The sequence below is a fragment of the Acidovorax cavernicola genome (genome assembly GCF_003581445.1).
Window position 1 is genome coordinate 392,735 of the sequence record NZ_QXMN01000001.1, and the last position, 54,201, is coordinate 446,935.

The window sequence follows — 54,201 nt, forward strand, 5'->3', positions numbered from 1 at the left end:
AGGGCGGGGCGCGCTACGACAAGGCCAGCGCGCGCTTCGACAACTTCACGCCGCTGTCGCAGCTGCGCGCACGCAACCCCGCCCAGGTGAAGGGCGGCACGGTCGACTACGGTGCCTGGACCTACAACGCCGGCGTGGTGTTCAACCCGACCAAGCGCCACGACATCTACGCCTCGTACAGCCAGGGCTTCGAGCTGCCCGACATCGGCCTGCAGGTGCGCAACGCGACCCCGAGCTTCAACATCAACAGCTCCAACCTGCAGCCGGTGAAGACCGACACGGTGGAGCTGGGCTGGCGCGGCCGCTTCGACAACGCGGTGGCCAACCTGAGCGTGTTCCAGTCGCAGTCGGCGCTGGGCGCGGTCCAGAGTTCGTTCAACGGCCTGATCATGACGCGCACCAAGGAGCGCATCCACGGCATCGAAGGCGCCTTCGACTACGCCGGCAGCAGCGACCGCTGGGCCGCGGGCGGCTCCTTCACCTGGATGAAGGGCCGCGAGCTGCCGCAGGGCGGGGCGCGCTACCAGGACATGTGGGGCTACCGCATTCCGCCACTCAAGCTGACGGCCTATGTCGAGTACAAGCCCGACGCGCGCTGGAGCCATCGCCTGCAGGCCGTGTCGTACGGCTCCAAGGACTACCGGCTCGACGGCGTGAACAGCTTCGGGCGCCGCGAGGTCAGCGGGTACACCACGGTCGACCTCATCAGCCGTTTCAAGATCGACGAGAAGAACACCGTCGTCATCGGGGTGGAGAACCTGTTCAACCGCAAGTACTTCCCGCTGTACAGCCAGCTGCTGCGCAACAGCAACAACACCAGCCGGCTGCCGGCCGCGGGCGCGGTGCTGAAGGTGAGCTATTCGCATCGCTGGTGATCCATGGCGGCTGGCTTGGCGTAGGAAGAGAAGGTCCTCTTCCAGCGTCCACCGCCATGCCCCAAGCTTCCAGCACCTCCGCCGCCATCCATTGGGTTGAACAGGGCCTGGTGCCCGATGGCGCCGTCCGGATGGGCGTGCGGCGGTTGCTGCGCCAGCGCCTGGCCGAGCTGGACAGTGGCGACCCGGAAGCCGTCGCCCGGCGCACCGAGGCGTTTTTCGACGGCCTGCGGGAGGCACCGCTGGCCCCGCTGCCCGAGAAAGCCAACGAGCAGCACTACGAACTGCCCGCCGATTTCTTCGCCGGCGTGCTCGGCCCCCACCGCAAGTACAGCTGCTGCTGGTGGCCCGAAGGCGTGCAGACGCTCGAACAGGCCGAGGCGGCGGCCCTGGCCGAGACCTGCGCCCGCGCCGGCCTGGAAAACGGACAGCGCATCCTGGAACTCGGCTGCGGCTGGGGCTCCCTGAGTCTGTGGATGGCCGAGCGCTTTCCGGGCGCCCGCATCACGGCGGTCTCCAATTCGCACTCGCAGCGGCTGTTCATCACGGCAGAGGCTGCCGCGCGCGGCCTGGGCAATCTCGACGTGATCACCTGCGACTTCAATGACTTCGAGACCGACGAACGCTTCGACCGGGTGGTGTCGGTCGAGATGTTCGAGCACCTGCGCAACTGGCCGCGCGCCTTTTCGCATGTGGCGCGCTGGCTGAAGCCGCAGGGGCGCTTCTTCATGCACGTCTTCGTTCACCGCGAAGCGCCGTACCCGTTCGAGGCGCGCGACGCCAGCGACTGGATGAGCCGCCACTTCTTCTCCGGCGGCATGATGCCGAGCGACGATCTCGCCCTGCGCTGCCAGGACGACTTGCGCCTGCTGAGCCGCTGGCGCTGGGACGGCCGCCACTACGCACGGACCTCGGCCGCCTGGCTGGCGCGCATGGACGCCGGGCGGGCCACGCTCATGCCCCTGCTGACCGCCGTCTACGGAGAGCGCGACGCGCCGGTCTGGTGGACCCGCTGGCGGCTCTTCTTCATTTCGGTGGAAGAGCTGTTCGGCTACACCGAAGGCGGCCAGTGGTGGGTCGGCCACTACCTGTTCGAGAAGCGGTGATGCTGACGCTCGCGTGCCAGGGCCTGGCGATCGCTCTCGGCATCGCGTTGCCCGTGTGGGTGTTCAGCCTCGTGGTGCGCGACGCCAGCCTGGCGGACCGGATCTGGCCCTTGATGATTGCAGCGCCGGCTGTGGCTTACGCCATCGTTCACGCGCGCGCGCTCGACACCCGCAGCGCCTGGATGCTCGGGTTGCTGCTGCTGTGGGCGTGTCGGCTGACGCTGCACATCGTGCGTCGCAACTGGGGCCACGGCGAAGACCGCCGCTACCGGGCCATGCGTGCGCGCAACGAACCGCACTTCGGCCTGAAGAGCATCTACCTCGTGTTCGGGCTCCAGGCGGTGCTGGCGTGGGTCGTCGGCTGGCCACTGCTGGCCGCGTTCGCGCACCCGTCGCCCCTCTCATCGTTGGATGTGCTGGCGCTGCTGCTGGTCGGCGGCGGCCTGGTCATCGAGGCCGTGGCCGACGCTCAGCTCGCCCGCTTCCTGCGCGAACCGCGCCGCGAGGATGCGGTGATGGACCGCGGCTTGTGGGCCTGGTCGCGCCACCCCAACTACTTCGGCGAGGCCTGTGTCTGGTGGGGCTTCGGGTTGGCGGCGCTGTCCGCCGGCGGGTGGGCGGTGGCGTGGTGCCTGGTGTCTCCGCTGCTGATGACCGGTCTGCTGCTCAAGGTGTCGGGCGTGGCGCTGCTGGAGCAGGACATCGCCGAGCGTCGGCCGGCCTACCGCAGCTACGCAGCGCGCACCAGCGCCTTCATCCCCTGGCCGCCGCGGCCCGGTGACGGCGCATGAAGCACCACGCCCCGGGGCTGATGTTGGCACTGGCGGCCTGCCTGGCGGTGGCACAGGAGCGTGACGTGGAAGCGGGCGAATGGAATTTCACCGCCACGCTCGATGGCAAGCCGATCGGGGCCCATCGCTTCGTCGTCGCCGGCACGGCGGCGGCGCGCAGCGTCGACAGCCGCGCCCGGTTCAGCGTGCGCGTGCTCGGCATTCCCGTCTACCGCTACCGGCACCAGGCCGAGGAGCGATGGGCCGGCGACTGCCTGCGCGATCTGCGCACCGAGACCGACGACGACGGCACCCGCCAGCAGGTCGCGCAGGGCTTCGACGCCGACTGCCTGATGAGCTTCGCCTACTGGAACCGCCGGCTGGTGAAGCAACAGCGGCTGGTCGATCCGCAGACGGGCAAGATCGAATCGGTCCGCTTCGAGCCCTTGCCCGATGCGACCATCGAGGTCCGTGGCCAGCCCGTGCCTGCGCGCGGGTGGCGGCTGCAGGCCGCGCAGCAGCGCATCCGCATCTGGTATGCCGCCGACAGCGGGCGCTGGATCGGGCTCGACGCCGACACCAAGGGCGACCACCAGCTGAGCTACCGACTGACTTCCCCCCGGAGCACCCCATGAAGCCATCCCCGCGTACCTTGCTCGCTGCCTACGTGGCGGCGCTCGTGTGTTTTCTGCTGCTGGATGCCGTCTGGCTGTCGGTCATGGGGCCGCGCCTGTATCAGCCCGCGCTCGGCCCGTTGATGGCGCCGGGCGTGAATTGGGCGGCGGCCGCGCTGTTCTATGCGCTCTACGGCGTCGGCCTGGTCGTCTTCGCGATTGCTCCAGCGCTGGAAGCAGGCGAGCCGGCCGTGGCGTGGCGCCGCGGCGCGCTCTTCGGACTCATGGCCTACGCGACCTATGACCTGACGAACCAGGCCACGCTGCGCGACTGGCCCTGGGCCGTCACCGTCGCCGACCTGGCGTGGGGCACGGTCGTGAGCGGCGTGTCGTCGTGGGTCGCGGCGCGCATCACATCCCGACCAGCGCGCCGAAGAAGCGCGCAATAGCCCCGTCGAAGCGCAGCCGGCCGTCCAGCGAGGCGAGGCAGATGCACTCGCTGCCGTCCTGGACCACCGGCTGGTGGTTGATCTCGCCGTCGGCCGCATCGAAATCGCCCGGGCCGAACAAGGCCCGACCGTCGTGGAAGCAGCCGTGCAGCACCTGGGTGAATTCCGTCCCCTGATGCGTGTGCTGCGGCAGGTACTTGCCGGCCGCGATGCGCAGCAGGAACACATTGGCGTCCGGGGCCTCGGGCACGCTCACGCGGCTCCAGCGCATGCCGGGGCCGATCCAGCGCCAGGGCGTGGCACTGCAGTGGGCGAGTGCCGCCGGCCAGCGCGCGCCGGCGGGCAGTGGTGGCGGTGCGCTGGCCCGCACGGGAGCGGGGGTAACGTCCTTGAGCGCATCGATCCGGTTCCAGGTGCGCGCCAGCGCATCGTCGGCCATGGGGGCCGCCGGCAGGTCGTCGAGCAGGATGCCGCCGACGGCATCGAGCGTGCGCGCCCGTTCGCGGCACAGCGGGCACAGCTCCAGATGGCTGGCCAGGACCAGTCGCATGCCGGCCGGCAAATGGCCGGAAGACCGGGCCAGCAGCAGGTCGTCGTCGGGGTGGTGTCGGATATCCATCGTCAGTGTTCCAGCAGGCGACGCAACTGGGCGACCGCCAGGCGCACGCGTGACTTCACCGTGCCCAGCGGAATGCTCAGCTGGGCCGCGATGCGGGCATGCGGCGCGTCTTCGAAATAGGAAAGATGCAGCACCTCCTGCTGCTCGGGCGGGAGCAGCCGCAGCGCGCCGCGCAGGCGTTCGTTCAGGCGCGAGGCGTGCAGCCGGTCGTCGAGGGCCGGATCGTCCGCCTGGAGCAGGTCGAAGTCGAACGCGTCTTCGGACGACTGCACACCCTGGCGGCGCCGCAGCGCGTCCACGCGCAGGTTGCGCGCGACGGCGAAGATCCAGGTCGTGGCAGCGGCCCGGGCCGGGTCGAACAGCGCGGCCTTGCGCCAGACCGTGACCATCGCTTCCTGGGCCAGCTCCTCGGCCTGGAGTGCCGGGCTGCCGCTGTGCATCAGGTAGTGCTTGATGCGCGGCGCGAAATGCGAGAACAGCCGCGCGAAGGCGTCGCGGTCCTGCCGCTGCGCCACGGCAGCCATGGCCTCGGCCCAGAGGTCGTCGGGCAGGGCAGAGGGCTCGGAATCGGGGGAGACAACGGTCAAGAGGGACGCTCTACGACTGCGGGGCACCAGAGTGCCCGCAGAGGGGTTGGACGGATCAGGAGCCGCGGTCATGTGCTGTCATACGCAAGGAAGCCGCGTTCGGATCATCGCAGCGACACGCCGCCAATCCAAACGGTCATTTCCTGCGTACAGGCAGCACGACCCGACGGAGACTCTCCATGCTGCCTCTTCTTGCCCCGTCTGCCGCCTTGCCGACGCCTGCCTCCGTGCCTCCCGGGCAGCGCATCGCCATCGTCGGCACCGGCATCGCGGGCCTGTCCTGCGCCTGGCTGCTGTCCCAGCGCCATGAGGTCACGGTGTTCGAGAGCGAACCCCGACCGGGCGGCCACAGCCACACCGTGGACGCGCCCGGCAGGGGAGGCCCGGTGCCGGTGGACACCGGCTTCATCGTCTACAACGAGCCCGCGTACCCGAACCTCACCGCGCTGTTCCAGCACCTGGCGGTGCCGACGGCGGCCTCGGACATGTCGTTCGCCGTGAGCCTGGACGACGGCGGGCTCGAATACGCCGGCACCGACCTGCGCGGCCTGTTCGCGCAAAAGCGCAACCTGGCGCGCCCCCGTTTCTGGGCCATGCTGCGCGACCTGCTGCGGTTCTACCGCGAGGCACCGCGCGATGCGCAGGTCGCCGGCGACCAGGCGCTCGACGACTACCTGGACGCCCACGGCTATGGCCGGGCATTTCGCGACGACCACCTCTATCCCATGGCCGCCGCCATCTGGTCCACGCCGGCGGCGCAGGTGGGGCGCTATCCGGTCGCAGCCTTCGTGCGCTTCTGCGAGAACCACGGGCTTCTGCAGATCAGCGGACGGCCCGTCTGGCGCACCGTGGTGGGCGGCAGCCGGGAATATGTGCGGCGCCTCAGCCAGCCTTTCGCCGACCGCATCCTGCTGGACCAGGCCGTGCTCGAACTGCATCGCGAGCCGGCGGGCGTGCGGGTTCGCACGAGCGCCGGCTGGTGGCCGGCGCGCTTCGACCAGGTGGTGCTGGCCACGCACGCGGACAGGTCGCTGACGCTGCTCGACGCCCCCTCGGATGCCGAGCAGGCCCTGCTCGGTGCCTTCCCCTACACGCGCAACCTCGCCGTGCTGCACCGCGACCCGGCCCTGATGCCGGCGCGGCTTGCCGTGTGGTCGAGCTGGAACTACCTCGGCACGCGCGGCAGCGGGGCGGCCCCGACGGTGACTTACTGGATGAACCGGCTGCAACCCCACCTGCGGCAGGACTTGCCGCAGGGCGCGGCGGCCGAGCCGCTGTTCCTGACCTTGAACCCGGCGACCGACCCGGAGCCCGAGCACCTGATCCGCACCGAGGTCTACGACCACCCGCTGTTCGATGCCGCCGGCATGGCCGCGCAGCGCCGGCTGTGGCAGCTGCAAGGCCAGCGCCGCACCTGGTTCTGCGGCGCCTACTTCGGCGCCGGTTTCCACGAGGACGGGTTGCAGGCCGGACTGGCGGTTGCCGAGGCGCTCGGCGGCGTGCGCCGGCCCTGGCGCGTGGCGCAGGAGTCCGGGCGCATCCATCTGCCGCAAGGCGCACTGGCCGTCACGTCATGAGCGCGCACGACGGCTCGGCGCTCTACATCGGGCGCGTCATGCACCAGCGGCTGCGGCCGAAGCGGCACCGGCTGAGCTACCGGGTCTACAACCTGCTGCTCGACATCGACGAGTTGCCGCAGTTGCACGCCCGGTTGCGCTGCTTCTCGGTAGACCGGTTCAATCTGTTCAGCTTCCATGCCGCCGACCATGGCGACGGCTCGGGCCGCGACCTGCGAGGCCAGATAGAAGTGCGGTTGCGCGAGGCCGGCCTGCCAACCGGCGGTCCGATCCGGCTGCTGACGATGCCGCGGCTGCTCGGCCACGTCTTCAACCCGCTCAGCGTCTGGTTCTGCCATGCGCCCGGCGGCGCGCTGCAGGCGCTGCTGTACGAGGTCAACAACACCTTCGGGCAGCGGCACAGCTACCTGATCCCGGTCGCCGACGACGGTGCACCCATCGTCGACCAGCACTGCGACAAGCAGATGTACGTCTCCCCATTCAACGGCATGGACCTGCGCTACCAGTTCCGCGTGGCCCCGCCCGGCGAGGCGGTGTCGGTCGGCATCAGCGTGCACGACCCCGAGGGCGCCGTCCTCAATGCGCGGCTCGACGGCCAGCGCGCGCCCTTGAGCGACCTGGCGCTGCTGCGCGTGTTCGTCACCCATCCGTTGCTGACCCTCAAGGTGGTGGCGGCCATCCACTGGCAGGCCCTGCGCCTGTGGATCAAGCGCGTGCCGCTGCATCCGCGACCGGCGGCCCCCGACCGCGACCTCACCATCGTTTCCTCGAGCAAGACCCCATGAGCCTCACCACACCTTCCGCCCCCGTCCTCGGCGCCGCGCCAGCCTTCTCGCCGCTGCGCCGGGTGCTGGCCCGCACGCGTTTCGGCCGGCTGACCTTGACCTTGCCGGGCGGCCGCTGCATCGAGGTGGTCGGCCGCGAGCCCGGGCCGCAGGCGAGCCTGCGCCTGCTGAGCTGGCGTCCGATGCTGCGGCTGGCACTGCAGGGCGACCTGGGACTGGCCCTGTCGTTCCGCGACGGCGAGTGGGAAAGCCCGGACCTGCTGGCCCTGTTCGAATTCGGCCTGGCCAACGAGTCGGCCTGGGGATCGCTGCTCAAGGGGCGCGGGCCGGCGCGCTGGATCGCACGGCTGCGGCACCTGGCACGCAGCAACAGCCGACGCGGAAGCCGGCACAACATCGCGTTCCACTACGACCTGGGCAACGCGTTCTACCGACACTGGCTGGACGACAGCATGCTGTATTCGAGCGCGATATTCAGCGACGCCGCCGACGACACGCTGGAGGCCGCCCAGGCGCGCCGCCTCGATGCCATCGCCGACATGCTCGACACCCCGCAAGGCGCCGACGTGCTCGAGATCGGTTGCGGCTGGGGAACGCTGGCCGCCAACCTGGCCGGTCGGCACGCGGCGCGCGTCACCGGCGTCACGCTGTCGAGCGAGCAACTCGCGTTCGCCCGCGAACGCGCGCAAGCGTGGGGCGTGGCCGACCGGCTCGACCTGCGCCTGCAGGACTACCGCGACGTGCAGGGCCGGTTCGACCGCATCGTGTCCATCGAGATGATCGAGGCCGTCGGCGAGGCCTACTGGCCCACGTACTTCGCGACCCTGCGCGATCGCCTCAAGCCCGGCGGCGTGGTGGTGCTGCAGGCGATCACGATCGCCGATGCGCAATTCGACAGCTACCGCCAGGGTGCCGACTTCATCCAGCACTGCATCTTTCCCGGCGGCATGCTGCCCAGCCCGCGCGTGCTGCAGGAACAGGCGCGGCGCGCAGGGCTGGTGATCGAGACGTCCCGCTGCTTCGGCATGGACTACGCGCGCACGCTGGCGGAGTGGCACCGCCGTTTCCTGGCCGCCTGGCCGCAGATCGAGCCGCTCGGTTTCGATGCCGCGTTCAAGCGCCTGTGGACCTACTACCTGTCGTACTGCGAGGCGGGCTTTCGCGCAGGGCTTGTCGACGTGGGGCTCTACCGCCTGCGCGCTGTCGCAGCCGCTTGATCGGTCGGCGCCTAGCGCGTCGACCGCGAAGGCGCTTTCAACAAAAACTCTTTCAGGTTCGCGACCTTCGCTTTCTCGAAGAGCCGCGACTTGTAGGTCAGCACGGTGGTCGGCGACAGGTTCAGCGCGCGCGCCGTCTCCTTGGCGGTGTGGCCCTGCCACAGCAGCTCGGCAACCTGCCGCTCACGCGCCGACAGGTGATCGAGGTCTGACAAGGGCGCCGACAGCGATGCCGGTTGCTCGGTCGCCAGTTCGTCATGGCGTTGCGCCAGCGCGATCAGCAGGGGTGCGCAGTAGTGGAGCAGGGCGGAGGTACGGCCTGACACGGCGCGCGAGAAGTACAGGTTCACGTAGCAGATGTTTTCGCCCCAGGTGCCGAACACCGAGACCTTGCTCGCGAAGCCGGGCTTCTCGAACAGTTGCTGGCGGTACTCGGTGTCGCGGATGCTCTCGGGCGACACGGTCACGAGCTGCACGTCCGAGGCCGGCTCGCGCGTGGCCTCGCAGACCCGCTCGTAGTTGGGGTCGCGCTGGTACAGGCGGTTGACATAGGCGTCGGTGGTCCATTCGATCATCGACTGGTCGACCAGGCTCGCGCAGCGCGCATAGCCGATGCGGCCCGTGCGGTCGTAGCGCAGGTGCGAGAGGTGGTCCACGCCGGCCACGTCGTGCAGCCCGCGCAGCAGCATCGCGTGAAACATCGGTCGTCCCAGGTTGAGCACGGCCTGGGGTGTCCAGGTGTCCCGCGTCGGCGCGGCGGCGATCACCAGCTCGTTTGTCTCCATCTTCGGTGCTCCTGTAGCGGCTGGAAGCCGCGATCCTTGCACAGGTGCCGTGTCGTCATTCGTGAGGACAGACGGGGCGTGCGCGGATTCCTAAAGTTCTGGCACCCACTATAGATCGCCGCGATCACGCGGTCCATCGATGCTAGAACTGCCTGTCTATCCCTACAGCCGCCCCGGCGAACTCGACCGCCCGCAGGAGGCTCCCCACCCGGTCGTCGTGGTCGGCGGCGGGCTGAGCGGCCTGAGCGCCGCGCTCGACCTGGCACGACGCGGCGTACGCGTCGTGGTCCTGGACGACGACAACACCGTCGGCGTGCGCGGCCTGGCCTCGCGCGGCATGGTGTGGGCGCAACGCACGCTCGACATCTTCGAGCGCCTGGGCGTGGCCGACGAGGTCGTGCGCAAGGGCGTGCGCTGGAACCTGGGCCGCGTGCTGTGCCGCGACGCGGCCGTCACCTCCTTTCGCCTGCAGGACCAGCCCGACGTGCGCCACAACGGCTTCGCCAACCTGCAGCAGTACTACGTCGAGAAGTTCCTGGTCGAGGCGCTGCAGCGCGAGCCGCTGGCAGAACTGCGCTGGCTCAACCAGGTGAAGACGGTGCGCGCCGAGGGCGACACCGTCGAGCTGGAGGTCGGCACGCCCGACGGCGACTACCGCACCCGCGCCCAATGGGTGCTGGCCTGCGACGGTGCGAACAGCGGCGTGCGCAACGCGCTGGGCCTGGCGCCCCGCGTGCACGACCGCACCGAAGACCGCTGGATCATCATCGACGTCATCCTGCGCACCGGCGAATGGCCCGAGGAGCGCTGGACCTGGCTCGATGCCAGCGCCAACGACGGGCGCGCCGTGTGGCGCCACAAGATGGCGGACGACACCTGGCGCCTGGACTTCCAGCTCGCCCCCGACGAGGACCCGGCTGTCGCCACCACCGAGGCCGCGATGCGCGCGCGGGTGGCAAGGCTGGTGGGGGAGGGCGTGGCCTTCGACATCGCATGGTTCGGTGCCTGGGGCTACCGGCACGAATGCCTGGAGCAACTGCGCAGCGGCCGCGTGCTGTTCGTCGGCGATGCGGCCCACCTGGTCGCGCCCTTCGGCGCGCGCGGCGGCAACGGCGGCATCCAGGACGCCGACAACATCGGCTGGAAGCTGGCGCTGCACCTGCAGGGCCAGGCTGGCGAAGGGCTGCTCGACAGCTACGGCCTCGAGCGCAAGCATGCGGCGCTGGAGAACATCCGCCAGGCCCGCCGTTCCTCGCGCTTCGTCTATCCCGGCGCGCAGGCCTCGGCCGCGCTGTGGCGCGACGCGATCATCGCGCTCGCCCCGACGCACGACTGGGCAGCCCGGATGATCAACACCGGCCGGCTGTGCATGCCGTCGATCTATCCCGCTTCTTCGCTGGTGGCGCAGGGCCATGCGCTCGCAGGCGTCGCGTTGCCCAACGTGGTGCTGCGGCGCGACGCGCACACCTCGCTGCACCAGCTTCTCGGCCCCTGGTTCACCGCGCTGGTGCTGGCCGACGAACTGCCGTCGCAGCGGCTCACGCACCCGCTGCTGCAGTGGGTGGCCGTGGGTCGCCACTGCGACGACGACGGCCGCGCGGCATTGGCGCGGCAACTGCGCGCGCAGGCCGACGACACCACCGTGTGGCTGATCCGCCCCGACCAGCACGTGATGGCGGTGCTGCACACCGACGACCTGCACACCCTGTCCGAGCGGCTGCAAGCGGCCGTCAACCAGCCCCACACCGCCCGCGAGGAAGCCTGACCCATGTCCACCACCCAACAACAGCTCGACGACCTGCTCGAACACCTGATCGCGCTGACGGACCTGCCCGATCCCGCCGCGCAGCGCGACCGCCTCGCGCGCCTGGTGCTGCTGCTGGCCGAAGACCTCGGCGACCCGGCCGTGGTGCGCGCCGCCATCGACGAGGTCATGCGCGACGAAGCGCAGCCGCTGGCCCTCGCCATTCCCTGAACTTTTCCAAGGAGCCGCCATGACACCCGCCATCCAGGCCCGGGGCCTGCATCACTTCGCCTGGCGTTGCCGCGACGCCGAGGAAACCCGGCATTTCTACGAAGACATCCTCGGCTTGCCGCTGGTGCACGTCGTGAAGGAAGAGATCGTGCCGTCGACCGGCGAGCACTGTCCCTTCGTGCACCTGTTCTTCGAGTTCGCCGATCACTCGCACATCGCCTTCTTCGACCTGGGCGACAACGGCCGCACGGAGCCCGATCCGAAGACGCCCGGCTGGGTCAACCACTTCGCGATGGAGCTGGACACCGAGGCCGAGGTCGCGCAGATGCGCGAGCGCCTGCAGGCCCACGGCATCGACGTGGTCGGCGTGACGGACCACCACTTCATCCGCTCGATCTACTTCTTCGACCCGAACGGCCTGCGGCTCGAACTGACCACGCGCCTGCGCGACACGCCGATCGCCGATTACGTCGCGGCCAAGCGCCAGCGCGCGCACGAGGACCTTGCGGCCTGGACGCGCGACAAGGCGCAGGGCCTGCATCCCGGCCAGAGCGGCACCAGCAGCCAGGCGCGGCAGCAGCAAGACCACGCCTGAACCTCTTTTCTTTCCAACAACTTTCACTCCCCATGAACAGCAAAGCCTTCGCCTCCCACGCCGACCTCGCGGAAAAGAAGACCTCCTTCGAGCGCCTGTCCGACAACGCCTATGCCTACACCGCCGAGGGCGACCCGAACTCGGGCGTCATCATCGGCGACGACAGCGTGATGGTCATCGACGCCACGGCCACGCCGGTGATGGCACAGAGCCTGATCCGCGCGATCCGCACGGTCACCGACAAGCCGATCCGCCACGTGGTGCTCACGCACTACCACGCGGTGCGCGTGCTCGGTGCCTCGGCCTATGCGGCCGAAGGCGCGGTCAATGTGTTCGCCAGCCGCGGCACCCGCGAGCTGATCGAGGAGCGCGGCCAGGCCGACATGGACTCGGAGATCGGCCGCTTCCCGCGCCTGTTCCAGTCGGCCGAGACCATCCCCGGCCTGACCTGGCCCACGGTGGTGTTCGAACGCGAGCTGACGCTGTACCTCGGCTCGCTCGAAGTGCGGCTGATGACCCTCGGCGCGGGCCACACCAAGGGCGACAGCATCGTCTGGATTCCCTCGCAGGGCATCTGCTTCTCGGGCGACCTGGTGGAGTTCAACGCCGGCGTCTACACCGGCGATGCCCACCTGGCGCAGTGGCCGGCCACGCTCGACGCGCTGCAGGCGCTGAAGCCGCAGCAACTGGTGCCGGGCCGCGGCCCCGCGCTCAAGACGCCCGAGGACAGCCTGGCCGGCATCGACTACACGCGCCGCTGGGTGCAGGCGCTGTACCGCTGCGCGCAAGACGGCGTGCGCGCTGGCAAGTCGCTGCGCGAGGTCTACGCCGACACGCGCTGCGCGATGGACCCCGAGTTCGGCCAGGTCTTCATCTACGAGCACTGCATTCCCTTCGACGTCTCGCGCGCCTACGACGAGGCCAGCGGCATCGAGACGCCGCGCGTGTGGACGGCGGAGCGCGACCGCGAGATGTGGGCTGCCCTGAACGGCTGAGCGATTGAGCGACTGAAGAAGAAAGGCCTTCCCTTGAAACTCGCTACCCTGAAAAACGGCACCCGCGACGGTCAGCTCGTGGTGGTCAGCCGCGACCTGAAGCGCATGCGCGCAGTGCCCGCGCTGGCCGCCACGCTGCAACAGGCGCTCGACCAATGGGCCGACGTGCTGCCCGGCCTGCAGGCTCAGTCCGACGAACTGAATGCGGGCACCCGGCCCGCCGAGGTCTTCGACCCGGCGCGCTGCGCCGCGCCGCTGCCGCGCGCCTATCAGTGGCTCGATGCGTCCTCGTACCTCAACCACGTCGAGCTGACGCGCCGTGCGCGCGGCGGCGAGATGCCGCCTTCCTTCCTGACCGACCCGGTGATGTACCAGGGCGCCTCCGACGAGTTCATGGGCCCGCGCGACGACATCGTCGCCACCAGCGAGGAGCTGGGCGTGGACCTGGAAGCCGAAATCGTGGTCGTGACCGGCGACGTGCCGCTGGGCGTCGACGCGCAGGCTGCGCTGGGCCATGTGCGCCTGCTTGGCCTGGTCAACGACGTGACCTTGCGCGGCCTGGTCGTGCCCGAGCTGGCCAAGGGCTTCGGCTTCGTGCAATCGAAGCCGGCCTCGGCGCTTTCGCCGGTGCTGGTCACGCCCGACGAGCTGGGTGCGCACTGGCGCGAGGGCAAGCTGCACCGCGTGATGGAGGTGTCGCTCAACGAGCGCCCGCTCGGCCGTCCGCAGGCAGGGGAGGGCATGCACTTCCACTTCGGCCAGCTGATCGCCCATGCGGCTCGCACGCGCCGCCTCATTGCCGGCACCGTGCTGGGCAGCGGCACCGTGTCCAACGTCGGTGACGAGGTGGGCGTGTGCTGCCTGGTCGAGGCCCGCGTGCGCGAGCAATTGCGCGAAGGCCGCATGCTGACGCCGTTCCTGAAGCACGGCGACCGCGTGCGCATCGAGATGCGCGACGACGACGGCGCCAGCCTCTTCGGCGCGATCGACCAAACCGTGCGCATCGAGGGCGCGCGCGCATGAGCTCGCCGACTTCCGCCGTGCGCCTGCACACCTACTGGCGCAGTTCCGCCGCCTACCGCGTGCGCATCGCGCTCGCGCTCAAGGGCATCGCCTACGAGTCCGTGTGCTGGCACATGGCCAACGGCGAGCACCTGCAGCCGAGCTACCGCGAAATCGCGCCCTTCGGCCTGGTGCCGGTGCTGGAGATCGACGGCCTGCGGCTGCAGCAGTCGCTCGCGATCCTCGAGTACCTGGAAGAGCGCCAGCCCGCGCCGTCGCTGCTGCCCGCCGACCGCGCACAGCGCGCCCATGCACGAGCCCTGGCTCAGCTGGTGGCGTGCGAGATCCATCCGCTGAACAACCTGCGCGTGCTCAAGCGCTTGCGTGGCGCGCTGCAGGCCGACGAGGCACAGGTGCACGACTGGTACCGGCACTGGTGCGACGAGGGCTTTCGCGCCTTCGAGGCCGCGCTCCCGCCGGAGGGCGACGGCCCGTTCGCGCTCGGCGCACAGCCTTCCATCGTCGAGTGCTGCCTGATCCCGCAGATCTACAACGCACGGCGCTTCGACGTGCAGATGGACCGCTACCCGCGCATCGCACGCATCGCGCAAGCCTGCGCAGCGCTGCCGGCCTTCGAGGCCGCGCGGCCCGAACGGCAGCCGGACGCGCCCGCGCCGGTCGCTGCCTGAGTTTTCCGTTCTCGACAACAGCAAGACGCCGGCCTCGGACCGGCGCATTCCTTCCCCTCGGAGACAACCGTGCAACCTACCGCCACCCTCCCGGTCCCGCAGGACCCCGCCGCATCGCCCGCCTCGGGCGAAGACAAGAAGGTGCTGACCGCGACGCTGGTCGGCACCGCCATCGAGTGGTACGACTACTTCATCTACGCCCAGGCCGCGGGCCTGGTGCTCGGGCCCTTGTTTTTCGCGCCCTTCGCGCAGAACAACCCCGGCCTGTCGCTGCTGCTGGCCTTCGCGACCATCGGCGTGGCCTTCCTGTTTCGTCCGCTGGGCGCCATCGTCTGCGGCCACCTCGGCGATCGCTTCGGGCGCAAGGCTGTGCTCGCGGCCACGCTGATCCTGATGGGCGCGGCGACCACGCTGATCGGCGTGCTGCCCGGCTATGCGCAGATCGGCATCTGGGCGCCGGTGTTGCTGATCCTGCTGCGGGTGCTGCAGGGCTTTTCGGCAGGGGGAGAGTGGGGCGGGGCGGCGCTGATGTCGGTGGAGCACGCGCCCGCCGGCAAGCGCTCGTTCTTCGGCGCCTTTCCGCAGATCGGCGTGCCCATCGGCATGATCGTCGCGACCGGCGTGCTGTGGGCCGTGACCTCGATCCTCGGCAAGGAGCGCTTCCTGGAGTGGGGCTGGCGCCTGCCGTTCCTGTTCTCGATCGCGCTGGTGGTGGTCGGCGGCCTGATCCGCCGCTCGGTGGAGGAGTCGCCGGTGTTCCTGCGCATGCATGAGCGTCGCCGTGAATCCGCCGCGCCGCTCGGGCAGCTGTTCCGGTTCCATCGCAAGCAGGTGCTGCTGACGGCGCTGATCTTCGTCGGCAACAACGCCGCGGGCTATCTGCTGGTGGCCTTCTTCCTGAGCTACGGCCAGCGCGTGCTGCAACTGCCGTCGCAACAACTGCTCGCGGCCTGCACTGCGGCGGCCGTCGGCTGGCTGGTGTCCACGTTGGTTGGAGGCATCCTGGGCGACCGCATCGGGCGCGTGCGCACCTTCCAGATCGGCTACGTGATGCTCGCGCTGTGGGCGATCCCGATGTGGTGGCTGATCGACTCGGGCAGCATCGGCCTGTTCTTCATCGCGCTGCTGGTGCTGTCGGTGCCGCTGGGCCTGACCTACGGACCGCAGGCTGCGCTCTACGCCGAGATGTTCCCGGCCAAGGTGCGCTACTCGGGCGTCTCGGTCGGCTATGCGCTGGGCTCGATCCTCGGCGGGGCCTTTGCCGCGACCATCGCGCAATGGATCATCTCCACCTGGGGCCAGTCGTGGCTGGTGGGCCTGTACATCGTGCTGATGGCGGCGATCTCCTTCGTGGCGGTGTCGCGCGTGCATGACCGGCCCGGCGTCAACCTGGACGACGAGGACTGAGCTGCCATCCATGACGACGACGATCCAGCAGGTCGACCTGATCGAATCGATCAGCGCCGCACTCCAGTACATCAGCTACTACCACCCGGCCGACTACATCGCGCACCTGGCCCAGGCCTACGAGCGCGAGCAGAGCCCCGCCGCCAAGGACGCCATCGCGCAGATCCTGACCAACAGCAGGATGAGCGCGACGGGCCGGCGCCCGATCTGCCAGGACACCGGCATCGTCAACGTGTTCCTCAAGGTGGGCATGGACGTGCGCTGGGGCGGCTTCACCGGCAGCCTCGATGACGCTGTCAACGAAGGCGTTCGCCGCGGCTACAACCACCCCGACAACACGTTGCGTGCCTCGGTCGTGGCCGACGCGCAGTTCGACCGGCGCAACACCCGCGACAACACGCCCGCCGTGATCAGCGTCGAGATCGTGCCTGGCGACACGCTCGAAGTGACGGTCGCGGCCAAAGGCGGCGGCAGCGAGAACAAGAGCAAGTTCGTCATCCTCAATCCGGGCGACAGCGTGGTCGACTGGGTGCTCAAGACCGTGCCGACCATGGGCGCAGGCTGGTGCCCGCCGGGCATGCTGGGCATCGGCATCGGCGGCATCGGCGGCACGGCAGAGAAGGCGATGCTCATGGCCAAGCAAAGCCTGATGGAGCCGCTGGACATCCATGCGCTGCGGAGCAGGGCAGAGCGGGGTGGAGCATCTGGTGAATCGTTGACCGATCTCGAGGCATTGCGCATCGAGATCCACGACAAGGTCAACGCGCTCGGCATCGGCGCACAGGGACTTGGGGGCCTGACGACCGTCCTCGACGTGAAGATCAAGAGCTATGCGACGCACGCGGCCAGCAAGCCCGTGGCGATGATCCCCAACTGCGCGGCCACGCGCCACGCGCACTTCGTGATGGACGGCAGCGGCCCGGTCTACCTCGATCCGCCGTCGCTGGACCTGTGGCCCGACGTGAACTGGGCGCCCGACGAAAAGAAGAGCAAGCGCGTCAACCTCGACACGCTCACGCCCGCAGAGGTGGCCAGCTGGAAGCCCGGTGACACCATCCTGCTCAACGGCAAGATGCTCACCGGCCGCGACGCCGCGCACAAGCGCATCCAGGGCATGCTGGCCAAGGGCGAGAAGCTGCCGGTCGACTTCAAGAACCGCGTCATCTACTACGTCGGCCCGGTCGATCCGGTCGGCGACGAGGCCGTGGGCCCCGCCGGCCCGACCACCGCCACGCGCATGGACGGCTTCACCGAGATGATGCTGGCCGAGACCGGCCTGATCGCCATGATCGGCAAGGCCGAGCGCGGCCCTGTCGCCATCGAGGCCATCAAGAAGCACAAGAGCGCCTACCTCATGGCCGTGGGCGGCGCCGCCTACCTGGTGAGCAAGGCGATCAAGACCGCCAAGGTGGTGGGCTTCGAAGACCTGGGCATGGAAGCCATCTACGAGTTCGACGTGGTCGACATGCCGGTGACGGTGGCGGTCGACGCCGGAGGCACCAGCGCGCACATCACCGGCCCGGCCGAGTGGCAAAAGCGCATCGCCAGCGGCGAGTTCAAGACCATTCCGCTGGAAGTCGCCTGAGTTCTTGCATCAGGGCGGCATGGGTGGGGCGTGTCGCGAAAGCCTGGGTTGGATGTGGAGATTCTTGTCAGCCGACCACTCGCAGCCGGTTGCCGCTACCATCAAGTCTTTCATTTAACATAATGCACATTGTGTAAATCGCAGCCAGCCACTCACCGACGCTCGTCCAGCTTGTAGCTGTCGGGACCATCGAAAAAATCTGGTGTGCCGAGGCGCCAACGGAACCGATGGCCCCGCCAGTCACTAGCAAAGCTTTTCCCAGCGCTTTCATAAGCTGGTCACCCTTTGCCTTTCCCTCGAACTGTTCCACCGTGGCACGGGCCAGCGTCGTGACTGGATCGAGTCCAGCGACATGGGCCATCAACGCTTGATCTGCGGGCGTAGCGGTGCGGTCGCCCTTGCGCCATGCGCTCACGTGCTGTCGAGGTACGCCCAGCGTTTTTGCTAGGGCGTAATCGCTTCCGGCCATCGAACTGGCTCGGTCGATCAAAAGATTTAATGAATCAAGGTGTTTCATACGTCACCGTTTCTGGTAACTTCCGGCCCGTCACCACTTTTGATGACGTCACCGAAGTTGTACGGATTATGCAATCACCCGTTGATTCACGTCGAGTTGAGCAAAACGCAGAGGCGGCCCGGCCGGTCGGCAAGCGCAGCGCGGCCGGCCGGGGCGTCTCGGTGTCGAGCATCCCCGTTGGTAATCACGGGGATAACCTTCAACCGACCACCATGCCCGTTGTTGGTGAAGGCGCATGAAAGTCCTGGCTGTTTTCGGTGCCGCGATCATGATCTGGGCCTCGCTGATGTGGGCTGTCGGCGTGGCGATGGCCATGCTTGAAGGGCGCTTTGGCGTTGCGGCTGCGCTGATGGCCGGGCCGCTCGTTGCAAAGCTCGCATGGACCGCGTGGAAGGCCTTGAAATGACCCGCCCCGCAAAGTCCGCCCTCGTCCTCGACGGCTCCGAGATCAAGTACAGGCTGGAAGCCGAGCGCATCGCCTCGAAAACGCCGGTCCATATCGATTGGGTCCGCTTCACCTGCCTGCTGCGCAATGCGCCGACGCCGAGTGCAGACATTCTCTTTCCGCGCACCACGAACATCTGGATCGAGCGCGAACGCGAAGTGCTCAGAGCGTTGTCCGAGCTACCGGACCCCGATTTCTTTCCCGCTGCACAGGCGATGGAACTCGCTGTGGAAGTCGCCAAGGCCCTCGGCGATTCCTTCGTCGTCGCGTCCGATGTGCGCAAGGGCCACGACTTCTATCGCTGCCGTTGGTCCATCGAGCGCAACGGCGTTGAATGCGGTTGGATCGGCTTCTTGGCATCGAGCGAAAGCCCGCGCCAGCAGGCACAGGCGCGCACCATGCACGCCAACATCTGGGGCTCTGCATGTACGTTCGCTGCCGAAGGCTGGAACCACCGCATTGCCACCATCATCGAGGAACGAAACGCCGATATCACGCGCTGCGATCTGGCGCTGGATTTCTTCGATGGCGTCGAAGGTGGCTTCGATTCATGGGTCAACGACTACCAGACCGGCGCGTGTGACTCGGGTGGAAAACGCCTCAAGTCCAACTGTGTTGGTGACTGGCTCAATGGCCGCGAACGCTCCCTGTATTTCGGCTCGAAGGAAGCCGGAAAGCAGACCAATTGTTATGAGAAAGGCCACCAGCTTTTCGGCGTCGATTCCGGCTCCAACTGGCTGCGCATCGAACTGCGGTACGGCAACAAATTGCGCGTGTTGAAACCCGCAATGTTGCGCCGCCCTGCTGACTTTTTCGCTGGTGCATCCGACTGGCACGCACTCCAGCTTGCGAAGGCTGACGCCATCGTCCAGCCTGAGCCTGTAAAGACCACGGGCCGCCTCGCGCTCGAAACCGTCAGCGCTGAAGTCGTTCGCGTGGTCCGCTGGGCTCGCGAGACTGCTGCGCCGACCTTGGCATTGCTCACCAAGCACATGCCGCTCGAAGACTTCCTTGAATTCGCCACGGCGTCACGCCTCCCGGGCCGCGTGCGCAAGTTCTCGGAGTCCGAATTGGCGCGCTCGTTCGCGTCCGTCTTCGCGAAAGATTCAACGGTCGAAAGCGCTTGCCACGCCTTCGCTTGACCGCAACCACGGCAATAGGAAAATCACCATGGAATTTCAATCTGAAGTGATCGTGCACGCGGTGAAAGAGTCCGCAGGCACGTATGAGGGCCGCGATTTCAGCAGCTGCACCTTCCACTGCGAAGTGGACCTCAAGGAAAACGGCGCAGGCCGCTCCATCGGTCGCGTCACGCGCCCTTTCAAGCTCGGCGACGCGAAGGAATTCGACAAGTGGGCCCACCTGGGCAACTCGCTGCCGATCAAGGCAAAGGCTACCTTCGAAATGGAAGCCGCCCGCGAGGACGGCGCGAAGCTCACGCTCAAGTCCATCGTGCCGGTCGTGATGGATCGCAAGGCGGCCTGATGCCTCGCTTCGTCGTCCAGTCCACGATGACCGGGAGGTTTCTCTGCCCCTCGGGCAAGGATGGCACGCCCGAATGGGTGCGCCTCCTGCGTGAGGCTGGCGGCGGCGTCGTCGGTGACTTCGAAACCGCGCTTGAACTCGTTCACGAGTGGAGCGAAATGGATGAGCCTGTTGTGGTCGTAGACCTCGACCGGCTCGGTACTGCAAACGATTACTGAAAGGCATCGATGCGAATCGCCCTTTTCACCCTCTCCGCGTTCGCAGGCTATGGCCTGTTGAACGCCCTCGCCTACGTGGTCATGTGATGCGCTGGCTTGTGCAGACCTTTGGCCGCAGCTTCGTCTGGAAGCTCGGCGCGCTCGCTGCTATTGCATTCGTCGGCTGGCTGTTTAAGTGATTTCAACGGATAGCCTTCCAACGTCGTGAGACGCCGAGGGCCTTCCGGTGCAATCCCGATTTCCGGGACCACCAGTTCAACACTGGAGTTTCCAATGAACAAGTTCGCTCGTTTCGTCCGTCCCGCTACCATCGGCGGCGCTCTCGTCACGCTGGCCGGTGCTTCGCAAGCTGCCGTGCCCGAGGTGGTGAATACCGCCCTTGCCTCGCTGAGCACCGACGCCCTGACCGTCGCCGGTATCGTGCTGGCGGCCATCGTGGCCGTCTACGCTTTCAAGTTCATCCGCAAGGGTCTCTGATCGTGGCCGCCCTTCAGGAAGCTCTACAGAGCGGCCTTGAGGGCGCGCTGTGGGTCGCTGGCGCTGTCCTTGCGGCAGTCGTCAGCGTCTACGCCTTTAAGCATCTGGCGAAAGCCATCACCATGCCGAGGTTCTGACCATGGCTTTCCAAGTTGGCTCTACCTGCTATGCCACGGCCACCGAGGCCGGGCAGGCGCAGGCATCAACGATGGTCGGTGCCATCGTTGGTCAAGGTGGAACCGCTCATACCGTGAGCGCAACCACGATCGATGAAACGTCGATCACCTACGTGCTTTCGCCTGTCGGCGGTGGCACTGCAATCACGCACGTCGCGCCCTTCACGCCGCAGCCCTGCAACATGCTCCAGCTCGAAGATGGCTTGTCCATCGGCTGGATGGTCGCGGGTGCGTGGATCGGTGCGTACTGCCTTCTTTTCCTTCGTCGCGCATTGAGCGGCGAAACAGGTTCTGACTATGGCAACACCTGAATTTTGGGCCGCCTTGGTCGGCGTCATGGGGGTCGCATGGATCGTCGTGCAAAACTGGTAGCTCTCGTAGCGTTGCTGATTTGCGCGGGTGCGCATGCTGGCTACGCCCTGCCCTCGACGCCTCCTGGCTTTGGTGGTTCGCCGGGGTCGTGGACGATGACACCGCCAGCGAATGCGCCGACTGTCGGCGGTGGACCTCCAGCGTCGAACAGTCCTGTGTTCAAGGCGCCGGGACCGAAGATGCCGGGTGTGCCTGGGGTGCCTGCTGTCGCGGGCGGATACCGGCTTGCGCCTGGGGCTGCTCGCGCGCTTGCCGGTGGCGTCGCTCGGGCGGTGATACCGGGGTTGGGTCTTGCCCTCGGTGTTGCATGGCTCGCGGAGAACTGCTTTGAAAAGCAGAATGGGCAGTGGGTGCGGACTTGTTTCCCTAGTGGTGAGCCGGGTCCGAAGCCGTCTACCGGGACTCAGTATCAGCCGTATTCGGGGGCCTACGCTGGGGAGTGGGTCACTGTGGGGACGGACGCTTGTGCAGTCGGCGTATCGCTCATTAAGACGATTCCTCAACAGTTTGGCGCGGTGACGATCACGGGGGCTGTGCTTGAGAGTTGTCAGCCGGCTTCTCACGCTGTTTATCAGACCACGGGGACTCACATCAATGTCCCTGGTGGTTCGCCGGTGCCATATAGCTGTACGAATTCGGGGTGCGGGTTTGGTCGGTTCATTTTGAACATTCGAACGAAGGCCGACCCATGCCCGGTCGGTTGGTATTCAACGCCTGCGGGTTGTGTCCAGACACCACCGCCGCAGACTGTGACGCCCGAGCAGATCGAAGACGCGATGGCGCCGAAGCCATTGCCGAATCCGCTGCCGGGTGATTTTCCGTATCCGCTCGATCCTGAAGCGCCGTTCATTTTCAATCCGACACCGGGTGACAACCCGCAGGCTCAGCCGTGGCGTGTGCCTCAGGGCAATCCGGTTCCGATTCCAAACACTGATCCGCAGCAATATCGTCAGCCTGTTGTGCGGTTCACGTCTGCGCCTACGCCCGGTGAGCCGTTTCGCGTGGATGCACGACCGGAGGACATTGTGGGCACTGACCCTAGGGGGCTGACTGAGCCCGCGCCAGTGACTTCCGGTTCGCCTGCTGGTGACAAGCCCGAGCAGTTCGACCTCTGTAAGGAGCATCCCGACATCATCGCGTGTCAGGTTTTCAAGCCTGATGAATTGCAGCCGTTGCCTGTGAAGAACAAAGAAGTTCCGCTTGCACTCAATGCCGAGGGTGGCTTTCCGACCGGTGGCAGCTGCCCGCAGCCGAAGGTAGTCCAGCTTATGGGCCAGACCTTCTCTTTCTCGATGCAGCCGCTGTGCGATTTTGCGAGTGGCATCAAACCGCTGTTGATCGGTTTCGCGTGGCTTAGTGCCGCGCTCGTGTTCCTGGGCGTCGCCCGCAGGGAGGGTTGAAATGGATGGCATCGCCGCATGGCTCGCAAAGATTACGTGGCCGCTGGTCACTCGTGTGTTTACTGCGCTCGGCCTTGGGACCGCAACCTATGTCGGAGCGGATAACGCGCTCGCGGGCGCGCTGAATGCTGTCAGAGCATCGTTCTCCGGCATGACCGCCGATCTGCTCAACCTGCTGCTGCTGTCGGGCTTCTTCGACGCCATGTCGATCATGTCCGGTGGCCTCACATCCGCGCTCGCGTGGATGGTACTCAAGCGTTTCGCGTTGCAGACCACGGGGCAAAGCTCATGATCACGCTCATCACTGGCGCGCCCGGCACGGGCAAAAGCAATGCGCTCGTGTCGCTGCTGGAAAGCATCGGCAAGGATCGCGCGATTTACGTTTTCGGCATTCCCGAGCTTAAGGTGCCACACGTCGAGTTGCCCGACCCGTCGACGTGGCCCGACACCGTGCCCGATGGTTCGGCCATCATCCTGGATGAAGTCCAAAACGTGTGGCGTCCACGTGGCCCGGGCCAGAAAGTGCCCGAGCACGTCGCGAAGCTGGAGACGCACAGGCATCGTGGCCTGGACTTCTACATCATCACCCAGGGCCCGAATCTCGTTGATGCCAACGTGCGCGCCCTGGTCGGTCGGCACATCCATCTTCGAGATCTCGGCATCCTTGGCCGCTGGTGGTACGAATGGCCTGAGTGCGCCGACAACTGCCGCACCGGCTGGAAGAACGCGCCGATCAAGAAACGGTACAAGCTCGACAAGGCCGCCCAGGCTAAGTACAAGTCGGCATCCGTGCATGTCAAGCCTGTCCGCTCGGTGCCCTGGATGCTGGCCGTGATGGTGCTCGCGCTGTGCATCGTCGCCTTCATGAGCTGGCGTGCCTACGGCATGATTTCGGCGAAGGTCAATCCGCCGAAGCCAGCGTCTGCCGCTGTCGCATCTGGCCAGCTCGGTGGAACTGGTGGGCAGACCGCAGCTGTATCGACGCCGAAGACAATTGATGACCGGATCGCGTGGATACCGCGCATCAGCCATCGGCCCGAGAGCGCGCCTGCGTTCGATGAGCTGCGAAAGGTTGCCGTCATGCCCGTGGTGTCGGGCGCTATCTGCAACAGCAAGGGGTGCCGATGTGTCACCCAGCAAGGCACGAATGCAGGGCTGAGCGACGCTGAATGTCGGGCATGGCTGGAAAACCCGCCGTTTGACCCCTACAGCGTCGTCAAGGCCGAGCACGCGCCCTCCCCCTCGGTTGGTCGAGAAAACGCGCCTGAGGCCCGCCCTGCCCCCGGCATGGTGCTTATCGAGGCTCCGGGCTACCGCGATCCGGTCGGTGCTCGCTCATCGCCTCGCTGATCGCAGGTCTTTGCGTATGATTGGAAAAACCATGATCGTCGAAGAAAACTCATTGACTTTTCAGCGTGTTCCACGCTCTGTGGTCTATCGCTTTTTCTACGTTTTGCAAGGTCGGCAGCAGCAGTGGTCATCGGGTGACTTTGCTGATGTGCAGTCTCATGCGCGGGCTGTCCTTGGCGACGGTGCGACTGACGGGCGTTTCGAGGTTGAGTGCTTTTTCGATACTGACGATCAGCAGCACTGAAGGGTTGCAGCGAGCACCTGGGCGGCCAGCTCACGTGCCGCGCGCTGGGTTTCCTTCCACCAGTCCGGCGTGATCGCCTTCACTGGCCATTGAATGCGCCCCGCGGCCTTGAATGCCGCACCACGCAGAGCGCGTACGGTCCGTGCTGCATCAGTCGTCGGGCGACGTGTAGCCCACACCAGCGCGCGCCCGAAGTCCAGCACCAGTTGCAGTGCCATTGCCTGGGGGTTCTTACGGTAGTTCGCTGCGATCATGGTGCTTGCCTTTCAAATTCACCGGGCTCCTAGATTCCTGAGCCCTTCGTGGTTTTGTTTGCTCGAGGGCACGGCGGTTACCAGCCCTTCGCCGTTCTCCTGAGTTCGTCGCCCACCTGATGGATTGACGCGTAAGGCTTTGGAGTGGAAGGGGAAGCTTTGTAAATTCGTGCGCCCGGCCAGCGCGGAGACAACGTAGACACGTAGACACGCAGTGCGAGTGCGAGTTGTCGCAGCGCTGGCCGGGCGCACGAATTTATGAATACCCCTGGAGCGGAAAAGCCTGGAGCGGCTAGCCTTCAGGTGGATAGCGACGGACTCAGGAGAACGGTGAAGGGCTCGCACCGTCTGTCATCGAGAAAACGGCGCGCGCCGAGCGCCTTATGCAACGAAGTTGCAGTAGCTGGGTTGTGTCGAAGACACCTCTGCTCTCAATGCGAAGACGGCAGAGCCACGGAGGGCACGTAGACACGAAGCCCACGTAGACACGGAGCTAGCGTAGACACCCCCGTAGACACGTAGACATGCAACGAAGTGGAATGCGAGTGCGAGGGGGTGCGAGCTAGTGCAGTGCGAGTGGGCGCAGTGCGAGTGCCCGTAGGGGCTCTGTCGGCGTAGCTCCCCTGCTCTTCATTTCCAGGTGATCACAAATAGGTAGGCGAGCCAGCAAGTCATTGCGCCTGCAATCCACCAGACCAGCTGTACCAGCCAGTGCATTCCTGCCTGGCTATTTTTTGCAGGCGTTCTGCCGTGTTCGGCCTTGACTTGGCGGGACCGCCTGAATTGTTTCGGGTGGTATTCCGTGGTGCGCGGGTCGCGCTCGCCTTGAGCCCGATGCTCTTTCTCTCTACGGTCCTTGTGATACCAGTCGCGATCCTGAACACCCATGAAAAAGGCCTCCGTTTGGAGGCCTCATTCTGCATGCTACTCTTTACGAGATTTACACTTTTTCAAGCGATTTGCACTTGACATAAGCCGCATTGTGTCTCTCGATTCGGCCTTCTGCACATTGTGTGCATTAAAGAGAAGCCGACCTCGAGGCGTTCAGCCAATCCAGCCGCTCACCATTTCCCATCCTTAGGCACCGCCTTCACGGCATTGGCTTTCGCGTCCCCGGCCGCCTTGATCAACTCCGCAGACTCCGCCCGATTCGCCTTCACAGCGAAATCAACTGCAGTCATGCCAAGCTGGTTCTTCATCGCCGTGTCCGCGCCTTCGGCCAGCAGCAGCTTCACGGCATCGTTCGATCCGTACATCGCGGCCATCATCAGCGGCGTCGTGCCGTTGGGCGACTGGGCGTCAATGAACGCGAAGTTCTCGAGCAACAGCTTCATGATCGACAGTTGTCCGCTGCTGGCGGCGTAATGCAACGGTGTCCAGCCGGTCTTGTTGACAGCGGCATCGCGCTTGAGCAACTGCACCACCAAGTCTTGCTGGCCCTTGATCGACGCCAGCATCAACGGCGTTTCGTCCTTGGCGTTGGCCAGGTCGACATTGAGTTGCGGCGACTCCATCAGCACCGCCACCACCTTCGGCGACGGCTCGCGCAATGCGAGCAGCAAGCCGGTCTGGCCGTGTTCGTCGCGCGTGTTGGGATCGAAACCGCGATTCAGCAGGGTGCGCACGCCGCTGGCGTTGTCGCCGCGCACGGCACGGAAAAAGTCTTCGAACGAACCCGCATGTGCTGCAAAAGATGCAGCAATGACAGCCAGATATATCGATTTCTTAAAGTAATTTTTCATGATTTGACTTCCCTGAACAATGTTTCGAAGTTGTCGCTTGTCGCCTTGGCGATGTCCTCTACGGGCATTTGTCGCAGTTCGGCGATCTGTTGCGCCACGAAGGGCACGTACGACGGGTTGTTGGTCTTGCCGCGGTACGGCACCGGCGCGAGGTACGGGCTGTCCGTCTCGATCAGCATGCGGTCCAGCGGCACGAACGCCGCCACATCGCGCAGGTCCTGGGCCTTCTTGAAGGTCAGGATGCCGGAAAAGGAAATGTAGAAACCCAGGTCGAGCGCGGCGCGCGCCACCTCGGCGGTTTCGGTGAAGCAATGGAACACGCCGCCGGCCGCCCTGCCCGTGCCGTCTTCGCCCTCCTCCTTGAGGATGGCCAGCGTGTCGGCCGATGCGTCGCGGGTGTGGATGATGAGCGGCTTGCGGGTCTGTTGCGCGGCGCGGATGTGCACGCGGAAGCGGTCGCGCTGCCACTCCATGTCGGCGATGCTGCGCCCGCCCTTGCGCTCTTCCATCTGGTAGTAGTCGAGGCCGGTTTCGCCGATGGCCACGACACGCAGTCGTGCCGACAGGCGCACCAGGTCTTCTACCGTGGGTTCGGCGATGTCCTCGTTGTCGGGGTGCACGCCCACGCTGGCCCAGAAGTTGTCGTAGCTGGCAGCCAGGGCCTGCACGTCGTCGAATTCCTCGAGCTTGGTGCAGATGCACAGGGCCCGGTCGACCCGGGCGGCGGCCATGGCGGCGCGGATCTGCGGCATCTGGTCCGCAAGTTCGGGAAAGGTCAGGTGGCAGTGGGAGTCGGTGAACATCGGAAAGGGTGAATTGCGGCGCGCCTGTGGGAGACCGCGCCGTGTCCGGAGTTCCGCGTCACGAGGACGGCGGCGGGGAAATCAGATGGTCTGGGTCGCGCGGTCGGAAGCCATGGAGCCACCGAGTGCCGCTTCGATGCGCGCCTTGAGCTGGCGCGACTTCTCGTCCGAAGGAAAGCGCACGCCGACGCCCGGCGCGCGGTTGCCGGCGGCGCGCGCCGGCGTGATCCAGGCCACCTTGCCGGCGACCGGGTAGCGCTGCGGATCTTCGGGCAGCGTGAGCAGCACGTAGACGTCGTCGCCGAGCCGGTATTCGCGCGTGGTCGGAATGAAGATGCCGCCTTCGGCAAACAGCGGGATGTAGGCCGCGTAGAGCGCGCCCTTTTCCTTGATGGCGAGCTGAATGACGCTCGGCCGGGCGGGCGTGGCAGACGAAGCGGCGGGAGCGGCAGGTTGGTTCATGGGCGGCGAGCGGCTGAGTTTAGGGTGCTTCGCGCCTCGCTCACAAGCGCTTCGAGCATGAGGCCGGCGTTGAACGGATGTTCGGCGGTTCGCGCCGCGCTGGCGAGCGATTTCGACCAGCGCGCCAGCGCCAGCTTGTGCGGGGCCGGCGGCAGGTCGGCCGCATCGAAGAAACGGGGTTCGGCGCCGTGGCCGACGGCCATCAGGTCGTGGCACAGCTTCTGCAGCGCGACGACGGCCTGCGCCGGTGCATGGTCGGCCAGCGCGCCCACGTCGCCGCGCGACACGGCCTTGGGCAGCAGCGACCACGCCTTGGGCGACTGGCCCGAGCGCGCCAATCGCAAGGCATCGCTGGGACGTCCGCCCGCGGCGCGCAGCAGTTGCGCGGCATCGGCGGCCGGCACGTCCTGCGCCACCAGCCAGGCTTCGGCCTCGGCGGTTTCGGGCCACGGCAGCGTGAAACCGAGGCAGCGGCTGCGGATGGTGGGCAGCAGCTGCCACGCAGCCTCGCTGGCGAGCACGAAGCGCACGTCGCCGACGGGCTCTTCGAGCGTCTTGAGCAGCGCATTCGCGGTGATGGTGTTCATGCGCTCGGCCGGATACACAAGCACGACCTTGCCGCGACCGCGCGCGCTGGTGCGCTGGGCAAAGCCGACCGCGTCGCGCATGGCCTCGACGCGGATCTCGCGGCTGGCCTTGCGCTTCTTGTCGTCGATGTCGGACTGGGCCTTTTCGTCGAGCGGCCAGCCGAGTTCCTGCATCGCGACCTCGGGCATCAGCACGCACAGGTCGGCGTGGGTGCGGACCTCGATGGCGTGGCAACTGGGACAGTGGCCGCAGGCGCCGCCGCCCTCCTCCTTCGGTTGCTCGCACAGCCACGCAGCGGCGAGCGCCAAGGCGAGTTCGTACTGGCCGATCCCCGATGGACCTTGCAGCAGCCAAGCGTGGCCGCGCTGGCGCAGCAGCTCGGCCAGCGGCTGGCGCAGCCAAGGTGTCAGTGTGTTCACTGCCTCGCTCATTGCGCGGCTCCTTGCACCTGTGACAGCACACCGCGCGCCACCAGCGCGGTGTCGATCTGCTGCCAGACCTGGTCGCGGGCCTGGCTCGCGTCGATGCGCACGAAGCGCGAGGCATCGGCAGTGGCGCGGTCGGCATAACCTTGCGCCACGCGGCGGAAGAACTCGACCGGCTGGGCCTCGAACTTGTCGGGCACGCGCGCACCGGCCAGCCGCTGGGCGGCGATTTCGGGCGCGAGGTCGAACCACAGGGTGAACTGCGGCTGCAGCAATTGCGCGGCCGGCAAGCCCGCGCGGCCCGCCTGCACCCATTGCTCGAGGGTCGACAACACCGCCGTGTCGAAACCGCGGCCCGCTCCCTGGTAGGCGAAGGTGGCGTCGGTGAAGCGATCGCACAGCACGACCTCGCCACGCGCCAGCGCCGGTTCGATGACCTGGGCGATGTGCTCGCAGCGCGCCGCGAACACCAGCAGCGATTCGGTCAGCGGGGTCATCGGCTGTTCGAGCACCAGGGCGCGCAGTGTCTCGGCCAGCGGCGTGCCACCGGGTTCGCGCGTGCGCACCACCGTGCGGCCCTGCGCCTTGAAGCGGGCTTCCAGCGCATCGAGGTGGCTGGACTTGCCCGCGCCGTCGATGCCTTCCAGCGTCAGAAACAGACCGCCATCGCGTGTTGGACTCATTGGGTCGCCTTGGGTTGGGAACTGCTGCTGCCACCACCGCGCTGGTAGCGATTGACCGCGCGGTTGTGGTCGTCGAGCGAGTTGCTGAACTGGCTCGTGCCGTCGCCGCGCGAAACGAAGTACAGCGACTTGCTCTGCGCCGGCTGCACGGCCGCCAACAATGCGGCCTTGCCGGGCATGGCGATCGGCGTGGGAGGCAGGCCGCCACGGGTGTAGGTGTTCCAGGGCGTGTCGGCCTGCAGGTCGCGCTTGCGCAGGTTGCCGTCGAAGGCGGTGCCCATGCCGTAGATCACGGTCGGGTCGGTCTGCAGCGGCATGCCGATGCGCAGCCGGTTGGTGAAGACGGCGGCGATTTCCGCGCGATCGTTGGCCTTGCCTGTCTCCTTTTCGACAATGCTGGCCAAAATCAACGCCTCATCGGCCGATTTGAGCGGCAGATCGGCCGCGCGCGCCGCCCAGGCGGCCTCGAGCTTCTTATCCATGGCCCGCATCGCGCGCTGCAGCAGCGCGATGTCGGTCGAGCCCTTCGAATAGGTGTAGGTGTCCGGGAAGAAGCGGCCTTCAGGGTGCAGGCCCGGCTTGCCCAGCGCGGCCATCAGGGCGTCTTCGGTCATGCCCGTGCTGTCGGGCTTGAGCTGCTCGGCCTTGGCGAGCGCGGCGCGCACTTGGCGGATGTTCCAGCCTTCGACCAGCACCACGCTGCGAGTGGCTTCCTCGCCGCGCACGAGGATGTTGAGCAGCAGCTTGGGTGTGACGCCGCGTTCCAGTTCGTAACTGCCGGCGCGCATCTGGCGGTCCTGGCCCGAGACGCGGAACCACAGGTACAGCAACTGCGGCTGTACATCGGCACCCGCATCGGCCACGGCCTGGGCGATGCCGCGCGGCGTGGTGCCGGGCTCCACGGAGAGGTCGACGCTGGGCGTCGGCAACTTGAGCGGCTGGTGCACCCACCAGAGACCGGCGCCGCCGAGGGCCAGGGCGGCCAGGGCCACGAGCAGGAAGAGCGTGAGGAAGAAGCTGCGCACGAATCCGAGGAAAAGACGGGAGAAGAAAAGGGCCTGCAAGAGGATGGACACAGACCCGCGGGAAAGGCCGGCCCCATCGCTGCGACGGGGAATCCCTGCCGCCCCGAAGGAACAGGCCCGGCCATGATAATTCAGCGATGACCACAGTCGTTCTCAATGGGGTGAGCGCCCTGCCCCACCTCGGCGTGATCCGCGCCGAAGGCCCCGATGCCGCCAGTTTCCTCCACGGCCAGCTCACGCAGGATTTCTCGCTGCTCGGCGCCACCGAGGCACGCCTGGCGGCCCTTTGCACGGCCAAGGGCCGCGTGATCGCCAGCTTCATCGGCATCCGGCCGCAGCCCGAACTCATCCTGCTGGTGTGCAGCCGCGACATCCTGGCGGCCACGCTCAAGCGCCTGTCGATGTATGTGCTGCGCGCCAAGGTCAAGCTCACCGACGCCACCGAACAATTCGCGCTGCACGGCCTGGCCGGCACAGCCCTGACCGCCAACGGCCTCGACGCGGCCCTGCCGCCCGGGCGCCGCACGGCGATCGGCGAAGACATCAGCGTGGTGTCGCTCTACCCGGCCGACGGCGTGCCGCGCGCGCTGTGGATCGCCCCGGCCGACCAGAAGGCGCCTGTGGGGCCGACGCTCGACGCCGCCTTGTGGCCCTGGAGCGAGGTGCGCAGCGGTATCGTCACGCTGACCACGCCGGTGATCGAGGCCTTCGTGCCGCAGATGATCAACTACGAATCGGTGGGCGGCGTGAACTTCAAGAAGGGTTGCTATCCCGGCCAGGAAGTGGTGGCGCGCAGCCAGTTCCGCGGCACGCTGAAGCGCCGTACCTACCTTGCGCAGACCGATGCGCCGCTGGCTGCTGGCCAGGAAGTGTTTGCTGCGAATGACGCCGAACAGCCCGTGGGCACCGTGGCGCAGGCCGCGCCCGCACCCGACGGCGGCTGGTCGGCGCTCATCTCCATCCAGATCGCCGCGCTCGAAGCGGGCGGTCTGCACGCAGGCACGGTCGACGGGCCGGCGCTGTCGATCGATCCGTTGCCTTACCCGCTGCTCGAAGACATCTGATTTCCCCTGCGTCCCTGTTTTCTTTCCGGGGGCGCTTGGCGCTGTCTCACGACAGCGCCATTTTTTTGCGCGACGCTTAACCCCGTTCGCAAGGCCCCGCCGTAGAAGCCTGCATCGATCCACTCCTGGCAAGGAAGCCACCATGATGCAGCGCAGACTTCTCCTCACCACCGTCCTGGCCCTGACCGTGCTGTCGGCGGCAGCGGAGAGCCCGGCTCGGCCGTACCCCTCCGTCCCCAGCCGCCTCGGCGGGCTCATGCAGATCAGCATCGTCGATCGCACGAGCGGCGCCGAATTGCCGGTCTACCGCCACCGCGGCGAATACTGGGTGGCCGGCCGGCCCGGCGCGCGCTATGCGATCCGGGCGCGCAACGCGATGGGCGAACGCATCATGGCCGTGATGTCGGTGGACGGCGTCAATGTCGTCACCGGCGAAACCGCCGGCGTCGGCCAGAACGGCTACGTGTTCGGCCCGCGCGAGCGCAGCGACATCACGGGCTGGCGCAAGAGCGATTCGCAGATCGCGGCCTTCGAGTTCGCCGCCGCCGGCAACTCCTACGCGAGCCGCACAGGCCGCCCCGATGATGTGGGCGTGATCGGCGTCGCAATGTTCCGTGAGCGCCGGCCGGAACCACCGCCGCCGGTCGTGACGCCGTATCCGTCGCGCGACGAGTACAGCGGTGGCAACAGCAGCCGCGAACGGCGCAGCGAGGCGCCGCCGGCACCGTCGTCGATGGGCGATGCGCGCGCCAAGGCGGCACCGCCCGCCGGCAATGCCGACATGGCTGCCGAGTCGTCCGCCAGCGCCATGGCCCGCCAGTCGGCGCCCAGCCCGAGCCTGGGCACGGCGCACGGACGGCGCGAAACCTCGTACGTCGGCAAGACGACCTTCGAGCGCGCCAGTTCGCAGCCCGACGAGGTGATCCGCATCCGCTACGACAGCCGCGAGAACCTGGTCGCCGCGGGCGTCATTCCGGAGCCCCGGCGCTGGCCGCGCCCGTCGGGTCCGTCGCCGTTCCCGGGCTCGGACCCCGGCTACGTGCCGGACCCGCCCGCTCGCTACTGATTGAAGGCGTTCAGCGCAGTGCGCGCCGCATCTCGATGTGCGGAATGCCGGCTTCCTCGAAGGGCTGGCCGTGCACCGCGTAACCGAGCCGCGCATAGAAGCGCTCGGCGCTGCGCTGCGCGTTGAGCGCGACCTCGCGGTCGCCGCGTGCGCGGGCGGCCTCTTCGAGCGCCTGCACCACGGCCGCGCCGTGGCCGCCGCTGCGCAGCGTGCGGTGCACCGCCATGCGGCCGATGTGCGACACACCGTCCTCGGCGGGCAGCAGCCGGCCCGTGCCGATGACTTGCCCGATGCGGTTGCGCGCCACCGCGTGCAGCACGACGGCATCGTGCGCGTCCCATTCCAGCTCCTTCGGAATGTTCTGCTCCTCGATGAACACGGCGCGGCGCAGCGCACCCGCGCCTTCGCCGAGCGCGGCCCAGTCGCCGGTCTCGACGGTGCGCATCGGCTCGCCGGCCTCGAAGGCCATCAGTGTCTCGCGCAGGGCCGCGGGCACCGGCTTGGAGGTCTGCGTGGCCGGGTCGGCGAACACGTAGACGAGCTCGCAGCCCACCAGGAACTGGTCCTGCCGGAACAGCCCGCCCTGGAACACGATCGACGAATTGCCGATGCGTGCGCACTTCATGCCCACGTCGATCATGTCGTCCATGCGCGCCGAGGCGCGGAAGTCGATGGTCGCCTTGCGCACGTACAGGTCGCCGCCCAGGGACAGCATGGCCTCTTCGTAAGGCAGCGCCATCGCCCGCCAGTAGTCGCTGATGGCGGTGTCGAAGTACATCAGGTAGTGCGCGTTGAAGACGATCTTCTGCATGTCCACCTCGGCCCAGCGCACGCGCAGGCGGTGGAAGAAGCGGAAGTCCTTTCGAACGGGGGTGTCGTTGGTGTGGTCGCTCATGGGTTCAATGCTTCTTTGAGTGCGCGGGCCGCGTCGTTCTGCGCCTGCAGCGCCTCGGGAATCGCCCGGCCCATCTTGATGAATTCGTGGATCACGCCACGGTAGATTTCCAGGTCGACCGCCACGCCCGCGGCACGCAGCTTGTCGGCGTAGGCGATGCCTTCGTCCACCACCGGATCGGCCTCGGCCAGCCCGATCCAGGCCGGCGCCACGCCGTCGACGTCGTCGGCCAGCAGCGGCGCGAAGCGCCAGTCATCGCGGTCGGCCGGCGTGTTCACGTACTGGCCAAAGAAGAAATCGATCATGGCCTTGGTCAGCAGCGGGCCGTCGACATGGCGGCGGTGCGACTCGGTGTCCTGATGCGCGGCCATGCCCGGATAGATGAGCAGCTGCAGCGCGACTGGCAAGCCCGCACCGCGCGCCAGGATCGCGCAGACGGCCGCCAGCGTACCGCCGGCACTGTCCCCGCCCACCGCGAGGCGCGTGCCGTCGAGGCCGAGGCCCGCCCCCTGCGTGGCGACGAACTGGAAAGCGTCCCAGGCATCGTTCGATGCGGTCGGAAACTTGTGCTCGGGCGCGAGCCGGTAGTCGATCGACACCACCGCGCAGCCGCTTTTCTGGCTCAGCACGCGGCACAGCGTGTCGTGCGTGCGGATGTTGCCGACCGTGAAGCCCCCGCCGTGGAAGTACACGAGCACCGGCAACACCTCGGCCGACGGCGCATACAGCCGCGCGGGAATCGCGTAGCCGTCGCGTGCGGCGATCTGAAAGTCCTCGATGCGTGCCAGCTCCGGCTTGGGCACTTCGAGCACGCCCGCGCCCTTTTCGTACGAGGCCTTGGCTTCGTCGGGTGTGAGCTGGTCCAGCGGCGGATGGCCCGCGCGCCCCATGCGCTCGACCACGCCGGCCATCTTCGTGGTGAGCGCGGGCTGCGCCAGGCGTTGAGTTGCGATCACCGTGCTCACTTGAAAGACACCACCACCGGTTGCGTGCGCGACAGCCCTTCATAGGTCACCACCACCGTCTGCCCGGCCTTGGGCGGCAGCAGCGGCGAGAACGAACCCAGGCTGATCAGGTCGCCCGGCTTCAGCGCGATGCCTTCCTTGGCGAGCGCACCGGCCAGCCACACCACGGCGTTCAGCGGATGTTCGAGGATGTCCGAGCCCTTGCCGGTGGCCAGCTCCTTGCCCTGCCCGTCCTTCATGACCACGCGCATGTCGCGCAGGCTTTCGAGCATCCAGGCCTGGCCGTCGGTCGTGGTGGGCACATCGACCGGCAGGCCGCGCACACCGAGTCGCGCGCCCACGTTGATGGCGGCCACGCCCGGGCCGTTGAGCTTGGGCGGCGTCTGCACCGCGAGATCGGGCAGCTCGATGAAAGGAATCACCTGGTCGATGTTGGCCAGCACCTCGGCCGGCGTCTTCGCCTTCTGGATGTCGGCGCTCTTCACGCGCACGAGCATGTCGGCTTCGAACAGCGGGCGCGCGCCGAAGGCCGCATCGACCACCGCGCCGCTGTCGAGCAGCATGCGCTGGTAGAGCACGCCCCACACCGGCTGGTCGTAGTTGAAGCGCTTCTGCACCGCGGGGTTGGTGAGGCCGGCCTTGTAGCCGACGACCTCGCCCAGGTTGCGTGCGTGCAGCACGTTGAGCTTGGCGCGCGTGCAGGCCGCGTCGGCTTCGCTGAGGTTCTCGATGTCGGCGGCCGGCGTGCGTGCCGCCTGCGCGGCGGCGAAGTCGGCCACCTGGGTGTCGCTGAGGCAGGCTGCCTGGGCCGAGGTGCCCAGTGCCAGCAGCACTGAGCCGAGCGCGACAGACGCAAGGGTTTTGTTGGTGGGCAAGAATGTCCCCTCTTGTTAGATTCGAACGGTCAGCAATCGTACTGCCCTCGGGCGATCCCCCTCATGGCCCTCATCCAATACCTCACCCAGATCCAGTTCGAGTTCGGCGCCATCAAGCTCCTGTCGAGCGAATGCGCGCGCATCGGCATCAACCGCCCCCTCATCGTCACCGACGCCGGCGTGCGTGCGGCCGGCGTGCTGCAGAAGGCGCTCGACGCCATCGCCGATCTCGAGGTCTCGGTGTTCGACCAGACGCCTTCCAACCCGACCGAGGCCGCGGTGCGCGCCGCCGTCGAGCTCTACCGCAGCGGCCGTTGCGACGGCCTCATCGCGGTGGGTGGCGGCTCCGCCATCGACTGCGCCAAGGGCGTGGCCATCGCGGCCACGCACGAAGGTCCGCTCAAGACCTACGCGACCATCGAAGGCGGTTCGCCCAAGATCACCGAACGCGCCGTGCCGCTCATTGCGGTGCCCACCACCAGCGGCACCGGCAGCGAGGTGGCGCGCGGCGCCATCGTCATCGTCGACGACCACCGCAAGCTCGGCTTCCACAGCTGGTTCCTGATGCCCAAGGCCGCCATCTGCGACCCCGAGCTCACGCTCGGCCTGCCGCCGCGCCTCACGGCCGCCACCGGCATGGACGCCATTGCGCACTGCATGGAGACCTTCATGTCGGCCGCCTTCAATCCGCCGGCCGACGGCATCGGCCTCGACGGCCTGGAGCGCGCGTGGGGCCACATCGAACGCGCGACGAAAGACGGCAGCGACCGCGAGGCGCGCCTGAACCTCATGAGCGCGTCGATGCAGGGCGCGATGGCTTTCCAGAAGGGCCTGGGTTGCGTGCACTCGCTGAGTCACAGCCTGGGCGGCGTCGATCCGCGCCTGCACCACGGCACGCTCAACGCCCTCTTCCTGCCGGCGGTGATCCACTTCAATTCGGGCGCCGAGTCGGTGCGCAAGGAACAGCGCCTGCAGCGCATGGCGCAGGCCATGCACCTGGATTCGGCCGGCGACCTCGGCCATGCGATCCGCGACATGAACGCGCGCCTCGGCCTGCCCAAGGGCCTCGCCGAAGTGGGCGTGACGCCCGCGCTGTTCGAGCAGATCATCGACGGCGCGATGGCCGACCACTGCCACAAGACCAACCCACGGTTGGCCACGCGCGACGACTACAAGGCGATGCTCGAAGCGTCGATGTAAGACTTTGCATCGACACGCCTCTTCACTGAGGGCGTGAGCGTATCGAAAGGCCGTCTCGACGGCCTTTCGCGTCATGGATATGACACGCGCGGTTTCCATACTGTCCTAGCCCCATCCGCAGAGGCTTCGCATCCGTGAAAGCCCGAGGGGTCAGGGAAGTGTCGAATGCCGCGTACCGTTCAAGTCCATACCGTCCTGAGCACCGAGCAGCTCAAGTTCCGCGCGATGCGGGGGCATGAAGGACTCTCGCAACTCTTCGAGTTCGAGGTCGACATGGTCAGCACCAGCTTCAACCTCGACCTCAAGCGCCTGCTCGGCACCTCGCTCACGCTGGCCATTTCCGATGAGGGCGCGCCGCGTTATCTCAATGGCACCGTGGTGCGCTTCGAGCTGGTCGGCCGCGCCAACGAAACCGGCCGCCACTACATCTACCGCGCGCTGGTGCAGCCGTGGCTGTGGTACCTCACGCGCACCAGCGACTGCCGCATCTTCCAGAACCAGAGCGTGCCCGAGGTGCTCGACGCGGTGCTGGGCAAGTACAGCTTCCAGTTCGAGAAGCGCCTGGGCGCCAGCTACCGTCCGTGGGAATACTGCGTGCAGTATCAGGAGAGCGATTTCGCCTTCGTGAGCCGCCTCATGGAGCATGAAGGCATTGCGTACCACTTCGAGCACAGCAACGGGTCGCACCTGCTCGTGCTGGCCGACGATGCGGGCAGCTACCGCAAGCTGCCGGGCCATGCCCGCATTCCCTACCGCCCGCGCGATCGCGTGGTGAATGCGCTGGAGCCCTGCATCGACCGCTGGCGCGTGGCCGAGCAGATCACCTCGGGGCGCGTGATGCTCGACGACTTCGACTTTCGCAAGTCGCGCGCCTCGCTGCAAAGCGTGCAGCAGGACCCCAAGGGCCACGACCACGCCACCTACGAGGTCTACGAATGGCTGGGCGGCTACAGCGAGCACCAGCAAGGCGACGCCTACGCGAAGATCCGGCTGCAGGAGCTGCAGTGCGCGCACGAGCTGGCCTCGGGCCACACCAACGTGGTCGGCATGGCGCCGGGCCACCTGTTCGAGATGACGCACTGCCCGCGCGAGGCCGACAACCGCGAGTACCTCGTCACCGAGACGCGCTACGACCTGCGCGAGCCCGAATACGCGACCGGCGGCAGCAGCGAATCGGTATGCGAGTTCGACTTCACCGTGCTGCCCTCGGGTGTGCCCTACCGCCCCGCGCGCACCACGCCGCGCCCGCGCACCAACGGCCCGCAGACCGCCACCGTGGTCGGCCCCGAGGAGATCTGGACCGACCGCTTCGGCCGCGTGAAGCTGCAGTTCCGCTGGGACCGCTACGGCCAGTCGGACGAGAACAGCTCGTGCTGGGTGCGCGTGTCGAGCAACTGGGCCGGCGCCAACTACGGCACCATGCACATGCCGCGCGTGGGCCAGGAAGTGATCGTCGATTTCATCGGCGGCGAGCCCGATCGCCCCATCATCACCGGCCGCGTCTACAACAGCGACCAGATGCCGCCGTGGGAGCTTCCCGCCAACGCCACGGCCAGCGGCATCCTCACGCGCTCCAGCACCGGCGGCGCGGCCAACCAGGCCAACATGCTGCGCTTCGAGGACCGAACAGGCGCCGAGCAGATCCTGCTGCACGCCGAACGCAACCTCGACGTGGAAGTGGAAGCCGACGAGACCCACACCACCGACGGCACGCGCACCACCCTCATCAAGGGCCACGAGTCGGCCACCTACCAGGACGGCGAGACGCGCGACATCACCGCTGGCGCCAAGGAAAGCATCACGGGCGGCGACACGCGCGACGTGACAGGCGGGTTCGACGAAACCGTGAGCGGCGGCGTGACGCAGCGCATCTCGGGCGGCAAGACACGCACGCTCAGCGGCGGGCTGGACGACACCATCACCGGCGGCGTGAAGCTCGCCATCACGGGCGGCTTCAACGGCACCATCAACGGGCAGGAAATCCGCTTCGTCAGCGCGGGCCGCAACGACACCATCAACACGTCGAACAACGTGCACGTCAACGGCCCGTCGAACACCACCGTGACAGGCCCCACCGTCCACACCTCGCCGGACGTGACCTTCAACACCACGAACCACATCCACAACACGACGCAGCACGTGATCAACACCAACGTCTACCACACGACGTCGAACACCTACAAGAACATCACGAACGACTACACGAACAACTCGAAGACCTACATCAACAACTACGCCAAGAGCAACGACTGGCGCTGGTATCGCGCGGGCGGCGTGGGCGCGCGTTTCTCGGCGGTCGGCCTGGCCCTCGACCTGTGGGGCCTGCGCCAGCAGAACTACATCCTCAACTCGCAGTTTTCGGCGATACGGCTCGATGTCGCGGTGTTCCGCTCGCAGAACTCGGCCACCGAGATCGAGGGAAAGGGGCTCAAGGTCGCGAACATCGGCATGAAGATCGCCAGCGGCGGCCTGGCCTTCTTCGCCAAGGCGATGACCGTCAAGGTCTGAGCCGCCGACGAAGGACTACCGGTTGTCGATGGCCCTCTGGGAACAGATCCTCTGGAGCGTCTTTGCCGTGATGATGGGCGGCGCGCTGCTGGCCGGCGTCGCGGTGGTGGTGACGGCCACGCGCGAGCAGCGCAGGTACACGCAGGAGCGGCGCATCGGCGAGCGCATGGGGCCGGCCGGCGTGGCGACGCACGGCGTGGTGGCGCAGGTGCGACGCTCGGAACATCAGCTCACCAGCCCCGGCACCCACGGCCAGTGCATGGTGGCGCTTGAATTCACGCTGCAGATGCCGCCGTCGTCGCCGGTGCCGACCGTGGTGCTTCGCACGCTGGTCGACGAGTTGCTGCTGCCCCGCCTTGCGGTGCCGGGGGCCGTCCTTCACCTGATGCAGGACCCGGCGCATCCCGACGTGGTGTCGGTCGACCGGCAACGCACGCCGCTCGAAGTGGCACCCGCCCGGAGCTGACATCCCTTGAAAACCGTCAAGCCGCTGCGGTTGAGCGTCATCACGCGCCCCTTCCTGCGCGGGCGCCAGCAACGCCTGGGTGTCACGCTGATGGGCATGGTGTCGATGGACGCCACTCCCGTGCTGCTGCCGGAGCCGGAGTTCTGGAAGATCGCCGCCGAAGAGCTCGGCCCCACGGGCGCCATCGACCTGGGCGTTCCGAAGCCCCATGCCGAGTTCCTGGCCACCGGGCAGGCCTACACCCGTCATCAGGACGACAAGACCGCCTGCGCCGTCGCCCTGCGCGTGGGCGAGCTTGCCCGCCAGCTGCTGGTGTTCGGCGACCGTTTTTGGATCGACGGGCGCGCCACGGCACCGCAACCCTTCGAGTCGATGCGCCTGGACGCCACCCGCGCCTACGGCGGCCCCGGCTTTGCCGAGAACCCGCAAGGCATCGGCCACGCGCACGAAACCGTCCACGGCCTGCAGGTGCAGCGCCTGCCGAACATCGAAGACCCTGCGCAACGCATCGACCGCCCCGATCGCCCCAACCACGAGATCGAGCCGGCGGGCTTCGGCGCCATCGACCTGACCCGCCCCAGCCGCATGCGCCTGATCGGCCGGCAGTACGACGGCCACTGGCGCGAGCACCTGTTTCCCGGTTTTTCGGAAGACATGGACTGGCGCTTCTTCAACGCCGCGCCGCCGCAGCAGCGCTGGCCCGCGCGCGACCACATCCCCGGCGGCACGCCCTACGAAATCTGGCACATGCACCCCACGCAAGCGGTGCAGCGCGGGCGGCTGCCCGACTGGCGCGCGCGCGCCTTCATCGCGCGACGCACCGGGCGCGGTCGTGAGCCGGAACAGTTCGACGAGGTGCCCATGCGCCTGACCACGGCGTGGTTCTTTCCGCACCGCGCGCAGGTCGCGCTGATCCATCACGGCGAAATCGACATCGTGGAAGACGACGCCGACGACGTGACTCACGTGATGCCGGCCATCGAGGCTGCAGGCGACGCGCCCCGCCCGCTGGCGCACTACTTCGCCCTCCTCCAGCGCCGCTGCGACCCCGAGACCGGCGCGCTGCATGCGGCCCGCGACGACGAGCTGCTGCCCGCGCAGGCCATCGGCCCCTGGCTGGACACGCTGGACGACGGCGAGGAATCCGCGCTCGTGCGCAACATGCGCGAACGCGGCGCGAGGCTGCGCGCGGACATGATGCAGCAGGCACGCGAGGCCGGCCACGACCCGCGCCTGCTGCGAGAGCGGCCCCCGCCCGAGCCCTTCCGCAAGGCGCCGACGCTCGCGGAGCTGCCGGACTTTGTCGAGCGCACGCGACGCTTCACGCAGGACCAGCGCCAGGCGCTCGAAGACGGCCGGCGCGAACTCGAACGCGCGGGTCAACGCAACGCCGCCGAGTCGCGACAGGTCGGCTTCGACTCCGCGGAGCTGGTGGCGGGCGTCGACCGCACCACGACCAAGGGCCCGCCCGTCTTCGATGCGCAGACCGTGTTGCAGGGCATGTTCGGCATCGCTGCCGCGACAGGCACGTCCGCCTTGCCACCCGCGCAACAGCAGGCGTTCGCGGAGGTCGTCGAGAAAGGCCAGCGCGGGTTGATCGACATGTACCGGATGGGCGCGCAGCACCAGTCGCCGGCCGACCTCCTTGAGGGCGAGCGGGCCGCCGAGGCACGCAGGCGCGTGCTGGAGGCCATGGCCACCACACGCGATCTCTCGGGCATGGACCTCACGGGCGCCGACCTGTCGGGCATGGACCTGCGCGGCGCGCGCTTGCATCGCACGCTGCTGGAACGCGCGAACCTCGAAGGCACCCGCCTCGATGGCGCGGATGCCACCGAGGCCGTGCTCGTGCGCGCGCGTCTCGCCGGAGCTTCGCTCGCCGGCTGCGTGCTGCACCGCGCGAACCTCAGCCTGGCGCAGTGCGTTCGCACCGTGTTCGCCGGGGCGCAACTGCACGAGACCACGCTCGAGCAGACACGCTTCGAGCACTGCGACTTCTCGCAAGCCGCGCTCGAACACCTGAGCGTGCTCGGCCTTCAGGTCTGGCACTGCCGCTTCGACGCCGTGCGCCTTTCGTACGTGACCTTCATCGAACAGACCCGCCTGCAGGATTGCCGCTTTCACGGCGCCGTGCTTCACAAGGTCGGGCTGATCTCGTGCATCGCCGAACGGCTCGATTTCAGCGGAGCCCGGCTCGAAGCCTGCGCCTGGGCCCACACGCCGGGTGACACCGGCATCGTCTTTCGCGGCGCGACCCTGCACACCACCTGTTTCGTCGGCACCAGCAGTCTGCGCACCATGGATTTCGACGACGCGACGCTGGTGCAGTGCGGCTTGCGCGAGATGCCGCTGGACGGTGCGCGCTTCGTGCGCGCCACGCTCGACACCTGCGACCTGTCGGCCTGCAGCCTCACGGGCGCCGACCTGAGCGGCTGCGATGCGCCCGAAAGCCTCTTCATCCGTGCCGACTTCACGCAGGCCTCGCTGCGTGGCGCCAATCTCATGCATGCCAGCCTCCAGAAAGCCCGCCTGGTCCGCACCGACCTGCGCGACGCCAACCTGTTCCGTGCCGATGTTTCGCAGACCCTGATCGACGGCGTGACCGAGACACGCGGCGCGTACCTCGAACAGGCCAAGACCCTGCCGCGCCGCGCGGCGGACACGGCGCAATGACGCCGGCCGAGCTGGCAGCGAAGATCCGCGGCGGCGAACACATCCAGGGCCAGGACTTCCAGGGCATGAACTTCGACGGCATGGACCTGCGCGGCGGTACTTTCGGTGCCTGCGATTTCCGCCGGGCCGACCTGCGCGCCGCGCGGCTGGCCGAGTCGGTGTTCGACACCTGCCGCTTCGACGATGCCGGGCTCGACGCCGCCGACCTGCAGCACGCTGCCTTCACCCATTGCGCCCTGCCCCGCGCGCGCTTGCAGTCGGCCGCGATGGCGCACGCAGTGTTCACCGAGGTCGACCTGTGCGGCGCCGACATGACCGAAGCGAAGGCGGGCCAGGCCACCTTCCACCAGAGCCGGCTCGAAGGGGCGGTCTTCGCCCGCGCGGACCTCACGAAAACCGTGTTCGGCGAATGCCGCCTCGATGGCACGCGCTTCGACGAGGTGGCGCTGAACACCACCGTCTTCTATCGCGCAGCACTGCGCGGCACGCACTTCGGGGGCGCAAACTTCCACAACGTGATCTTCGGAGAGGCCGACCTCGCGGGACAGGACTTCGGCGCGCAGTCGTTCCATCTCTGCCAGTTCATCGATGCCGACCTGACGGGCTGCAACTTCGCCGGCGCGCGGCTGAGCCAGTGCAACTTCAAGGGCGCGAAGCTCGAAGGCGCGGTGCTGTCGGGTGTGCAAGCGCCCCAGTGCCTGTTTCCCGAAGCCGATCTGCGCCGGGCGGACGCGCGCGGCGGGCATTTCGACCAGAGCCTGTGGGTCGGTGCCCGGCTCGACGATGCCGACCTGTCGGACGCGCAGCTCACGCAATGCGTGTTCCATCGCGCCAGTTGCCGCCGCACCGCGTTCGCCCGCAGCCACCTCGTGTACGCGGATTTCTCCTATGCAGACCTCAGCGACGCCGACCTGCGCGGCGCGAGCTTCCACCGAACCCAGATGCACCGCACGATCGACGCCGGCGCGCGCTGGAGCGACCGCCTCGGCGTGCTCGACAGCGATCCGGCGCTGTTCGAGGCCGAGCGCTTTTCAGCGGCCCGCGCGAACCGCCCGCAGCGCGCCGGCCGCGACACCTTCGGCCGGCCGCTGCCGTCCGATCCACAGGACACCTCGCCATGAACCCACAAGCCCTTCGCGAACCTGTCTCGCCTCAATCGGACGCCCTCGACGCTCGTGCCACCGAGATGCACGCGCTGCTGCGCAAGCCGCTGCCTTCGGCCGCCGCACCCGCCTGGACCGGCAGCGCGCTCGGCACCGTCGTGCAGTCGCTGCCCGACGGCCGCTTCGTCGTCGAGCCGCAGCAAGGCGGTGCCCCATGGCATTGCCCGCTCGCCGCCAGCTGCCTGCTGCAGCCCTCCACGGGCGATGTCGTGCTCGTGGCCGGACCGCAGCGCGACCAGTTGTTCCTCATCGCCGTCGTCACGCAGGCGGACCCCAGCCAGTCGCAGCTCGTGACCGACGGCGACCTCACCATCCGCTCGCGTCGCGGTGGCATCGCGCTGCAGGCCCCTGACTTCTCGCTGCAGGCCGACAAGGCGACGCTCGATATCAACGACATGACCTACCGGGGCGCCGAAGTGCGCGTGACCGCGCTGGTCGCCCGCTTCGTGGGCCGCACGCTCGAGACCGTGCTGGACCGCCTGAGCCTGCTCACGCGCACGAGCTTTCGGCTCATCGAAGAGGTCGAGCAGGTGCGCGCCGGGCAGATCGACATGCAGGCCTCGGAAAGCCTGCGCCTGCATGCGAAGAACACCTTCGTCACCAGCAAGGCGCTGGTGAAGGTCGACGCCGAACAGATCCACATGGGTTGATGCAGAAAAGGAGCTGAACCATGTTCGCCAACGCACAGATGATGGGAATGGACCTCGCCTTCCCCGATGTCTGCAAGACACCGCCCGCGCTGCCCGTGCCCTACCCCAACATCGCGCTCGGGCCGACCGCCTTGCCCAACGCCTGGAACATCCTGTACGGCGGCACGCCCGTGCACAACATGGCGACCACCACGCCGATCACCAACGGCGACAACGCCGGTGTGCTGATGGGCGTGGTGTCGCAGACGGTAATGGGGCCGTCGCGTCACATCACCGGCGCGTTCACGGTGCTGCTCAAGGGCACGCCCTGCACGCGCATGACCAGCCTGGCGGTGCAGAACCGCTGCAACATCGTGGGCATGCGGATCGTGCCCAGCCAGTTCAAGGTGCTGGTGCTGGCGCCCTGACGCGATGAAACAGATCGGGCTCTTCAGTCCAGCTTGACGCCCGCCGTACGGATCACCTTGCCCCACTTGGTGGTCTCGGACGCGATGAAGGCGTCGAACTCCTCGGGCGTGCTGCCCGCCGGGAAGGTGCCCATGGCGTCGAGCTTGGTGCGGGTCTCGTCGCTCTTGATGATGCGCGCGACCTCTTCCGACATGCGCTTGACGATCTCGCGCGGCGTGCCCGCCGGCGCCAGCATGCCGGCCCAGGTGCTGCCGGTGAAACCCGTGAAGCCCTGCTCGATGAAGGTGGGCACGTCGGGCACCGCAGGCAGCCGCTTGTCGCCGGCCACGCCGATCAGCCGCACCTTGCCGGCCTTGCCTTGGTTGATGAGGCCCGTGGGCGCATCGAAGAAGAGCTGGATCTGCCCGCCCATCAGGTCCGTCAGCGCAGGCACCGCGCCGCGGTACGGGATGTGGATCATGTAGGTCTGCGTGAGCGACTTCCACAGTTCGGTGGTCAGGTGCGCGGCCGAGCCGTTGCCCGAGGAGCCGAAGCTCACCTTGCCCGGATGCTTGCGTGCGTAGTCGATGAGTTCGCGCGCGGTCTTGAACGGCGCGTCGTTGTTGACCGCCGCCAGCAGCGGCGACACCCCCATCAGCGACACGCCCACGAGGTCCTTGCGCGGGTCGTAGGGCAGCTTGGGGTACAGCGTGGTGTTGGCTGCGTAAGCGGCGATGACGACGCCGAAGGTCGTGCCGTCGGGCGCGGCCTTGGCCACGGCATCGACGCCGATGAGGCTGTTGGCGCCGGGCTTGTTGTCGATCACCACGGGCTGGCCGAGCCGCGTCTGCAGGCCGGCCTGCACCAGCCGCGCCATCTGGTCGGTGAAACCGCCCGGCGTGTAGGGCACGACGATGCGGATCGGCTTGTTCGGCCAGGCGCTCTGCGCGAAGGACGGTGCGGCAAGGCTGGCGGCGGCCGCTGCGGTGGCAAGGGAAAAACGGCGGCGTGAGAGCGCGGCGTGCGGCATGGTCGGGACTCCCTGGAGTGGCTGCTTCGGTGAATGGACCGGACCATTCTCGAAGCGCCCTCGGGCGCCGATGCTCAGGGTTTGTCCCCGACAGGGCCCGGCCGGGGTCGCGGGCTCAGAGCGGCAGGATCTCGCGCGAACGCCCGTCGTTGCCCAGCCAGGCCTCGAACTCGTCCGACAGCCGCATCGCCTCGCGCGTGGCCTGCCCCCAGGCCGCGATGCGCGCCTGCGCATCGTTCGCGAAGCGGATGAAGTCCTTGCGATCGGGCAACTTGCCGTGGGGCAGCGTCTTCACCCAGTCGGGGTTGGGCGCCAACACCACCATGCGGTCGAGAAAGCGCGTGGACTTGTGGCGCCAGCGCAGCCCCTTGTCGAGCCAGCCCGGCACCACGGCCTGCTGGAAATGCGGATACAGCACGATGCCTTCATCGCCCCGGTCATGGGCAGATTGGTAGTCCAGGTGCAGGTGGTAGTCGGTGATGCCGCCGTCCCAGTACGCACCGCGCGGCGCGCCCGGGATGTCATGCACCGCCGCCAGCAGGAACGGAATGGAGCACGAGGCCTGCAGCACCCGGTTGAAGTTGGCCTCGCTCAGCGCGTGCTGGCGCGTGCGGAAGTCCTTTGTGCCGAATGGCAGCGCCGCGCCGGGCGTGGAGAACACGCAGCGCTCCAGCCACGCGCCCAGGCTCTTGCGGTGCAGGCTGTTGCTCGCGAAGGCGCCCAGGTAGCCGACCGGTGTGCGCGCCCTGCCCTCGCGCCCGAGGATGTGGCGCCCGCGCGAGGTCACCACATGCAGCCGGTAGCGCGAATGCCCCAGCACTTCGCCGATGCGCCCGCCGTAGAAGGTGTCGAGGCTCTCGGCGAAACGCTCGCTGAGCTGGTGCGGGCTGAGCCGCTTCTGGCCTGGTGGCACCTCGAACTGCTGACGCACGTAGTCGTGTTCGAAGCGCCCGAAGGCCGCTTCCGGGTCCGACAGGCAGGCCGTGGCCAGCCGCCACGCGCCGATCGAGGCGCCCACCAGGTCCACTGGCTGGCTGGATTGCGTGAGCCAGCGTCCGAAGATGAAGCGGTCGAGCGGACCGAGGATCAACCCCTTCGGGCCGCCGGCCGCGCCGGGGATGGTGCGCACGTCCTGCGGGCGCAGGCCATGCTGTTCGATGTGCTTGCGGGCGGCGGGGCCGGCGTAGATGCGCAAGGCTTTCATGGCGTGGGCTGCAGGCGGCAGTGGAGGCGATGGAGAAGACGGGTCATGCGAGATCGGGAAACCAGCGGCGACGCGGCGTATTTTCTCCGCGAGAGCCGGGGGCTGCCATCGCCGGCGGCCTTCTCAGCGCGCGGGCGTGTCGCCCAGGCGCCTCACCAGCGCCTCGAGATCGCCCAGCACGAAGGCTTTCTCGAAGTCGGCGGCAACGGTGCGTCCGTCCGGCAGCGGGAACCATTGCGCGAGTGCCCCCGCCCGGCCCAGCGCGCCGTACCCCAGCCGCAGCAGGCGCTCGGTCGCTGGATGCCACAGCTGTGCGATGTCGTGCTGGTGAGACGGCTCGTTCCAGCGCAGCAGTGCGATCCAGCCGTCGCCGGCATCCCGCAGCTCGACCCGGCCGTCGATGTGCGCGAGCGCGTGAGTCCGCAATTCGCCGGTGTCGAGGTCAGCCTCGACGAGGTGTTCATTGCCGGCATCGACCCACGCGAAGCGCGACGCGCCGGTGGGTGCGCAGCTCAACGCATCCAGCCCGTGGGCCTGGATGCCCGTGGCGTGCATGCGGCCGTCGCGCCATTCGTGGAACGCGCCGGCGCACAGCACGCAGGTGCGGCCGTCCCCGGTGCGGGCGAAGCCCGATGCCTTGCCGTGGCGCAGGTCCTGCGCGGGCGCTTCCAGCACCTGTTCGGGAGCCGGCAGCGTCGCAGGATCTCGGTAGATCCAGACGCGGTTGCGGTCCGCCACCAGCAGGTCCGCGCCCGCAAAGCCGATCGAGATGATCGGTGCGCCCTTGAGGAAGGTCGGCATGGGCAGCGTCTGCCATGCCGCGTCACCCTGCAGCGGTGTTTGCGTGACGCGCAGCGTCCAGGCGCCCGGCTCGGGCGACACCAGCGCGGCCCAGAGGCCTCCATGCGCTGGCGTCCAGGTCAGGTCGCACACCGTGAGCCGCGTGGACGTCAGGACGGGCGGCCACTGCCGCAGATCGAGCCAGGAGAAGAAACCATCCGGCGACGGTTCGCGATCGGGCACGGTACTGCGGCCGAAGCCCAGCGCCCCACCGGAGACGAAGCTGATGTGCAGCAACGCCGCATCGGCGTGGTTGGCAAGGGCCTGCGCAGGCTGGAGCTTGCGCGCGCCCTGCCCTCGTGCCCGGCCCGTCTGCCGGCAGCGCCGCACGTCGATGTCGTGCGTCTTGGCCGCCTTTTCAAAATCGGCGCCTTCGGTGGCATGGAGCACCACGAGTCCGTAGGCGTCGTCCGCCTGCGCCACCTCGTACAGCCGAAGGTCGAGGGTCTCGATCTCCGCGCCCAGCGCCTGCATCCAGGTCTCGGCGGGCTCGGTGTTGACGTTGGCAGCCACCGCGTCGAGACGGGCATCGCGCAGCGCGGGACAAGCCTGCGCATGAGCCTCCCGCAGCGCGAACAGTGCGTCTTCTGCGCAGGCCTTCCAGTCGACCAGCGCGCCGGCGTCACCATCGGCGATCTCGCGTGCGAGCCGGGCAAGCCGCTCGCGCGCGGCGGCGTCAGCGTTGCCGGATGGCACTGCTACTTACTTGCGCAAGCCTTGCAGCTTGGCAAACGCACTGGCCATCTGCCCCGCCGGCTGCGGCGAGTTGTCGCGCCGGCCTTGTTGCTGGCCGCGGCCGGCGCCTTCGAAGCGGTTGTCGCGCGGACCGTCGCGTCGTGCGGGCGCGGCGTCGAGCTTCATCGACAAGCCGATGCGCTTGCGCGCCACGTCGACTTCCATCACCTTGACCTTGACGATGTCGCCGGTCTTGACGACCTCGCGGGCATCGTTGACGAACTTGTGGCTCAGCTGGCTCACGTGGACCAGGCCGTCCTGGTGCACGCCGAGGTCGACGAACGCGCCGAACTGCGCCACGTTGCTCACGGTGCCCTCGAGGATCATGCCCTCGGCGAGGTCGGAGATGTCGTCCACGCCGTCGTTGAAGCGCGCCACCTTGAAATCGGGGCGCGGGTCGCGGCCCGGCTTCTCGAGTTCACCCAGGATGTCCTTGACGGTGATCACGCCGAACTTCTCGTTGGCGAACAGCTCGGGCTTGAGCGTCTTGAGCATGTCGGCGCGGCCCATCAGCTCGGCGATCGGCTTGCCGGTCTTGACGATGATCTGCTCGACCAGCGGATAGGTTTCCGGGTGCACGCCAGTGATGTCCAGCGGGTCGGCGCCGTCGCGGATGCGCAGGAAGCCCGCGCTCTGCTCGAAGGCCTTGGGGCCGAAGCCGGTCACGTCGAGCAGTTGCTTGCGGGTGGAGAACGCGCCGTTGGCTTCGCGCCAACGCACCACGGCCTTGGCCACGCTGGCCGACAAGCCCGAAACGCGCGACAGCAGCGGCACGCTCGCGGTGTTCAGGTCCACGCCCACCGAGTTCACGCAGTCTTCGACCACGGCCTGCAGGGTGCGCGCGAGTTCGCTCTGGTTCACGTCGTGCTGGTACTGGCCCACGCCGATGCTCTTGGGGTCGATCTTCACGAGTTCGGCCAGCGGGTCCTGCAGGCGGCGCGCGATGGAGGCGGCGCCGCGCAGGCTGACGTCCACGTCGGGCATTTCCTGCGAGGCGAACTCGCTGGCGGAATACACCGAGGCGCCCGCCTCGCTCACCACGACCTTCTCGACCTTGATTTCCGGCGCGCCGGCCTGCGCAGCCATCTTGGCCAGCAGCTTGATGAGGTCGGCTGCCAGCTTGTCGGTCTCGCGGCTGGCGGTGCCGTTGCCGATGGCGATCAGGTTCACGCCGTGCTTGGCGCACAGCTTGCCCAGCGTGTGCAAGGAGCCTTCCCAGTCCTTGCGCGGCTCGTGCGGGAACACGGTGGCGGTCTCGACCAGCTTGCCGGTCGAATCGACCACGGCCACCTTCACGCCGGTGCGGATGCCGGGGTCCAGGCCCATCACGACACGCCGGCCGGCCGGCGCGGCCAGCAGCAGGTCGCGCAGGTTGTCGGCGAACACCTTGATGGCGACCTTCTCGGCGTCTTCGCGCAGGCGGGTGAAGAGGTCGCGCTCGGTCGACAGCGCCAGCTTCACGCGCCAGGTCCAGGCCACGCACTTGCGCAGCAGGTCGTCGGCCGGGCGGCCCGCATGGCTCCAGCCCAGGTGCAGTGCAATCCGGCCTTCGGCGATGCTGGGCTTGCCCGGCTCGGGCTCGACGGGCAGCACGAGCTTGGCGTCGAGTACCTCGAGCGCGCGGCCGCGGAACACGGCCAGTGCACGGTGCGAAGGCACGCGGCCGATGGGCTCGTCGTACTCGAAGTAGTCGCGGAACTTGGCGACGTCGGCGTTGTTCTCGTCCTTGCCGCTCATCAGGCTGGACTTGAGCAGGCCTTCGTTCCAGAGCCATTCGCGCAGGCCCTGCACCAGCGCGGCGTCTTCGGCCCAGCGCTCGGAAAGGATGTCGCGCACGCCGTCGAGCACGAGCGCAACGGTGGAGAAATCGGGGCCCGGCTTGCCGTCGTCCAGCGTGGTGGCGGGCTTCAGGAAGGCCTGCGCTTCCACGGCGGGGTCGAGCGTGGGGTCGGCCAGCAGCTTGTCGGCCAGCGGCTCGATGCCGAATTCGCGGGCGATCTGGCCCTTGGTGCGACGCTTCTGCTTGAACGGCAGGTACAGGTCTTCGAGTTCCTGCTTGGTCGGCGCGAATTCGATCGCGGCGCGCAGCTCGGGGGTCAGCTTGCCCTGCTCGTCGATGGCCTTGAGCACCGCCACGCGGCGGTCTTCGAGTTCGCGCAGGTAAGACAGGCGGGCTTCCAGTTCGCGCAGCTGGATGTCGTCGAGGCCGCCCGTGACTTCCTTGCGATAGCGGGCAATGAACGGAACCGTGGCGCCTTCGTCGAGCAGGTCGACGGCGGCCTTCACCTGGTGCTCGCCGACCTTGATTTCAACGGCGAGCTGGCGAATGATTTTCTGCATGTCTTGAGCGCGTCCCTGGCAAAGCGCGGAAGTTTGCCATAGGCGAAGACGCCTCCCGCCAGCCGCCCGTGCGGCGCTGTTACAACGTGCTCTCGGCCTCCGCCGCAACCGTGCCCGGCGGCTGCAGTTCACCGGGCATCACGAGCCGGATGCGCAGCCCGTGCGGCGCCACGTCCATGACCGCCAGCTCCCCGTGCAGCGCGTCGGCGCGCTCGCGCATGCTGCGCAGTCCCTTGCCGCCAGGCTCGCCGGTCGCTGCATCGAGGCCGCGGCCGTCGTCCAGCACTTCGAGCACCAGCCCGTGCGAGCGTTCGCGCGGGCCGAAGCGCACTTCCACGCGGGTCGCCTGCGAATGGCGCAGCACGTTCGACAAGGCCTCCTGCGCGATGCGGCACAGCTGCATCGCGGCCTCGGAGCTCATCGGCGGCGACAGCACCACGTCCTGCACGCTCCACACGAGCGTGATGCCGAGCCGGTCGAACGCCGGTTGCAGGCGGTAACGCAAGTGACCCAGTCGTTCGCCGATGCTGGTGTCGGCCTGGTCGTCGAGGGAATCGACCGTCATCTGCAGCTCGAGCAGGCAGGCCTGCAGGGCCATCGACAGCTCCCTGGCGTCGGCCGAGCGTGGGTCGTAGCTGGCCATGAGCGCCACCAGCCGCGAGCCGACGCCGTCGTGCAGGTCGCTGGCGATGCGGCGGCGCTCCGCGAGCACGGCCTGCGCCTGGCGGTACCGCACGAGGCGGCGACGGGAGAGGTACCACGTGCCGACGATCATGCACAGCACGAGGATGTTGACCCCCTGCAGGGCCCAGAAGGCGGCCGGCACCTCGGTACCCAGTGCGGTGATCGCCGAGGTGGCCCGGATCACCTGCCCCACCACCGGTGTCAGGTGCAGCGCGAAGGCCAGCCCGACCCACAGCAGCAAGCGCCGGCGCGAGGCGCGCGGCCACAGCCAGATCAGGAGCACGCACCAGGCAGCGATCGAGAGCCACACGAACTGGTCCTCCAGGAAATACGGCGGCAGCGAGGGCACCGGCGCGGGCATGGATGGCTCCGCTGCGAACGCAGGGCGCCCGAAGCGCGCCCTAGAGCAGCCCCCGGTGCGAGGCGAAACTCACGGCCTGCGCGCGGGTGTGGGCGTGCAGCTTGCGGTAGATGTTCTTGACGTGCGCGTTTACCGTCTGGGCACTGATGGTGAGCTGCAGGGCGATCTCTTCCGTCACATATCCGGTGGCTACAAGTCGCAACACTTCGCGCTCCCGTGCCGACAGGGTCGCCTTGCTGTCCGGCGGGCGCACCGGGCTCGGATTGGAGCGCTGGTGGTCCAGGTGCACGAGCAGTCGGCGCGCCAGCCGGGGCGTGATGGCGGCACCGCCGTTGACCACCTGCAGCACGGCCTGGGCATAGCTCTGGAACCAGGCGTTCTTCACCAGGTAACCCGAGGCGCCGAGCTCGAAGGCATGCAGCACCTGAGGCTCGTCTTCCAGCGCGGAAATGACGATGATCTCGGCGGCGCTGCGGTGCTTCTTGGCTTCTTCGATGAGCTCGAAACCGCTGCCGTCTCCGAGGCGGATGTCGACCATGAGCACATCGAATTCATGCTGCATGAGAAGGCGCCGGCCCTCGCGCAGGGAGCCGGCCTGACCTTCGAGCTGGATGCGCAGATCGCCCAGAAGCTCCTGGGCGATGACGCGGCGGACAAAGGGGTCGTCGTCGACGAGCAGGACACGAACGGGCTTGGTCTCCTGGCCCGTGAGGTAGTCCGGCCACGGCAGGCTGTCTGCCGAGGGAGCCAGGAGCCCGCCGAACTGGCCTGGATTGGAGAATTTCCTAGCGCCACCACTGACATCGGTCAATGAAATGTCGAGTTCGTTTTCCATTTACGTCCCCTTGTCACAGAAAAAAGTCGCGACTTCGTGAACAAAAGTTAATCGATTTCTACTCTTTTTTTGGTTCGCGGCTTTTTTGATTACTATGGTTTCGTTTGGTTGCAATATTGCCAGATTGTGAACGAAAGTGATAGTGGCCCTGAGGGAAACATGGCCGAAAACCGGTTCCGTGCCGACCCGCAAAACGCCGTCATCCATTGCTTTCGCCATAGCCTTGCTCTACCCAGCCTGAGGCATTCTTCGTTCGCTTCCCCCCGCTGAAACTGCATCCCGGTCGCAACGGAATCCATTCAATCCGTGCTCGCTGACCGTTAGCTGATAGCCGGATTCGCCGGCGATCGGGTTCGTTTCAACACTATCGAGGAAGCATCATGAAGAAGACTCTTATCGCCATGGCAGTGGTTCTCGTGGCTGGCATCGGGACCGCAACCGGTAGCAGCGTGGCGCTCGCCGTCACCAACACCACGACCGGCTCCTCCAGCTCGGCCGGCTCGACCGCCGCCAGCTCCGGAACGGGCAGCGCACTGAGCTACAACGCCGCGAACTCCAGCTCGTCGGCCACGGCCAACGCGGCGGGCGGCGCGGCGGGCAACGCCTTCCTGCGTGTCGGTGGCGCCACGGCCAGTGGCTCGGCCACCACGCAAGGACGCGTGACCAGCGTGGCCGCAACGACCGGCAACGGCGTCGCCGCAGGCGGTGCCAATGCACAGGCCAATGCAACGTCGTCGGCCAATGCCAACTACGCCGGCGGCGGTGCGAACCCGGTGAGCGGTTCTGCTGGCGGCGCAGCCGGCTCGACCACCAACAACACGGCGGCAACGGCTGCAGGTCCTGGCGGCGGTCTGGCCGTGGTGACGCGCACCTCGGGCACGACGGCTGGCTTCAACGCCAACTCGGCTGCCGTCAACGGCATCGTCAACGGCACCAGCACCTCGGCAACCTCGGGCTCGACCGGCGGTTCCACGGGCGTCGTCAACTTCGCTATTGGCAACGCTGCTGGCTTCAGCAACGGTGGCGGCACGGCCGGTGGTGCGATCTCCGGCGCAACGGCCAACGCTCCCTGAGCGATCCGGTAGAGCGGTTGTTGGACCAGAAGTGGGGAGGGGCACGCCCCTCCCCCGTTTCCCAAAGGAGTCGAAAAAATGAAAACATTGATCGCCCTGACCTTGCTGGGCTTGTCCGCGGGCGCCTTGGCGCAAACAACAGCGGGTGGTGCCAACAACCAGTCACAGAGCTCGGCCACCACCAACGCCCAGGGCAACACCCAGGCGGTGAACTTCAACAGCTCCGCCCCCTCGGAAGTCACCTCCCGGGCCACGGTGGACAGCAACAGCACACAGAACATCAACAACACGGGCGCGACGACCAGTACCGTCGACTACCGTGGCAGCTACACCGTCAAGAACGTGCCGTCCGTGAGCGGCCCGAACCTGACGACCAGCAACGACACCTGCATGGGCAGCACCAGCGCCAGCGCCAACGGCGCAGGGGTCGGCCTGAGCTTCGGTACCACCTGGACGGACGAACACTGCAAGCGCCTGAAGATGAGCCGCGAGCTCTGGAACAAGGGCATGAAGGCAGCGTCGCTGGCCATGGACTGCATGGACCCGCAGGCCCAGGCAGCACTGGAAATGACCGGCTCGAAGTGCCCGCAGTCGATGACCGCCGAAGAACGCGTGAGCGCGTTCGGACCGCAGGCATCGTCCAGCGGCGCACCGGTGGCGGCTCGTCCGGCTGCGCCTGCGGCGCCCGTCGCTGCGGCACCGGCGCCAGCGCCTGTGGCTCCTGTCGCGGTGGCAGCGCCGGTCGCGGTTCCGGTTCCGGCTCCGCAGGTGCAAGCCCCCGCGCCAGCGCCGGCCCCGGTTGCCGTGGTGCCGCAACCTGTCGCCCCCGCACCGGCGCCCGTGGCCGCGATACCGGTCGTCGCACCGGCTCAGGAGCAGCCGGCGGTCA

58 protein-coding genes (2 of these 58 only partly in view) are annotated in these 54,201 nt (G+C 67.6%); 37 read left to right on the forward strand and 21 right to left on the reverse strand.

Annotated elements, in window-relative coordinates:
* The 5 genes in view from D3H34_RS01840 to D3H34_RS01860 are tightly spaced (at most 56 nt apart) and all read left to right on the forward strand, a layout consistent with a single transcriptional unit that may run on beyond the window.
* Positions 1–875, forward strand: partial view of a TonB-dependent receptor gene (locus D3H34_RS01840; RefSeq protein ID WP_119551658.1) — the end only. It extends 1,654 nt beyond the left edge of the window; only the last 875 of its 2,529 coding nucleotides appear in the window; its start codon lies off the left edge, out of view; its stop codon occupies positions 873–875.
* 56 nt (positions 876–931) lie between these two features.
* Positions 932–1,981 (forward strand): SAM-dependent methyltransferase, encoded by a 1,050-nt coding sequence (locus D3H34_RS01845; RefSeq protein ID WP_119551660.1) that lies wholly within the window; start codon positions 932–934, stop codon positions 1,979–1,981.
* Entirely contained in the window at positions 1,981–2,772 is a 792-nt protein-coding gene (locus D3H34_RS01850; RefSeq protein WP_119551662.1) for a DUF1295 domain-containing protein, read from the forward strand. Before D3H34_RS01845 ends, D3H34_RS01850 begins: the two co-directional genes overlap by 1 nt.
* Complete coding sequence (locus D3H34_RS01855; protein ID WP_205736651.1) at positions 2,769–3,386, forward strand: DUF6134 family protein; 618 nt, start codon at positions 2,769–2,771, stop codon at positions 3,384–3,386. Before D3H34_RS01850 ends, D3H34_RS01855 begins: the two co-directional genes overlap by 4 nt.
* Positions 3,383–3,814 carry a DUF2177 family protein gene (locus D3H34_RS01860; RefSeq protein WP_119551664.1) on the forward strand — a complete coding sequence of 144 codons (432 nt, stop codon included), beginning with the start codon at positions 3,383–3,385 and terminating at the stop codon, positions 3,812–3,814. The genes D3H34_RS01855 and D3H34_RS01860 overlap by 4 nt, the downstream gene beginning before the upstream one ends.
* On the opposite strand, the gene D3H34_RS01865 is transcribed toward D3H34_RS01860, so the two are convergent.
* Both D3H34_RS01865 and D3H34_RS01870 read right to left on the reverse strand, forming a co-directional pair.
* Positions 3,777–4,433, reverse strand: a complete 657-nt coding sequence (locus D3H34_RS01865; protein WP_119551666.1) for a ChrR family anti-sigma-E factor — start codon at positions 4,431–4,433, stop codon at positions 3,777–3,779. The genes D3H34_RS01860 and D3H34_RS01865 overlap by 38 nt on opposite strands.
* 2 nt (positions 4,434–4,435) lie before the next feature.
* Positions 4,436–5,020: a sigma-70 family RNA polymerase sigma factor gene (locus tag D3H34_RS01870; protein WP_286185345.1), complete on the reverse strand. Its 585-nt coding sequence runs from the start codon at positions 5,018–5,020 to the stop codon at positions 4,436–4,438.
* A gap of 179 nt (positions 5,021–5,199) precedes the next feature.
* On the opposite strand from D3H34_RS01870, the gene D3H34_RS01875 reads away from it, so the two are divergent.
* The 3 genes from D3H34_RS01875 to D3H34_RS01885 are packed head-to-tail and all read left to right on the forward strand — an operon-like array spanning position 5,200 to position 8,599.
* Entirely contained in the window at positions 5,200–6,597 is a 1,398-nt protein-coding gene (locus D3H34_RS01875) for an NAD(P)/FAD-dependent oxidoreductase (protein WP_119551670.1), read from the forward strand.
* Positions 6,594–7,382: a DUF1365 domain-containing protein gene (locus D3H34_RS01880; protein WP_119551672.1), complete on the forward strand. Its 789-nt coding sequence runs from the start codon at positions 6,594–6,596 to the stop codon at positions 7,380–7,382. Before D3H34_RS01875 ends, D3H34_RS01880 begins: the two co-directional genes overlap by 4 nt.
* Positions 7,379–8,599 (forward strand): SAM-dependent methyltransferase, encoded by a 1,221-nt coding sequence (locus D3H34_RS01885; RefSeq protein ID WP_119551674.1) that lies wholly within the window; start codon positions 7,379–7,381, stop codon positions 8,597–8,599. Before D3H34_RS01880 ends, D3H34_RS01885 begins: the two co-directional genes overlap by 4 nt.
* Before the next feature lie 11 nt (positions 8,600–8,610).
* On the opposite strand, the gene D3H34_RS01890 is transcribed toward D3H34_RS01885, so the two are convergent.
* Entirely contained in the window at positions 8,611–9,384 is a 774-nt protein-coding gene (locus D3H34_RS01890) for a LuxR C-terminal-related transcriptional regulator (protein WP_119551676.1), read from the reverse strand.
* Between the two features lie 139 nt (positions 9,385–9,523).
* Here D3H34_RS01890 and D3H34_RS01895 point away from each other — a divergent pair, with 139 nt between their 5' ends.
* From D3H34_RS01895 to D3H34_RS01930, 8 genes are all read left to right on the forward strand, one after another.
* Entirely contained in the window at positions 9,524–11,149 is a 1,626-nt protein-coding gene (locus tag D3H34_RS01895; protein ID WP_119551678.1) for an FAD-dependent oxidoreductase, read from the forward strand.
* A 3-nt stretch (positions 11,150–11,152) separates the two neighbouring features.
* A complete protein-coding gene (locus D3H34_RS01900; RefSeq protein WP_119551680.1) occupies positions 11,153–11,359 on the forward strand; it encodes a DUF2783 domain-containing protein in 207 nt (68 codons plus the stop codon).
* Positions 11,360–11,378: 19 nt separating this feature from the next.
* Positions 11,379–11,954 carry a VOC family protein gene (locus D3H34_RS01905; protein ID WP_119551682.1) on the forward strand — a complete coding sequence of 192 codons (576 nt, stop codon included), beginning with the start codon at positions 11,379–11,381 and terminating at the stop codon, positions 11,952–11,954.
* A 32-nt stretch (positions 11,955–11,986) separates the two neighbouring features.
* Positions 11,987–12,949 (forward strand): MBL fold metallo-hydrolase, encoded by a 963-nt coding sequence (locus tag D3H34_RS01910; protein WP_119551684.1) that lies wholly within the window; start codon positions 11,987–11,989, stop codon positions 12,947–12,949.
* A 33-nt stretch (positions 12,950–12,982) separates the two neighbouring features.
* Positions 12,983–13,972 carry a fumarylacetoacetate hydrolase family protein gene (locus D3H34_RS01915; protein ID WP_119551686.1) on the forward strand — a complete coding sequence of 330 codons (990 nt, stop codon included), beginning with the start codon at positions 12,983–12,985 and terminating at the stop codon, positions 13,970–13,972.
* On the forward strand, positions 13,969–14,640 hold the full coding sequence (maiA, locus tag D3H34_RS01920; protein ID WP_119551688.1) for a maleylacetoacetate isomerase: 672 nt from the start codon (positions 13,969–13,971) through the stop codon (positions 14,638–14,640). The genes D3H34_RS01915 and maiA overlap by 4 nt, the downstream gene beginning before the upstream one ends.
* 69 nt (positions 14,641–14,709) lie before the next feature.
* The gene (locus tag D3H34_RS01925; RefSeq protein ID WP_119551690.1) at positions 14,710–16,047 is read left to right on the forward strand and encodes an MFS transporter; all 1,338 of its coding nucleotides are present in this window, start codon (positions 14,710–14,712) and stop codon (positions 16,045–16,047) included.
* Between the two features lie 10 nt (positions 16,048–16,057).
* Positions 16,058–17,632, forward strand: coding sequence for a fumarate hydratase (locus D3H34_RS01930; protein ID WP_119551692.1), 1,575 nt, complete (start codon positions 16,058–16,060; stop codon positions 17,630–17,632).
* Between the two features lie 67 nt (positions 17,633–17,699).
* Here the strand turns inward: D3H34_RS01930 and D3H34_RS33825 are convergent, their stop codons facing one another.
* Complete coding sequence (locus tag D3H34_RS33825; protein ID WP_147400359.1) at positions 17,700–18,149, reverse strand: helix-turn-helix domain-containing protein; 450 nt, start codon at positions 18,147–18,149, stop codon at positions 17,700–17,702.
* Between the two features lie 235 nt (positions 18,150–18,384).
* Here D3H34_RS33825 and D3H34_RS34150 point away from each other — a divergent pair, with 235 nt between their 5' ends.
* The 10 genes from D3H34_RS34150 to D3H34_RS33835 all read left to right on the forward strand — a co-directional run bounded on the left by D3H34_RS34150 (position 18,385) and on the right by D3H34_RS33835 (position 24,316).
* Positions 18,385–18,555: a hypothetical protein gene (locus D3H34_RS34150; RefSeq protein WP_167481101.1), complete on the forward strand. Its 171-nt coding sequence runs from the start codon at positions 18,385–18,387 to the stop codon at positions 18,553–18,555.
* Positions 18,528–19,736: a replication initiation factor domain-containing protein gene (locus tag D3H34_RS01935; protein WP_286185346.1), complete on the forward strand. Its 1,209-nt coding sequence runs from the start codon at positions 18,528–18,530 to the stop codon at positions 19,734–19,736. Before D3H34_RS34150 ends, D3H34_RS01935 begins: the two co-directional genes overlap by 28 nt.
* Positions 19,737–19,764: 28 nt before the next feature.
* Entirely contained in the window at positions 19,765–20,079 is a 315-nt protein-coding gene (locus D3H34_RS01940; protein ID WP_119551696.1) for a hypothetical protein, read from the forward strand.
* Positions 20,079–20,297 carry a hypothetical protein gene (locus D3H34_RS01945; RefSeq protein WP_119551698.1) on the forward strand — a complete coding sequence of 73 codons (219 nt, stop codon included), beginning with the start codon at positions 20,079–20,081 and terminating at the stop codon, positions 20,295–20,297. Before D3H34_RS01940 ends, D3H34_RS01945 begins: the two co-directional genes overlap by 1 nt.
* Positions 20,298–20,570: 273 nt before the next feature.
* On the forward strand, positions 20,571–20,774 hold the full coding sequence (locus tag D3H34_RS01950; RefSeq protein ID WP_119551700.1) for a major capsid protein: 204 nt from the start codon (positions 20,571–20,573) through the stop codon (positions 20,772–20,774).
* Positions 20,775–20,913: 139 nt separating this feature from the next.
* Positions 20,914–21,261 (forward strand): hypothetical protein, encoded by a 348-nt coding sequence (locus D3H34_RS01955; RefSeq protein ID WP_147400361.1) that lies wholly within the window; start codon positions 20,914–20,916, stop codon positions 21,259–21,261.
* 810 nt (positions 21,262–22,071) lie between these two features.
* Positions 22,072–22,722 (forward strand): virulence factor TspB C-terminal domain-related protein, encoded by a 651-nt coding sequence (locus D3H34_RS34155; RefSeq protein ID WP_167481102.1) that lies wholly within the window; start codon positions 22,072–22,074, stop codon positions 22,720–22,722.
* Position 22,723: 1 nt separating this feature from the next.
* Complete coding sequence (locus D3H34_RS01965; RefSeq protein ID WP_119551706.1) at positions 22,724–23,014, forward strand: DUF2523 domain-containing protein; 291 nt, start codon at positions 22,724–22,726, stop codon at positions 23,012–23,014.
* Positions 23,011–24,072 (forward strand): zonular occludens toxin family protein, encoded by a 1,062-nt coding sequence (locus D3H34_RS01970; protein ID WP_119551708.1) that lies wholly within the window; start codon positions 23,011–23,013, stop codon positions 24,070–24,072. The genes D3H34_RS01965 and D3H34_RS01970 overlap by 4 nt, the downstream gene beginning before the upstream one ends.
* Before the next feature lie 31 nt (positions 24,073–24,103).
* On the forward strand, positions 24,104–24,316 hold the full coding sequence (locus D3H34_RS33835; RefSeq protein ID WP_147400363.1) for a hypothetical protein: 213 nt from the start codon (positions 24,104–24,106) through the stop codon (positions 24,314–24,316).
* On the opposite strand, the gene D3H34_RS01975 is transcribed toward D3H34_RS33835, so the two are convergent.
* The 8 genes from D3H34_RS01975 to mltG form a co-directional block, all read right to left on the reverse strand.
* Positions 24,304–24,570 carry a hypothetical protein gene (locus D3H34_RS01975; protein ID WP_119551710.1) on the reverse strand — a complete coding sequence of 89 codons (267 nt, stop codon included), beginning with the start codon at positions 24,568–24,570 and terminating at the stop codon, positions 24,304–24,306. The genes D3H34_RS33835 and D3H34_RS01975 overlap by 13 nt on opposite strands.
* Positions 24,571–25,200: 630 nt before the next feature.
* Positions 25,201–25,458, reverse strand: a complete 258-nt coding sequence (locus D3H34_RS33840; RefSeq protein WP_147400364.1) for a hypothetical protein — start codon at positions 25,456–25,458, stop codon at positions 25,201–25,203.
* A 173-nt stretch (positions 25,459–25,631) separates the two neighbouring features.
* Positions 25,632–26,312, reverse strand: a complete 681-nt coding sequence (locus D3H34_RS01980) for an ankyrin repeat domain-containing protein (RefSeq protein WP_119551712.1) — start codon at positions 26,310–26,312, stop codon at positions 25,632–25,634.
* Entirely contained in the window at positions 26,309–27,115 is an 807-nt protein-coding gene (locus D3H34_RS01985) for a TatD family hydrolase (RefSeq protein ID WP_119551714.1), read from the reverse strand. The genes D3H34_RS01980 and D3H34_RS01985 overlap by 4 nt, the downstream gene beginning before the upstream one ends.
* A gap of 81 nt (positions 27,116–27,196) precedes the next feature.
* The gene (locus D3H34_RS01990) at positions 27,197–27,577 is read right to left on the reverse strand and encodes a PilZ domain-containing protein (RefSeq protein WP_119551716.1); all 381 of its coding nucleotides are present in this window, start codon (positions 27,575–27,577) and stop codon (positions 27,197–27,199) included.
* A complete protein-coding gene (locus D3H34_RS01995) occupies positions 27,574–28,596 on the reverse strand; it encodes a DNA polymerase III delta subunit-related protein (RefSeq protein WP_119551718.1) in 1,023 nt (340 codons plus the stop codon). Before D3H34_RS01995 ends, D3H34_RS01990 begins: the two co-directional genes overlap by 4 nt.
* The gene (gene tmk, locus D3H34_RS02000) at positions 28,593–29,273 is read right to left on the reverse strand and encodes a dTMP kinase (protein ID WP_119551720.1); all 681 of its coding nucleotides are present in this window, start codon (positions 29,271–29,273) and stop codon (positions 28,593–28,595) included. Before tmk ends, D3H34_RS01995 begins: the two co-directional genes overlap by 4 nt.
* On the reverse strand, positions 29,270–30,298 hold the full coding sequence (gene mltG, locus D3H34_RS02005) for an endolytic transglycosylase MltG (RefSeq protein WP_119551722.1): 1,029 nt from the start codon (positions 30,296–30,298) through the stop codon (positions 29,270–29,272). Before mltG ends, tmk begins: the two co-directional genes overlap by 4 nt.
* 137 nt (positions 30,299–30,435) lie before the next feature.
* On the opposite strand from mltG, the gene ygfZ reads away from it, so the two are divergent.
* Entirely contained in the window at positions 30,436–31,362 is a 927-nt protein-coding gene (gene ygfZ, locus D3H34_RS02010; RefSeq protein ID WP_119551724.1) for a CAF17-like 4Fe-4S cluster assembly/insertion protein YgfZ, read from the forward strand.
* 145 nt (positions 31,363–31,507) lie between these two features.
* Complete coding sequence (locus D3H34_RS02015) at positions 31,508–32,428, forward strand: hypothetical protein (protein WP_119551935.1); 921 nt, start codon at positions 31,508–31,510, stop codon at positions 32,426–32,428.
* Positions 32,429–32,438: 10 nt separating this feature from the next.
* On the opposite strand, the gene D3H34_RS02020 is transcribed toward D3H34_RS02015, so the two are convergent.
* From D3H34_RS02020 to D3H34_RS02030, 3 genes are read right to left on the reverse strand one after another with little or no spacing between them, the layout of a single operon-like run.
* Positions 32,439–33,323, reverse strand: a complete 885-nt coding sequence (locus tag D3H34_RS02020) for a YbgC/FadM family acyl-CoA thioesterase (protein ID WP_119551726.1) — start codon at positions 33,321–33,323, stop codon at positions 32,439–32,441.
* Entirely contained in the window at positions 33,320–34,234 is a 915-nt protein-coding gene (locus D3H34_RS02025) for an alpha/beta hydrolase (RefSeq protein WP_119551934.1), read from the reverse strand. The genes D3H34_RS02020 and D3H34_RS02025 overlap by 4 nt, the downstream gene beginning before the upstream one ends.
* A gap of 50 nt (positions 34,235–34,284) precedes the next feature.
* Positions 34,285–35,163, reverse strand: a complete 879-nt coding sequence (locus tag D3H34_RS02030; RefSeq protein WP_119551728.1) for a 2-keto-4-pentenoate hydratase — start codon at positions 35,161–35,163, stop codon at positions 34,285–34,287.
* A 63-nt stretch (positions 35,164–35,226) separates the two neighbouring features.
* Here D3H34_RS02030 and D3H34_RS02035 point away from each other — a divergent pair, with 63 nt between their 5' ends.
* The 7 genes from D3H34_RS02035 (at position 35,227) to D3H34_RS02065 (ending at position 44,230) form a co-directional block, all read left to right on the forward strand.
* Positions 35,227–36,363, forward strand: coding sequence for a 4-hydroxybutyrate dehydrogenase (locus D3H34_RS02035; RefSeq protein WP_119551730.1), 1,137 nt, complete (start codon positions 35,227–35,229; stop codon positions 36,361–36,363).
* A gap of 165 nt (positions 36,364–36,528) precedes the next feature.
* Positions 36,529–38,871, forward strand: coding sequence for a type VI secretion system Vgr family protein (locus tag D3H34_RS02040; RefSeq protein ID WP_119551732.1), 2,343 nt, complete (start codon positions 36,529–36,531; stop codon positions 38,869–38,871).
* Positions 38,872–38,899: 28 nt separating this feature from the next.
* The gene (locus tag D3H34_RS02045; RefSeq protein WP_147400365.1) at positions 38,900–39,337 is read left to right on the forward strand and encodes a hypothetical protein; all 438 of its coding nucleotides are present in this window, start codon (positions 38,900–38,902) and stop codon (positions 39,335–39,337) included.
* A 6-nt stretch (positions 39,338–39,343) separates the two neighbouring features.
* Positions 39,344–42,010: a DUF2169 family type VI secretion system accessory protein gene (locus D3H34_RS02050; protein WP_119551736.1), complete on the forward strand. Its 2,667-nt coding sequence runs from the start codon at positions 39,344–39,346 to the stop codon at positions 42,008–42,010.
* Entirely contained in the window at positions 42,007–43,131 is a 1,125-nt protein-coding gene (locus tag D3H34_RS02055; protein WP_119551738.1) for a pentapeptide repeat-containing protein, read from the forward strand. Before D3H34_RS02050 ends, D3H34_RS02055 begins: the two co-directional genes overlap by 4 nt.
* The gene (locus D3H34_RS02060; protein ID WP_119551740.1) at positions 43,128–43,823 is read left to right on the forward strand and encodes a DUF3540 domain-containing protein; all 696 of its coding nucleotides are present in this window, start codon (positions 43,128–43,130) and stop codon (positions 43,821–43,823) included. The genes D3H34_RS02055 and D3H34_RS02060 overlap by 4 nt, the downstream gene beginning before the upstream one ends.
* 20 nt (positions 43,824–43,843) lie before the next feature.
* Positions 43,844–44,230 carry a DUF4150 domain-containing protein gene (locus tag D3H34_RS02065; protein WP_056580973.1) on the forward strand — a complete coding sequence of 129 codons (387 nt, stop codon included), beginning with the start codon at positions 43,844–43,846 and terminating at the stop codon, positions 44,228–44,230.
* A gap of 23 nt (positions 44,231–44,253) precedes the next feature.
* Here the strand turns inward: D3H34_RS02065 and D3H34_RS02070 are convergent, their stop codons facing one another.
* From D3H34_RS02070 to D3H34_RS02095, 6 genes are all read right to left on the reverse strand, one after another.
* Positions 44,254–45,240, reverse strand: a complete 987-nt coding sequence (locus D3H34_RS02070; RefSeq protein WP_119551742.1) for a tripartite tricarboxylate transporter substrate binding protein — start codon at positions 45,238–45,240, stop codon at positions 44,254–44,256.
* Positions 45,241–45,355: 115 nt separating this feature from the next.
* Positions 45,356–46,444: a patatin-like phospholipase domain-containing protein gene (locus D3H34_RS02075; protein WP_119551744.1), complete on the reverse strand. Its 1,089-nt coding sequence runs from the start codon at positions 46,442–46,444 to the stop codon at positions 45,356–45,358.
* A 123-nt stretch (positions 46,445–46,567) separates the two neighbouring features.
* Positions 46,568–47,980: a hypothetical protein gene (locus D3H34_RS02080; protein WP_119551746.1), complete on the reverse strand. Its 1,413-nt coding sequence runs from the start codon at positions 47,978–47,980 to the stop codon at positions 46,568–46,570.
* 6 nt (positions 47,981–47,986) lie between these two features.
* Positions 47,987–50,359 (reverse strand): Tex family protein, encoded by a 2,373-nt coding sequence (locus D3H34_RS02085; RefSeq protein WP_119551748.1) that lies wholly within the window; start codon positions 50,357–50,359, stop codon positions 47,987–47,989.
* A gap of 79 nt (positions 50,360–50,438) precedes the next feature.
* On the reverse strand, positions 50,439–51,404 hold the full coding sequence (locus D3H34_RS02090) for a sensor histidine kinase (protein ID WP_119551750.1): 966 nt from the start codon (positions 51,402–51,404) through the stop codon (positions 50,439–50,441).
* A 40-nt stretch (positions 51,405–51,444) separates the two neighbouring features.
* On the reverse strand, positions 51,445–52,239 hold the full coding sequence (locus tag D3H34_RS02095) for a LuxR C-terminal-related transcriptional regulator (RefSeq protein WP_119551752.1): 795 nt from the start codon (positions 52,237–52,239) through the stop codon (positions 51,445–51,447).
* Positions 52,240–52,619: 380 nt separating this feature from the next.
* Between D3H34_RS02095 and D3H34_RS02100 the strand changes: the two genes are divergently transcribed.
* Positions 52,620–53,312, forward strand: a complete 693-nt coding sequence (locus tag D3H34_RS02100; RefSeq protein ID WP_119551754.1) for a hypothetical protein — start codon at positions 52,620–52,622, stop codon at positions 53,310–53,312.
* Positions 53,313–53,390: 78 nt separating this feature from the next.
* Positions 53,391–54,201, forward strand: partial view of a hypothetical protein gene (locus tag D3H34_RS34610; protein WP_286185347.1) — the 5' portion only. It continues 272 nt past the right edge of the window; the window shows 811 of its 1,083 coding nt (coding positions 1–811); it begins with the start codon at positions 53,391–53,393; its stop codon lies beyond the right edge, outside the window.

What these genes read in the sequence shown, in the direction of transcription:
- D3H34_RS01940 (WP_119551696.1), top strand. Translation starts at nt 19,765, where the DNA reads ATGGAATTTCAATCTGAAGTGATCGTGCACGCGGTGAAAGAGTCCGCA.
- D3H34_RS01995 (WP_119551718.1), bottom strand. Translation starts at nt 28,596, where the DNA reads ATGAGCGAGGCAGTGAACACACTGACACCTTGGCTGCGCCAGCCGCTG.
- D3H34_RS02090 (WP_119551750.1), bottom strand. Translation starts at nt 51,404, where the DNA reads ATGCCCGCGCCGGTGCCCTCGCTGCCGCCGTATTTCCTGGAGGACCAG.
- D3H34_RS01970 (WP_119551708.1), top strand. Translation starts at nt 23,011, where the DNA reads ATGATCACGCTCATCACTGGCGCGCCCGGCACGGGCAAAAGCAATGCG.
- D3H34_RS01905 (WP_119551682.1), top strand. Translation starts at nt 11,379, where the DNA reads ATGACACCCGCCATCCAGGCCCGGGGCCTGCATCACTTCGCCTGGCGT.
- D3H34_RS02060 (WP_119551740.1), top strand. Translation starts at nt 43,128, where the DNA reads ATGAACCCACAAGCCCTTCGCGAACCTGTCTCGCCTCAATCGGACGCC.
- D3H34_RS02035 (WP_119551730.1), top strand. Translation starts at nt 35,227, where the DNA reads ATGGCCCTCATCCAATACCTCACCCAGATCCAGTTCGAGTTCGGCGCC.
- D3H34_RS01950 (WP_119551700.1), top strand. Translation starts at nt 20,571, where the DNA reads ATGAACAAGTTCGCTCGTTTCGTCCGTCCCGCTACCATCGGCGGCGCT.
- D3H34_RS01975 (WP_119551710.1), bottom strand. Translation starts at nt 24,570, where the DNA reads ATGATCGCAGCGAACTACCGTAAGAACCCCCAGGCAATGGCACTGCAA.
- D3H34_RS01930 (WP_119551692.1), top strand. Translation starts at nt 16,058, where the DNA reads ATGACGACGACGATCCAGCAGGTCGACCTGATCGAATCGATCAGCGCC.
- D3H34_RS33825 (WP_147400359.1), bottom strand. Translation starts at nt 18,149, where the DNA reads ATGAAACACCTTGATTCATTAAATCTTTTGATCGACCGAGCCAGTTCG.
- D3H34_RS01885 (WP_119551674.1), top strand. Translation starts at nt 7,379, where the DNA reads ATGAGCCTCACCACACCTTCCGCCCCCGTCCTCGGCGCCGCGCCAGCC.
- D3H34_RS02075 (WP_119551744.1), bottom strand. Translation starts at nt 46,444, where the DNA reads ATGAAAGCCTTGCGCATCTACGCCGGCCCCGCCGCCCGCAAGCACATC.
- D3H34_RS02045 (WP_147400365.1), top strand. Translation starts at nt 38,900, where the DNA reads ATGGCCCTCTGGGAACAGATCCTCTGGAGCGTCTTTGCCGTGATGATG.
- D3H34_RS01980 (WP_119551712.1), bottom strand. Translation starts at nt 26,312, where the DNA reads ATGAAAAATTACTTTAAGAAATCGATATATCTGGCTGTCATTGCTGCA.
- maiA (WP_119551688.1), top strand. Translation starts at nt 13,969, where the DNA reads ATGAGCTCGCCGACTTCCGCCGTGCGCCTGCACACCTACTGGCGCAGT.
- D3H34_RS01955 (WP_147400361.1), top strand. Translation starts at nt 20,914, where the DNA reads ATGGCTTTCCAAGTTGGCTCTACCTGCTATGCCACGGCCACCGAGGCC.
- D3H34_RS01935 (WP_286185346.1), top strand. Translation starts at nt 18,528, where the DNA reads ATGGACCGCGTGGAAGGCCTTGAAATGACCCGCCCCGCAAAGTCCGCC.
- tmk (WP_119551720.1), bottom strand. Translation starts at nt 29,273, where the DNA reads ATGAGTCCAACACGCGATGGCGGTCTGTTTCTGACGCTGGAAGGCATC.
- D3H34_RS02100 (WP_119551754.1), top strand. Translation starts at nt 52,620, where the DNA reads ATGAAGAAGACTCTTATCGCCATGGCAGTGGTTCTCGTGGCTGGCATC.
- D3H34_RS02070 (WP_119551742.1), bottom strand. Translation starts at nt 45,240, where the DNA reads ATGCCGCACGCCGCGCTCTCACGCCGCCGTTTTTCCCTTGCCACCGCA.
- D3H34_RS01855 (WP_205736651.1), top strand. Translation starts at nt 2,769, where the DNA reads ATGAAGCACCACGCCCCGGGGCTGATGTTGGCACTGGCGGCCTGCCTG.
- D3H34_RS01850 (WP_119551662.1), top strand. Translation starts at nt 1,981, where the DNA reads ATGCTGACGCTCGCGTGCCAGGGCCTGGCGATCGCTCTCGGCATCGCG.
- D3H34_RS01895 (WP_119551678.1), top strand. Translation starts at nt 9,524, where the DNA reads ATGCTAGAACTGCCTGTCTATCCCTACAGCCGCCCCGGCGAACTCGAC.
- D3H34_RS33835 (WP_147400363.1), top strand. Translation starts at nt 24,104, where the DNA reads ATGATCGTCGAAGAAAACTCATTGACTTTTCAGCGTGTTCCACGCTCT.
- D3H34_RS01890 (WP_119551676.1), bottom strand. Translation starts at nt 9,384, where the DNA reads ATGGAGACAAACGAGCTGGTGATCGCCGCCGCGCCGACGCGGGACACC.
- D3H34_RS02055 (WP_119551738.1), top strand. Translation starts at nt 42,007, where the DNA reads ATGACGCCGGCCGAGCTGGCAGCGAAGATCCGCGGCGGCGAACACATC.
- D3H34_RS01990 (WP_119551716.1), bottom strand. Translation starts at nt 27,577, where the DNA reads ATGAACCAACCTGCCGCTCCCGCCGCTTCGTCTGCCACGCCCGCCCGG.
- D3H34_RS01985 (WP_119551714.1), bottom strand. Translation starts at nt 27,115, where the DNA reads ATGTTCACCGACTCCCACTGCCACCTGACCTTTCCCGAACTTGCGGAC.
- D3H34_RS02040 (WP_119551732.1), top strand. Translation starts at nt 36,529, where the DNA reads ATGCCGCGTACCGTTCAAGTCCATACCGTCCTGAGCACCGAGCAGCTC.
- D3H34_RS02020 (WP_119551726.1), bottom strand. Translation starts at nt 33,323, where the DNA reads ATGAGCGACCACACCAACGACACCCCCGTTCGAAAGGACTTCCGCTTC.
- D3H34_RS02025 (WP_119551934.1), bottom strand. Translation starts at nt 34,234, where the DNA reads ATGGCCGGCGTGGTCGAGCGCATGGGGCGCGCGGGCCATCCGCCGCTG.
- D3H34_RS34150 (WP_167481101.1), top strand. Translation starts at nt 18,385, where the DNA reads ATGAAAGTCCTGGCTGTTTTCGGTGCCGCGATCATGATCTGGGCCTCG.
- D3H34_RS01900 (WP_119551680.1), top strand. Translation starts at nt 11,153, where the DNA reads ATGTCCACCACCCAACAACAGCTCGACGACCTGCTCGAACACCTGATC.
- D3H34_RS02015 (WP_119551935.1), top strand. Translation starts at nt 31,508, where the DNA reads ATGCAGCGCAGACTTCTCCTCACCACCGTCCTGGCCCTGACCGTGCTG.
- D3H34_RS01965 (WP_119551706.1), top strand. Translation starts at nt 22,724, where the DNA reads ATGGATGGCATCGCCGCATGGCTCGCAAAGATTACGTGGCCGCTGGTC.
- D3H34_RS01865 (WP_119551666.1), bottom strand. Translation starts at nt 4,433, where the DNA reads ATGGATATCCGACACCACCCCGACGACGACCTGCTGCTGGCCCGGTCT.
- D3H34_RS02085 (WP_119551748.1), bottom strand. Translation starts at nt 50,359, where the DNA reads ATGCAGAAAATCATTCGCCAGCTCGCCGTTGAAATCAAGGTCGGCGAG.
- D3H34_RS01875 (WP_119551670.1), top strand. Translation starts at nt 5,200, where the DNA reads ATGCTGCCTCTTCTTGCCCCGTCTGCCGCCTTGCCGACGCCTGCCTCC.
- D3H34_RS02065 (WP_056580973.1), top strand. Translation starts at nt 43,844, where the DNA reads ATGTTCGCCAACGCACAGATGATGGGAATGGACCTCGCCTTCCCCGAT.
- D3H34_RS02095 (WP_119551752.1), bottom strand. Translation starts at nt 52,239, where the DNA reads ATGGAAAACGAACTCGACATTTCATTGACCGATGTCAGTGGTGGCGCT.
- D3H34_RS33840 (WP_147400364.1), bottom strand. Translation starts at nt 25,458, where the DNA reads ATGGGTGTTCAGGATCGCGACTGGTATCACAAGGACCGTAGAGAGAAA.
- D3H34_RS01945 (WP_119551698.1), top strand. Translation starts at nt 20,079, where the DNA reads ATGCCTCGCTTCGTCGTCCAGTCCACGATGACCGGGAGGTTTCTCTGC.
- D3H34_RS01910 (WP_119551684.1), top strand. Translation starts at nt 11,987, where the DNA reads ATGAACAGCAAAGCCTTCGCCTCCCACGCCGACCTCGCGGAAAAGAAG.
- D3H34_RS01880 (WP_119551672.1), top strand. Translation starts at nt 6,594, where the DNA reads ATGAGCGCGCACGACGGCTCGGCGCTCTACATCGGGCGCGTCATGCAC.
- D3H34_RS01845 (WP_119551660.1), top strand. Translation starts at nt 932, where the DNA reads ATGCCCCAAGCTTCCAGCACCTCCGCCGCCATCCATTGGGTTGAACAG.
- ygfZ (WP_119551724.1), top strand. Translation starts at nt 30,436, where the DNA reads ATGACCACAGTCGTTCTCAATGGGGTGAGCGCCCTGCCCCACCTCGGC.
- D3H34_RS01860 (WP_119551664.1), top strand. Translation starts at nt 3,383, where the DNA reads ATGAAGCCATCCCCGCGTACCTTGCTCGCTGCCTACGTGGCGGCGCTC.